General features: G+C 69.4%; 50 protein-coding genes and 1 other RNA gene (1 of these 51 only partly in view). 33 read left to right on the top strand and 18 right to left on the bottom strand.

The annotated features are described in order from the left end of the window. The 3 genes in view from AC1RRS_RS01465 to cydX are tightly spaced (at most 13 nt apart) and all read left to right on the top strand, a layout consistent with a single transcriptional unit that may run on beyond the window. Positions 1-413 carry the end of a cytochrome ubiquinol oxidase subunit I gene (locus AC1RRS_RS01465; RefSeq protein WP_492853642.1) on the top strand. Its footprint begins 1,153 nt before the window's first position, so 413 of the gene's 1,566 nt are visible here — the last part of the coding sequence; its start codon lies off the left edge, out of view; it ends in the stop codon at positions 411-413. A gap of 13 nt (positions 414-426) precedes the next feature. After that, positions 427-1,569, top strand: a complete 1,143-nt coding sequence (gene cydB / locus AC1RRS_RS01460) for a cytochrome d ubiquinol oxidase subunit II (RefSeq protein ID WP_492853641.1) — start codon at positions 427-429, stop codon at positions 1,567-1,569. 12 nt (positions 1,570-1,581) lie between these two features. Continuing rightward, positions 1,582-1,701 (top strand): cytochrome bd-I oxidase subunit CydX, encoded by a 120-nt coding sequence (gene cydX / locus AC1RRS_RS01455; RefSeq protein WP_110119140.1) that lies wholly within the window; start codon positions 1,582-1,584, stop codon positions 1,699-1,701. 175 nt (positions 1,702-1,876) lie between these two features. On the opposite strand, the gene AC1RRS_RS01450 is transcribed toward cydX, so the two are convergent. From AC1RRS_RS01450 to putA, 6 genes are all read right to left on the bottom strand, one after another. Further along, positions 1,877-4,048 (bottom strand): hybrid sensor histidine kinase/response regulator, encoded by a 2,172-nt coding sequence (locus tag AC1RRS_RS01450; RefSeq protein WP_492853640.1) that lies wholly within the window; start codon positions 4,046-4,048, stop codon positions 1,877-1,879. A gap of 90 nt (positions 4,049-4,138) precedes the next feature. After that, positions 4,139-5,479, bottom strand: coding sequence for a glycoside hydrolase 5 family protein (locus AC1RRS_RS01445; RefSeq protein ID WP_492853639.1), 1,341 nt, complete (start codon positions 5,477-5,479; stop codon positions 4,139-4,141). A 99-nt stretch (positions 5,480-5,578) separates the two neighbouring features. Further along, positions 5,579-6,970: an alpha/beta hydrolase family protein gene (locus AC1RRS_RS01440; RefSeq protein WP_492853638.1), complete on the bottom strand. Its 1,392-nt coding sequence runs from the start codon at positions 6,968-6,970 to the stop codon at positions 5,579-5,581. A 57-nt stretch (positions 6,971-7,027) separates the two neighbouring features. Further along, complete coding sequence (locus AC1RRS_RS01435; RefSeq protein WP_492853637.1) at positions 7,028-7,309, bottom strand: type II toxin-antitoxin system RelE/ParE family toxin; 282 nt, start codon at positions 7,307-7,309, stop codon at positions 7,028-7,030. Beyond that, a complete protein-coding gene (locus AC1RRS_RS01430) occupies positions 7,306-7,557 on the bottom strand; it encodes an antitoxin (protein WP_492853636.1) in 252 nt (83 codons plus the stop codon). The genes AC1RRS_RS01435 and AC1RRS_RS01430 overlap by 4 nt, the downstream gene beginning before the upstream one ends. A gap of 37 nt (positions 7,558-7,594) precedes the next feature. Further along, a complete protein-coding gene (gene putA / locus AC1RRS_RS01425; protein ID WP_492853635.1) occupies positions 7,595-10,684 on the bottom strand; it encodes a bifunctional proline dehydrogenase/L-glutamate gamma-semialdehyde dehydrogenase PutA in 3,090 nt (1,029 codons plus the stop codon). 459 nt (positions 10,685-11,143) lie between these two features. Between putA and AC1RRS_RS01420 the strand changes: the two genes are divergently transcribed. Next, a complete protein-coding gene (locus tag AC1RRS_RS01420; RefSeq protein WP_110119836.1) occupies positions 11,144-11,605 on the top strand; it encodes an Lrp/AsnC ligand binding domain-containing protein in 462 nt (153 codons plus the stop codon). Here the strand turns inward: AC1RRS_RS01420 and AC1RRS_RS01415 are convergent. Beyond that, on the bottom strand, positions 11,577-11,948 hold the full coding sequence (locus AC1RRS_RS01415) for a helix-turn-helix domain-containing protein (RefSeq protein ID WP_492853634.1): 372 nt from the start codon (positions 11,946-11,948) through the stop codon (positions 11,577-11,579). The two genes, AC1RRS_RS01420 and AC1RRS_RS01415, sit on opposite strands and share 29 nt — an antisense overlap. 127 nt (positions 11,949-12,075) lie before the next feature. On the opposite strand from AC1RRS_RS01415, the gene AC1RRS_RS01410 reads away from it, so the two are divergent. Then, the gene (locus AC1RRS_RS01410) at positions 12,076-12,300 is read left to right on the top strand and encodes a hypothetical protein (protein ID WP_492853633.1); all 225 of its coding nucleotides are present in this window, start codon (positions 12,076-12,078) and stop codon (positions 12,298-12,300) included. Positions 12,301-12,442: 142 nt separating this feature from the next. On the opposite strand, the gene AC1RRS_RS01405 is transcribed toward AC1RRS_RS01410, so the two are convergent. The 3 genes from AC1RRS_RS01405 to AC1RRS_RS01395 all read right to left on the bottom strand — a co-directional run bounded on the left by AC1RRS_RS01405 (position 12,443) and on the right by AC1RRS_RS01395 (position 16,391). Then, positions 12,443-12,727 (bottom strand): hypothetical protein, encoded by a 285-nt coding sequence (locus AC1RRS_RS01405; RefSeq protein ID WP_492853632.1) that lies wholly within the window; start codon positions 12,725-12,727, stop codon positions 12,443-12,445. Positions 12,728-12,739: 12 nt separating this feature from the next. Then, positions 12,740-14,329 (bottom strand): methyl-accepting chemotaxis protein, encoded by a 1,590-nt coding sequence (locus AC1RRS_RS01400; protein ID WP_492853993.1) that lies wholly within the window; start codon positions 14,327-14,329, stop codon positions 12,740-12,742. A 262-nt stretch (positions 14,330-14,591) separates the two neighbouring features. Beyond that, a complete protein-coding gene (locus AC1RRS_RS01395; protein WP_492853631.1) occupies positions 14,592-16,391 on the bottom strand; it encodes an IlvD/Edd family dehydratase in 1,800 nt (599 codons plus the stop codon). A gap of 1,156 nt (positions 16,392-17,547) precedes the next feature. Here AC1RRS_RS01395 and AC1RRS_RS01390 point away from each other — a divergent pair. The 4 genes from AC1RRS_RS01390 (at position 17,548) to AC1RRS_RS01375 (ending at position 24,426) form a co-directional block, all read left to right on the top strand. Beyond that, the gene (locus tag AC1RRS_RS01390) at positions 17,548-18,468 is read left to right on the top strand and encodes a Gfo/Idh/MocA family protein (RefSeq protein ID WP_492853630.1); all 921 of its coding nucleotides are present in this window, start codon (positions 17,548-17,550) and stop codon (positions 18,466-18,468) included. 112 nt (positions 18,469-18,580) lie between these two features. Continuing rightward, a complete protein-coding gene (locus AC1RRS_RS01385; protein WP_492853629.1) occupies positions 18,581-20,101 on the top strand; it encodes an aldehyde dehydrogenase (NADP(+)) in 1,521 nt (506 codons plus the stop codon). A 351-nt stretch (positions 20,102-20,452) separates the two neighbouring features. Next, positions 20,453-23,692 (top strand): autotransporter outer membrane beta-barrel domain-containing protein, encoded by a 3,240-nt coding sequence (locus AC1RRS_RS01380; RefSeq protein ID WP_492853628.1) that lies wholly within the window; start codon positions 20,453-20,455, stop codon positions 23,690-23,692. Between the two features lie 8 nt (positions 23,693-23,700). Continuing rightward, positions 23,701-24,426 (top strand): response regulator, encoded by a 726-nt coding sequence (locus AC1RRS_RS01375; RefSeq protein ID WP_110119828.1) that lies wholly within the window; start codon positions 23,701-23,703, stop codon positions 24,424-24,426. A 138-nt stretch (positions 24,427-24,564) separates the two neighbouring features. On the opposite strand, the gene AC1RRS_RS01370 is transcribed toward AC1RRS_RS01375, so the two are convergent. Next, positions 24,565-25,074, bottom strand: a complete 510-nt coding sequence (locus tag AC1RRS_RS01370; protein WP_492853627.1) for a hypothetical protein — start codon at positions 25,072-25,074, stop codon at positions 24,565-24,567. Positions 25,075-25,245: 171 nt separating this feature from the next. Between AC1RRS_RS01370 and AC1RRS_RS01365 the strand changes: the two genes are divergently transcribed. After that, positions 25,246-26,559 carry a M20/M25/M40 family metallo-hydrolase gene (locus AC1RRS_RS01365; RefSeq protein WP_492853626.1) on the top strand — a complete coding sequence of 438 codons (1,314 nt, stop codon included), beginning with the start codon at positions 25,246-25,248 and terminating at the stop codon, positions 26,557-26,559. 125 nt (positions 26,560-26,684) lie between these two features. Here the strand turns inward: AC1RRS_RS01365 and AC1RRS_RS01360 are convergent, their stop codons facing one another. Genes AC1RRS_RS01360 through AC1RRS_RS01350 form a run of 3 tightly spaced genes read right to left on the bottom strand, consistent with a single transcriptional unit; the run spans position 26,685 to position 28,584 of the window. Continuing rightward, the gene (locus AC1RRS_RS01360) at positions 26,685-27,134 is read right to left on the bottom strand and encodes a flagellar basal body protein (protein WP_487288461.1); all 450 of its coding nucleotides are present in this window, start codon (positions 27,132-27,134) and stop codon (positions 26,685-26,687) included. Next, positions 27,134-27,469, bottom strand: a complete 336-nt coding sequence (locus tag AC1RRS_RS01355; RefSeq protein WP_487288462.1) for a rod-binding protein — start codon at positions 27,467-27,469, stop codon at positions 27,134-27,136. The genes AC1RRS_RS01360 and AC1RRS_RS01355 overlap by 1 nt, the downstream gene beginning before the upstream one ends. Then, positions 27,469-28,584, bottom strand: a complete 1,116-nt coding sequence (locus AC1RRS_RS01350; protein ID WP_487288463.1) for a flagellar basal body P-ring protein FlgI — start codon at positions 28,582-28,584, stop codon at positions 27,469-27,471. Before AC1RRS_RS01350 ends, AC1RRS_RS01355 begins: the two co-directional genes overlap by 1 nt. Before the next feature lie 236 nt (positions 28,585-28,820). Here AC1RRS_RS01350 and fliX point away from each other — a divergent pair, with 236 nt between their 5' ends. The 3 genes from fliX to AC1RRS_RS01335 all read left to right on the top strand — a co-directional run bounded on the left by fliX (position 28,821) and on the right by AC1RRS_RS01335 (position 31,935). Beyond that, positions 28,821-29,249, top strand: coding sequence for a flagellar assembly regulator FliX (gene fliX / locus AC1RRS_RS01345; RefSeq protein ID WP_110133270.1), 429 nt, complete (start codon positions 28,821-28,823; stop codon positions 29,247-29,249). Positions 29,250-29,463: 214 nt separating this feature from the next. Continuing rightward, positions 29,464-29,892 carry an RNA polymerase-binding protein DksA gene (dksA, locus tag AC1RRS_RS01340; RefSeq protein WP_110121381.1) on the top strand — a complete coding sequence of 143 codons (429 nt, stop codon included), beginning with the start codon at positions 29,464-29,466 and terminating at the stop codon, positions 29,890-29,892. Positions 29,893-30,096: 204 nt separating this feature from the next. Next, a complete protein-coding gene (locus AC1RRS_RS01335; protein WP_492853625.1) occupies positions 30,097-31,935 on the top strand; it encodes a DUF885 domain-containing protein in 1,839 nt (612 codons plus the stop codon). A gap of 173 nt (positions 31,936-32,108) precedes the next feature. Here the strand turns inward: AC1RRS_RS01335 and AC1RRS_RS01330 are convergent, their stop codons facing one another. Beyond that, positions 32,109-32,723, bottom strand: coding sequence for a pyridoxamine 5'-phosphate oxidase family protein (locus AC1RRS_RS01330; RefSeq protein WP_492853624.1), 615 nt, complete (start codon positions 32,721-32,723; stop codon positions 32,109-32,111). 52 nt (positions 32,724-32,775) lie between these two features. Next, a complete protein-coding gene (locus AC1RRS_RS01325) occupies positions 32,776-33,138 on the bottom strand; it encodes a response regulator (RefSeq protein WP_233245331.1) in 363 nt (120 codons plus the stop codon). A gap of 234 nt (positions 33,139-33,372) precedes the next feature. Between AC1RRS_RS01325 and AC1RRS_RS01320 the strand changes: the two genes are divergently transcribed. Genes AC1RRS_RS01320 through AC1RRS_RS01305 form a run of 4 tightly spaced genes read left to right on the top strand, consistent with a single transcriptional unit; the run spans position 33,373 to position 36,014 of the window. Further along, the gene (locus AC1RRS_RS01320; RefSeq protein ID WP_487288467.1) at positions 33,373-34,179 is read left to right on the top strand and encodes a crotonase/enoyl-CoA hydratase family protein; all 807 of its coding nucleotides are present in this window, start codon (positions 33,373-33,375) and stop codon (positions 34,177-34,179) included. A 3-nt stretch (positions 34,180-34,182) separates the two neighbouring features. Further along, the gene (locus tag AC1RRS_RS01315) at positions 34,183-34,785 is read left to right on the top strand and encodes a DUF3052 family protein (RefSeq protein ID WP_492853623.1); all 603 of its coding nucleotides are present in this window, start codon (positions 34,183-34,185) and stop codon (positions 34,783-34,785) included. A gap of 6 nt (positions 34,786-34,791) precedes the next feature. After that, the gene (locus tag AC1RRS_RS01310) at positions 34,792-35,121 is read left to right on the top strand and encodes a barstar family protein (protein ID WP_492853622.1); all 330 of its coding nucleotides are present in this window, start codon (positions 34,792-34,794) and stop codon (positions 35,119-35,121) included. Then, entirely contained in the window at positions 35,118-36,014 is an 897-nt protein-coding gene (locus tag AC1RRS_RS01305) for a bestrophin family protein (RefSeq protein WP_492853621.1), read from the top strand. The genes AC1RRS_RS01310 and AC1RRS_RS01305 overlap by 4 nt, the downstream gene beginning before the upstream one ends. 166 nt (positions 36,015-36,180) lie before the next feature. Here AC1RRS_RS01305 and AC1RRS_RS01300 read toward each other — a convergent pair whose 3' ends face one another. After that, on the bottom strand, positions 36,181-36,756 hold the full coding sequence (locus tag AC1RRS_RS01300) for a hypothetical protein (protein ID WP_492853620.1): 576 nt from the start codon (positions 36,754-36,756) through the stop codon (positions 36,181-36,183). A 202-nt stretch (positions 36,757-36,958) separates the two neighbouring features. Next, positions 36,959-38,458, bottom strand: a complete 1,500-nt coding sequence (locus tag AC1RRS_RS01295) for a flavin-containing monooxygenase (protein ID WP_492853619.1) — start codon at positions 38,456-38,458, stop codon at positions 36,959-36,961. A 164-nt stretch (positions 38,459-38,622) separates the two neighbouring features. Here AC1RRS_RS01295 and AC1RRS_RS01290 point away from each other — a divergent pair, with 164 nt between their 5' ends. From AC1RRS_RS01290 to AC1RRS_RS01215, 16 genes are all read left to right on the top strand, one after another. Continuing rightward, complete coding sequence (locus AC1RRS_RS01290) at positions 38,623-39,516, top strand: DMT family transporter (protein WP_492853618.1); 894 nt, start codon at positions 38,623-38,625, stop codon at positions 39,514-39,516. Continuing rightward, the gene (locus AC1RRS_RS01285; RefSeq protein ID WP_492853617.1) at positions 39,513-40,238 is read left to right on the top strand and encodes an N-acetylmuramoyl-L-alanine amidase; all 726 of its coding nucleotides are present in this window, start codon (positions 39,513-39,515) and stop codon (positions 40,236-40,238) included. Before AC1RRS_RS01290 ends, AC1RRS_RS01285 begins: the two co-directional genes overlap by 4 nt. Then, positions 40,238-40,843, top strand: coding sequence for an FMN-binding negative transcriptional regulator (locus AC1RRS_RS01280; protein ID WP_487288474.1), 606 nt, complete (start codon positions 40,238-40,240; stop codon positions 40,841-40,843). Before AC1RRS_RS01285 ends, AC1RRS_RS01280 begins: the two co-directional genes overlap by 1 nt. Before the next feature lie 34 nt (positions 40,844-40,877). Further along, positions 40,878-41,261, top strand: an RNA gene (rnpB, locus tag AC1RRS_RS01275) — RNase P RNA component class A. Positions 41,262-41,523: 262 nt separating this feature from the next. Beyond that, complete coding sequence (locus tag AC1RRS_RS01270) at positions 41,524-41,991, top strand: division/cell wall cluster transcriptional repressor MraZ (protein ID WP_492853616.1); 468 nt, start codon at positions 41,524-41,526, stop codon at positions 41,989-41,991. Next, positions 41,988-42,929: a 16S rRNA (cytosine(1402)-N(4))-methyltransferase RsmH gene (rsmH, locus tag AC1RRS_RS01265; protein ID WP_110132685.1), complete on the top strand. Its 942-nt coding sequence runs from the start codon at positions 41,988-41,990 to the stop codon at positions 42,927-42,929. Before AC1RRS_RS01270 ends, rsmH begins: the two co-directional genes overlap by 4 nt. Further along, on the top strand, positions 42,926-43,357 hold the full coding sequence (gene ftsL / locus AC1RRS_RS01260; protein ID WP_487288478.1) for a cell division protein FtsL: 432 nt from the start codon (positions 42,926-42,928) through the stop codon (positions 43,355-43,357). The genes rsmH and ftsL overlap by 4 nt, the downstream gene beginning before the upstream one ends. After that, positions 43,354-45,120, top strand: coding sequence for a peptidoglycan D,D-transpeptidase FtsI family protein (locus AC1RRS_RS01255; RefSeq protein WP_110121399.1), 1,767 nt, complete (start codon positions 43,354-43,356; stop codon positions 45,118-45,120). The genes ftsL and AC1RRS_RS01255 overlap by 4 nt, the downstream gene beginning before the upstream one ends. Then, positions 45,117-46,574 (top strand): UDP-N-acetylmuramoyl-L-alanyl-D-glutamate--2,6-diaminopimelate ligase, encoded by a 1,458-nt coding sequence (locus AC1RRS_RS01250; RefSeq protein WP_492853615.1) that lies wholly within the window; start codon positions 45,117-45,119, stop codon positions 46,572-46,574. Before AC1RRS_RS01255 ends, AC1RRS_RS01250 begins: the two co-directional genes overlap by 4 nt. Continuing rightward, positions 46,567-47,952, top strand: coding sequence for a UDP-N-acetylmuramoyl-tripeptide--D-alanyl-D-alanine ligase (locus AC1RRS_RS01245; protein WP_492853614.1), 1,386 nt, complete (start codon positions 46,567-46,569; stop codon positions 47,950-47,952). Before AC1RRS_RS01250 ends, AC1RRS_RS01245 begins: the two co-directional genes overlap by 8 nt. After that, positions 47,952-49,067 carry a phospho-N-acetylmuramoyl-pentapeptide-transferase gene (gene mraY, locus AC1RRS_RS01240; protein WP_110121402.1) on the top strand — a complete coding sequence of 372 codons (1,116 nt, stop codon included), beginning with the start codon at positions 47,952-47,954 and terminating at the stop codon, positions 49,065-49,067. The genes AC1RRS_RS01245 and mraY overlap by 1 nt, the downstream gene beginning before the upstream one ends. 15 nt (positions 49,068-49,082) lie before the next feature. After that, positions 49,083-50,495, top strand: a complete 1,413-nt coding sequence (gene murD, locus AC1RRS_RS01235; protein ID WP_492853613.1) for a UDP-N-acetylmuramoyl-L-alanine--D-glutamate ligase — start codon at positions 49,083-49,085, stop codon at positions 50,493-50,495. 261 nt (positions 50,496-50,756) lie between these two features. Continuing rightward, a complete protein-coding gene (locus tag AC1RRS_RS01230; protein ID WP_492853612.1) occupies positions 50,757-51,878 on the top strand; it encodes an alpha/beta fold hydrolase in 1,122 nt (373 codons plus the stop codon). Positions 51,879-51,958: 80 nt separating this feature from the next. Further along, the gene (gene ftsW, locus AC1RRS_RS01225) at positions 51,959-53,131 is read left to right on the top strand and encodes a putative lipid II flippase FtsW (protein ID WP_487288484.1); all 1,173 of its coding nucleotides are present in this window, start codon (positions 51,959-51,961) and stop codon (positions 53,129-53,131) included. Between the two features lie 76 nt (positions 53,132-53,207). Next, positions 53,208-54,296 carry an undecaprenyldiphospho-muramoylpentapeptide beta-N-acetylglucosaminyltransferase gene (gene murG, locus AC1RRS_RS01220; protein ID WP_492853610.1) on the top strand — a complete coding sequence of 363 codons (1,089 nt, stop codon included), beginning with the start codon at positions 53,208-53,210 and terminating at the stop codon, positions 54,294-54,296. 221 nt (positions 54,297-54,517) lie between these two features. Next, entirely contained in the window at positions 54,518-55,132 is a 615-nt protein-coding gene (locus AC1RRS_RS01215) for a DUF1134 domain-containing protein (protein ID WP_110121407.1), read from the top strand. The last annotated feature ends 74 nt before the right edge of the window (positions 55,133-55,206 follow it).

Genomic DNA, 55,206 nt, shown 5'->3' with positions numbered 1-55,206 from the left:
CGGTGATGTTCTGGGCCTTCCGCATCATGGCCGGCACGGGCCTGCTGATGATCGCCCTCTTCGCCACCGCCTTCGTGCTGGTCACCCTGCGCAAGCATCACACCAAGTGGTTCCTGCGCCTGGCGGTGCTGGCCATCCCGCTGCCCTGGATCGCCACGGAGCTGGGCTGGGTTCTGGCCGAGGTCGGGCGTCAGCCCTGGGCCGTGGACGGGGTGCTGCCCACCTTCCTGTCGCCCTCCAGCCTCAGCGTGCCGCAGCTGCTGGCCAGCATCGTCGGCTTCACCCTGCTCTACGGCGCCCTGGCGGTGGTCGAGGTCGGGCTGATCCTGAAGACCATCAAGAAGGGTCCGTTCGCCGAACAGGAAGCCTTCCCCACAGACTCCGGCGCGCCCGTCGCCGAAGCCGTCGCCTAAAGGAGACCAGATCATGGAACTCCCCCTCGACTATCCGACCCTCCGCCTGATCTGGTGGGGCCTGCTGGGCGTGCTGCTGATCGCCTTCGCCCTGACCGACGGCTTCGACATGGGCGTCGCCGCCCTGCTGCCCTTCGTCGGCCGCAACGACGACGAGCGGCGCACGGTGATCAACACCATCGGCGCCACCTGGGAAGGCAACCAGGTGTGGTTCATCACCGGCGGGGCGGCGATCTTCGCCGCCTGGCCGATGGTCTACGGCGCCACCTTCTCGGGCTTCTACCTGGCCATGTTCCTGGTGCTGTCGGCGATGATCCTGCGACCCGTCGGCTTCAAGTACCGGTCCAAGCGGCCGGAGGCCAAGTGGCGCTCGTTCTGGGACTGGTCGCTGTTCATCGGCGGCTTCGTGCCGGCCCTGGTGTTCGGCGTGGCCGTCGGCAACGTGCTGCAAGGCGCGCCGATCAAGCTCGATAGCGACCTGCGCAGCACCTATCACGGCTCGTTCTTCGAACTCTTCACGCCGTTCACCCTGGTCTGCGGCCTGCTGTCGACCAGCATGCTGGTGCTGCACGGCGCGGCCTGGCTGTCGGTGAAGGCCGAGCGGGGCCCGATCGTCGACCGCGCCCGCAAGTTCGGCCTGGTCGCGGGCGTCGCCAGCATCGTGCTGTTCGCCGTCGGCGGCCTGCTGGCCAGCAGGCTCGGCTTCCGGGTCGAGGGCGTGGTCGATCCGGCCGGACCCTCCAACCCGCTGCGCGCCACGGCCGTGGCGGCCCCGGGCGCCTGGTTCGACAACTACGTCCGCTATCCGTGGATGGTCATCGCCCCGGTGCTGGGCTTCGTCGGCGCGGCCTTCGCGACCTTCGGCCTGCTGAAGCGGCAGGAAGGCCTGGCCTTCGGCGGATCCTCGGCCTCGGCCGCGGGCATCATCACCACCAGCGGCCTGTCGATGTTCCCGTTCATCCTGCCCAGCACGGTCGACGCCCATTCCAGCTTCCTGGTCTGGAACGCCTCGTCCAGCCACTCGACCCTGTTCACCATGCTGATCGTGGTGGTGGTGCTGCTGCCGGTGGTGCTGGCCTACACCGCCTTCGTCTATCGGGTGCTCTGGGGCCGCACGAGCAGCGCCGCCCTGAAGACCGACCCGGCCCTGTACTGAGGAGATCGACCTATGTGGTACTTCACCTGGATTCTCGGCCTGGGTCTGGCCCTGGCCTTCGGCGTCCTCAACGGCGTCTGGTACGAGTTCAACCTCACCGACGAGGGCGACACCGGGCTTTCGGAGCCCTGATCGACAGCAAGGGAGGCCCGGGAAACCGGGCCTCTTTTCATAGGAACCTCCCCCTGTGGGGGAGGCGATCGCGCAGCGATCGGAGGGGGGAGTGACCGCGAAAGCCTCCACCTTCTCGGAAGCTGAAAACGGCCCCCCACCGGCCTTCGGCCGCCTCCCCCGGAGGGGGAGGTTTCTAGGCCTCGGCCAGCGTCGGCTCCGCCGCGTCGAGGCGCACGCCCGACCAGCGCTCGACCGCCCCGATCAGCTCCATGGCCGAGATCGGCTTGCCGATGTGACCGTTCATCCCCGCCGCCGCCGTGGCCCCGACATGTTCGGGCAGGACGTCGGCGCTGAGCGCGATGATCGGCGTCTGACGGTTGGCCGAGATCGGGCCGCGGATCGCCCGAGCGGCGGCGAAGCCGTCCATACCGGGCATCTGCAGGTCCATCAGGATCAGGTCGAATGGCCGGTCCGACGCCATCAGCACGGCCTCGGCGCCGCTGGCCGCCTCGATCACCTCGTGGCCGATCGCCTGCAGCATGGCCCGCACAAGCTCGCGATTGGCGTCGACGTCGTCGACCACCAGCACCTGGGCGGCGGGGCCGTCGTTCGCCGCCGCCCGCGCCGGCGCGGCGCTCGCGGCCAAGTCGGCCGGCGTGGCGCGAACGTGGAAGCGGAACACCGAGCCGCCGCCGTCGGCCGGGACCATCTCGATGTCGCCGCCCATCAGCTCGACCAGGCCCTTGCAGATCGACAGGCCCAGGCCCGTGCCGCCGTGCCGGCGGCTGATCGAGCCGTCCACCTGCGAGAAGCGCTGGAACAGTCGCTCGCGCTTGTCGGCCGGCACGCCGCAGCCGGTGTCGGACACCGCCACGTGCAGCAGGCCGTCGCGGAAGGCGGCGCTGATCCGCACCTCGCCGGCCTCGGTGAACTTCACCGCGTTGCCCAGCAGGTTGACGGCGATCTGGCTCAGACGGCCGGCGTCGGCGCTGAGGACGGCCGGGGCGTCGGGATCGATCTCGACGACCAGCGCCAGGCCCTTGGCCCTGGCCTGCTCGGCGAACATCGCCGCCAGGTCGTCGAGGAACGGCTCCAGGGCGAAAGGCGCGGGCGAGAGGGCGACGTGGCCGGCCTCCAGCTTGGAGAAGTCGAGGATGTCGTTGACCACGGCCAGCAGGGCCTGGCCGGCGGTGTCGACCCGCCGGACATAGGCGTCGGCGGTCGGCGGCAGGTCGTCCAGCTCGCCCAGCAGGGCGGTGAAGCCGTTGATGGCGGTCAGCGGCGTGCGGATCTCGTGGCTCATATTGGCCAGGAACTCGGCCTTGGCCTCGGCGGCGGCTTCGGCCTGAAGCTTGGCGTCCAGCAGGGCGGCCTCGCGGACGTGGGCCTCGGTGACGTCCATCACCGCGCCGAACAGGGTCTCGACCTGGCCGTCGGGGCCAAGCTCGGCCGCGCCGTGGCAGACCACGTGGCGCAGCGCGCCGTCGGTGCGGGTCAGCCGCAGGCTCGTCTCGAACGGCTCGCCGGTGACGGCGGCCGAGCGGAACTGGGTCTCCAGGGCGTCGCGCTCGGACAGGTCGAAGAAGGTCAGCTGCTCGGTCAGGCCCGGGGCGACGGGCGCCGGCGGCAGGCCGAAGATCCGGAAGACGCCTTCCGACCAGGTGATGGCGCCGCTGGCGATGTCGGCCCGCCAGTGGCCGACCCCGGCCATGGCCTCGGCCATCAGGGCGATGCGGTGGGCTTCGCGAATGGTGCGGGCGTCGGCCTGGGCGCGGCTTGAGGCGTCGGCAAGCTCGGCGCGGGCGCGGGCCAGGTCGACCTGCACGGTGCGCAGGGCGCGGAACACGACGTAGGAGGTGGCCAGCACCGTGGCCAGCCGCCAGGGCTGGTCGGCGCGGATCAGGAAGATGGCCGCCACGGTCTGCACCAGCAGCATCGCCGCCACCATCGGCGACATGTTGATCGCCAGGCGCCGGGGGCGGGCGTAGTCGCGGACCACGATCTCGAACATCACCACCCCGAACAGGGTGACGCCAAAGGTCTGGGCCGCGCCGGTCTCGAAGAAGGTCAGGTAGAAGGCCGCCGCGGCGTAGCCGGCGCTCTGCAGCCAGGAAAACAGGGTCCGGCCCGGCGACAGGTTCCGGTGCTCGGCGAGCGCCAGGCCGGCCATCACCGCCAGCCAGGCCAGGGGCGGGATCCAGGGCGAATAGGGCAGAGTGGCGACGCACACGGCCAGGCAGAAGGCCAGCCGCGCGGCCAGGCCGTTCACCCGCGAGGGCGAGGCCAGCAGCGTGTCGCACAGCGCCGCCAGGCGACGGCGTCGCCTCGCCCGGTCGTCGTGGTCCTTCGGATTGACCGTGCTCATTCGGGTTCCCGACGCTCGCTATGTCGGGAACCCTACAGGCCAAGCTTTGAAGGAAGGGTTGAGCATCCGCTTACCGCTTCCTCCACGTGTCTAGGCGCGCTTGATCGCCTTCACCGCCTTGGCGTGGTCGCGGATGAGCGCGACCGTCGAGGCGTCGGCGTCGAAGATGCCGAACAGGCCCTGCTCCTCCTGCGGCGGATCGCCGACATAGGAGCGGTCGCCCTTCTTGAACCAGGCGTCGGGGTGCTGGGCGCGGCCTTCGCCGTTCCAGGCCCAGAAGTTGACGCCGGCGATCGGGCCGCCGGCCTTGATGTCGGCTTCGACCTCGCTGAACACCATCCTGTAGAAGCGGTCGCGGAAGGTGACCGGCGAGCCGGGCGCGAAGGCGCGCTCGTCGCGGATCAGGCCGAACTCCTCGATGGTCAGCGGCTTGCCCATCCGCTTGGCCAGCGCGATGTGGCGGCGGATGTAGTCGCGCGAACGGGCCTCGCCGGCCTCGTAGGTCGAGGGCTGGTCGGTCATCGAGATCCAGCCCCAGTTGTTGGGCCAGACGTGCAGGGTCAGGTAGTCGATGGCCGGGGTCTTGTGGCTCTCGGCCACGCAGGCCTCGCTGCCCAGGCACCCCATGTCGCCCTCGCTGCCGCTGGAGACCAGATGGTTGGCGTCCAGGCTCTTGATGAAGCGGGCCGTGCCGTCGATCCAGGCGTCGTAGGCGGGGCGGTTGACCTTGCCGAATTCCTCGCTGCCGGCCGGGCGCGGTTCGTTGGCCAGCTGCCAGGCCATGATCGTCGGGTCGTCGCGATAGGGCTTGCCGGTGACGGTGCTGGTGCGGCCGACCAGGGCCTTCACATAGTGGCGGAAGAGGGTGTTGGCCTTGCCGTCGGCATAGAAGCGGGCCGAGTAGTCGGCGAACTGCGGCCAGGGGTGGGCCGGGTCGCCCTGCTGGAACCAGGTCCCGTTGCCGGTCCAGTTCAGATAGGCCGGCATGCCGCCCGACCAGTCCCAGAAGTTGTTGACGTAGATGACGGCCTTCATGCCGCGCTTGCCCATCTCGGCCAGCAGCACGTCCAGGCCCTTCAGCAGGTCCTGGTCGTAGTCCTCGCCGGGACCGCGGAAGGTGGGATCCAGCGCCACCTTGGCCGGCGAGCGCTCGCCCGCGCCCAGGACGCGCAGGTTGGTGACGCCCAGCGCCTGCAGCTTGTCGAGTTCGCGGGTCAGGCGCGCGCGGTCGCCGAAGGCGGCCGGAGCCCCCAGCCAGGCGCCGTACCAGAGATTGGCCCCGACGAAGCGATAGGGTTTCCCGCCCAGGGAAAGGCGGCCCTTTTCGACCTTCACGAAGCCCGGACGGGCCGCGGCCAGGGTCGGAACGGCGGCCGAACCGGCCGTCAGGCTCGCCGCGCCGGCGGCCAGGATCGCGCGTCGCGAAAGCATTCCCGGTGTCTCCCCACTTTTGATTTGCCGGGACGTTAGCGGAGGCCCTCGGGGCCGGTCCAGCGATTAAACAAATTTGATGAAGTTAATCGGCGCATCCTAGTCGGCGTGCTTGTGGGGCGCCTTGGCGGCGTGGGCCACGGTCCAGTCGACGATGGCGGCGATGGCCGTGGGGGCGAGGGTCTCCTCGATCTCGAGATATTCGGACGGCGCGCCGGTGGTCGCCGTCTGGAAGAGGTGGTTGAGTCCCGGCAGCACCAGCGTCGTGGCGTCCTTGTTGTCCGCCAGGGCGGCCTTGATCGCCGGCAGGTTCTGGGCGGCCGAGACCTGGGTGTCCTTGTCCCCGTTGACGGCCAGGACGGGCGCGCGGACCTGGCGCAGGTAGACGGCGGGATCCAGGGTGAGGAAGGTCTTGAACCAGGGCGAGGCGAACCGGCCGAACGCGGCCTCGACGGCTTCCGGCGGCATGCCTTTTTCGCCCAGCACCGCGATCAGTCGGGGCTTGATCCTGGCCGGGTCGGGCTCGGCGATGACGGTGTCGGACGCCGTCTGGATCAGCTGGGCCTGCTGCTCGGCGGCGGCCGGCGGGGCGCCGCTGGCCACGGCGATGTCGTGGCTCTGGGTGCGCATCACCTGGGCGCCCGGCACGCCGGTGCCGGCCATCAGCACGACGAAAGCGATCCGGGGGTCCTTGGCGGCCACGATCGGCGCGATCAGCCCGCCCTCGCTGTGGCCGATCAGGCCCACCCGGTCGGGATCGATGTCCTTGCGCTCGCGCAGGAAGGCCACGCCCGCCGCCACGTCGGTGGCGAAGTCCAGGCTCGTGACAGTCTTGATGTCGCCGGCCTGAGAGCCGCCGACCCCGCGGTCGTCGACCCGCAGCACCGCCACGCCCTTGCGGGTCAAGGCGTCGGCCAGCACCAGGAACGGCTTGTGCTCGAACAGGGTCTCGTCGCGGTCCTGCGGCCCCGAGCCGGTGATCAGCACGGCGACTGGGAAGGGGCCTTCGCCCTGCGGCAGGGTCAGGGTCCCGGCCAGCTTCAGGCCCGAGGCCGGATTGAGGTACGACACCTCCTCGGCGCGGTAGGGGAAAGGCGGCTTGGGCGTCTGCGGCCGCCTGACCGGCGCGACCGCCGGCGGGGTGCGGCCCATGCTCAGGGGCAGGCTGGCGCCGCCCTGCAGCCAGTTCCCGGCCAGGCTCTTGCCGTCGGCCGACAACTGGCCCTCGAAGGCCGCGGCCGGCATGGTCAGCACCAGCCGGGCCTTGCCGTCGGCGAAGCTGGCCGTCGCCTTCAGCCCGAGCGCGCTCTGGGCCGGGCTGTCGACGCTGGCCGAGCCGTCGGAGCGGACATGGAACACCAGCGGCAGCTTGGTCGGCCCCACCGCCAGCGTGCCGTACCAGTCGCCGACGATCGGCTCGACCTGGGCGCTGGCGACCGCGGGCGCGACCAGCAGGGCGGCGGCGAGGGCCGCGGATCGCAGGAAACGCATGGCTGGAAGGTCTCCGGGAAACTCTCCCGAAGATTGTGCATGCGCGAGCTGCGCCGTCTACCGTTGCTCCAGGCCGTGCCAGATTCGGGTGATGGTCACATGCTGGCCTTTGACGCGATAGCGAACGATGTAGGCGCTGCGGCCGAAGGGGATGTTGATCTCGCGGGTGGTCGGGCCGACGGCACGGCCGCGAAGAGGGCTTTCCTCTAGGCTTGTCGCGGCTTGGGCGATTTGCGCGCTCAGTCTGTCGGCTGCGCGCGGACTTTGTTCTCTTAGCCTGGCGTCCAGGCGGGCGGCGTCCCGGCTCGCTCGAAGCGTGACCGCGACCGTGTAGGTCAACGACGGCCGAGAAGTTGGGCGCGGAATTCTTCCAGCGAGATGGTGGGCTCCTCGCCGGCTTCGACGGCGTCGGCGATGGCCTCGTCGATGGCCGGATCGGGATCGATCGTCCGGGGCGGCAGGTCGTCCAGCCCGGCTTCGATCAGTTCGAGCGCGTACTCGGCCGGCGAAACGCCCAGCCGCTCGGCGACCGCCGTCAACCGAGCGGCTTGCTCTTCGTCGATGTGGATGTCGAAGCCGTCGGCCATGGGCGAAGGGTCTCGCCCATGGCCGGGGTCGTCAAGGTCAGAGATTGAGCAGCGTCGGATCGCCGCCCTGGGCGGTGATGTTGACGCTGAGCGCGCGCTCGACCGCGAAGCGCAGCAGGGCGTGGGGGCCGCCGGCCTTGGGGCCGGTGCCCGACAGGCCCTCGCCGCCGAACGGCTGCACGCCGACGACCGCACCGGTCATCGAGCGGTTCACATAGGCGTTGCCGGCCGGGACCAGGCGCACCACCTCGTCGGCGAAGGCCTGGATGCGCGAGTGCACGCCGAGCGTCAGGCCGTAGCGGCGGGCCGCCAGGGCGCCGGCCACTTGCTCCAGGTCTTCGGGCTTGTAGCGCACCACGTGCAGGATCGGGCCGAACACCTCGCGCTCGAGGAAGTCGGCGGCCGGGATCTCGGCCAGCACCGGCGCGAAGAACGTGCCGCTGGTCGGCGCTTCCAGGGCGTGCAGCACCTTGGCCTCGCGCTTGAGGCGGACCAGGTGCTTTTCCAGCGCCTCCTTGGCCTCGGCGTCGATCACCGGGCCGACGTCGGTGGTCGCATCGGCCGGATCGGCCACGACCAGGGCGTCCATGGCGCCCTTCAGGCCCTCGATGATGTGGTCGGCGGTGTCGGTGGGCAGGAACAGCAGGCGCAGGGCCGAGCAGCGCTGGCCGGCCGAACCGAAGGCCGAGACGATGACGTCGTCGATCACCTGCTCGCGCTGCGCCGTCGTGTCGACGAACATGCCGTTGAGGCCGCCGGTCTCGGCGATGAACGGCACGATCGGGCCTTGTCGTTGCGCGAGCGTCTGGTTGATCCGCCAGGCCGTGTCGGTGCCGCCGGTGAAGGCCACGCCGTCCAGGCCCTCATGGGCGGTCAGGGCCGCGCCGACGGTCTCGCCGCGGCCGGGCAGCAAAGCGAGCAGGCGCGGGTCCAGGCCCGCGGCGTGATAGAGCTTCACCGCCTCGTAGGCGATGACCGGGGTCTGCTCGGCCGGCTTGGCCAGCACGGCGTTGCCGGCCGCCAGGGCCGCGGCGATCTGGCCGGTGAAGATGGCCAGCGGGAAGTTCCACGGGCTGATGCAGACGAAGACGCCGCGACCCGCGAGAGCCAGCGTGTTGGTCTCGCCGACCGGACCCTTCAGCACCTCGGGCTCGCCGAACTGCTTTTCGGCCAGCACGGCGTAGTAGCGGCAGAAGTCCACGGCTTCGCGCACTTCCGCAATGCCGTCCGACAGGGTCTTGCCGGCCTCGCGCGACAGGGTGGCGATCAGGCGCTCGATATTGGCTTCCAGGGCGTCGCCCATGGCGCGCAGCACCTTGGCGCGAGCAAAGCCGCCGGCGCGGTCCCAGGCCGGTTGAGCGGCGCGGGCCAGCTTGAAGGCCTTGTCGATCTGCGGGATCTGGGCTTCCGACACCGCGCCGACCACGCGGCCGGCGTCGACCGGCGAGACCACCGGCAGCGGCGGGCCGCCGGCTTCCAGCTTGCCGCCGATCAGCGGGCCCGATTGCAGCGGGGCGGCGTCGATGGCGGTGACGGCGGCGGCCAGGCGGTCGCGGTCGGCCTTCACCGACAGATCCAGGCCCGCGCTGTTCTTGCGGCCTTCGCCATAGACCTCGATCGGGGTCGGAATCTTGGCGTGGCGGTCGGGGTGGGCTTCGACCGTGGTGATCGGGTCGACCACCACCTTCTCGACCGGCACCCGCTCGTCGAGCAGGGCGTGCACGAAGCTGGTGTTGGCGCCGTTCTCCAGCAGGCGGCGCACCAGGTAGGGCAGCAGGTCCTCGTGCCCGCCGACGGGGGCGTAGGCGCGCAGGACGATGCCGTCATAGAGGTCGTCGGCGGCCTTATACAGAGCCTCGCCCATGCCGTGCAGGCGCTGGTGCTCGATCTTCACGCCGGCGTTCTTGGCCATGCGCACCACGGCCGCCAGGGTGTGGGCGTTGTGGGTGGCGAACTGGGCGTAGAGGTGCGGCGCGGCCTCGATCAGGGCCTTGGCGTTGACCAGGTACGACAGATCGGTGGCGGGCTTGGTGGTGTAGACCGGATAGTCCGGGCGGCCGGCGACCTGGGCGCGCTTGATCTCGCTGTCCCAGTAGGCGCCCTTCACCAGGCGCACCATCAGGCGGCGGCCGGTTTCCTGCGACAGGGCCGACAGGCGGGCGATCACCTCGCCGCAGCGCTTCTGGTAGGCCTGCACGGCCAAACCGAGGCCCTTCCACTCGCCCAGGGCCGGCTCACGGCACAGCTTGTCGAGCAGCTTCAGCGACAGGGCCAGGCGGTCGGCCTCTTCGGCGTCGATGGTGAAGTTGATGTCGTACTTGGCGGCGATCAGGGCCAGGCGCAGGGTGCGGGGATAGAGCTCCTGCCAAACGCGGTCTTCATGCGTGGCCTCGTAGCGCGGGCACAGGGCCGACAGCTTCACCGACACGCCGTGGCCCTTTTCCGGGCCGGCCTTGTTCGACAGCTTGCCGACCGTCTCGATGGCGGCGGCGTAGGACTTTTCGTAGCGCTCGGCGTCGGCGGCCGTGCGGGCGCCTTCGCCCAGCATGTCGAACGAGCACATGGTGTCTTCACCGGCGGCGCGCTTGATGGCCGCCTCGATGGTGCGGCCCAGCACGAACTGCTCGCCCATGATGCGGATGGCCTGGCCGACGGCGGCGCGGATCACCGGCTCGCCAACGCGGCCCGCCAGCTTCTTGATGAAGCCCGGCAGGTCCTTCTTGGCCTCGTCGTCGGGCTCGACGATCTTGCCGGTCAGCATCAGGCCCCAGGTCGAGGCGTTGACGAACAGGCTGTCGCTGCCGCCCAGGTGGCTGGCCCAGTCGGCCGAGCCGATCTTTTCGGCGATCAGCTTGTCGCGGGTGTCGTCGTCGGGGGTGCGCAGCAGGGCCTCGGCCAGGCACATCAGGGCCAGGCCCTCGCGGGTGCCCAGGCTGAACTCCTGCAGGAAGCTTTCGACCACACCCTGCTTGCGGACGGAGCGGCGGGCGCCGCGCACCAGGGCCTCGGCCTCGGCGCGCACGGCGGCGCGGTCTTCGCTCGACAGGGCCTTGGCGGCCAGCAGGTCGACGATCACCGCCTTCTCGTCACGGTACTTGCCGTCGTCCAGGGAGTCCCAACCAGTCATGACGCTTCCTCAGAGATGATTTATCGTCGCTGTAACCTGGGTCTGATCGAAGGTGCTTCGTTTGTTGGTTCTGGCTTCCGTATCCTGTTCGGCGTAAACGACGAAAAACGTCTTCCGCTCCAAAGGGCCGAAAACCTCCGCGACAGGGCGTCGCGACCGGCGTGGACGCGGGTCGGCGAACGCAGGTTAGGAGGGGGCTAGGAAAGAGGGAAGGGGAGCACTGGAAGGGACGCGTCTCGGGGGGACTCGCGCGTCCCTTCCGCTCGTCGCCGGCGCTGGGGGATGCGCGGCGATGGTTTCCCGCCGAGCGGGAGGTCCAATGCGAAGCGCGCCGACTGGGGGAAGCGGCGAGGGGAAGCTTCGCTAGGACGATTGAGGGTGTAATCCTCTTCGTTCCGAAGGTGCTTTGTTTGTTATCGGTATTTTCAAAACAATCTTCGCTGAAAGTGACGAAATTCCATGTCCGCTCTAGATGACACCGATCGCCGACTGTTGCGCGTGCTGCAGGCCGACGGCCGGATCACCAACGCCGAGCTGGCCAAGCGCTGCAACCTGTCGCCGGCCGCCACCTTCGACCGGGTGCGCCGCCTGCGCGAGCGCGGCTTCATCACCGGCTACGCCGCCCTGCTCGACCCGGCCAAGGTCGACCGCGCCCTGCTGATCTTCGTCGAGGTGGTGCTGGACCGCACGACCGGCGAGGTGTTCGAGGACTTCGCCGCCGCCGTGCGCCGCGCGCCCGAGGTGCTGGAGTGCCACATGGTGGCCGGCGGCTTCGACTACCTGATCAAGGCCCGGGTGCGCGACATGGACGCCTATCGCAGCTTCCTCGGCGACATCCTGGTCAAGATGCCGGGCGTGCGCGAGACCCGCACCTATGCGGTGCTGGAGGAGGTCAAGAGCACGGTTCAGCTGCCGCTCTGAGCAGGACGAGGTTGGCGCTGTTGGCGGCCAGGGCCTCGCGCAGGTCCGGCCGGTCGGGCAGGCGGGCCTCGACGGCGCCGTTGGCCGCGCGGACCACGAAGCCGCCGGCTTCCAGTTTCAGCAGGTGGCGGCGGGTGGTCTCGATCGGCATTCGCAGCGAGCGCGCGACGGCGGTCAACCGCACGGGGCCGCCCTCATCGCCCGTCAGCCGCAGCACGGCCAGGAACACCAGCCCGCGCAGGACGTCGCCGTCGAACACCGACCATAAGAGGCCCGCGCTGCGCAGCAGATAGTCGGCCCCCGCCTCGAGATCGCGGCGCGCCGGCGCCGTCTGATTGGACATCGCATCCCCCTATGGAGAAGACGACGTCCCACGGCGCGGCGGCCGCTACTTTGATCGCGATCAAGGCGCAACCAGCGTTCTTCAGGCATCCGGAGGCGATGTCACCGAGTTCAGCAGAATCGCCGCGATGAGCGCGTCTTCCGAAGACGCGCCGTCCTTCTCGGGCGAGGACATCGTCCGCCTGTTCGCCGCCACCTACCTGCCGCTGTGCCGCACCCTGGAGGAGGCCGGGGCGCTGGACCCCAAGGCCCTGTCGCGCGACATCGCCGCGCGGATCGGACCCGACCACGACGAGCCCTGGGCCATGCTGGCCGCGGCTTTGTGCAAGGTGCTGGACGGGGAGGGGCGGTAGCCGCTCTTCCAGTGTTGTCATCCCGGCCGCAGCGAAGCGGAGCGCCGGGACCTCCCACCGCTCAGATCCCGCCGACGTGGGAGGTCCCGGCTCTACGGACCGCTACGCGCTCCTCCGGCCGGGATGACAGGTTTCTTTGAAGCTACCCCCGCCCGCCCGGGATCAGCCGCAGGGCGGGCTTCGGTCGCGCATCCGCAGCAACCCGCGCCCGGCGCAGCACGATCTGCAACGCCTCGACCGTCGCCGCGCTGGGGCTGTCCTCGCCCGGCCGTACATAGAGCGACATGACATCGGCGAGCCGCGCCCGGTCGATCACGCCGGAGGCCTCCAGCCGCTCGCACAGCGGCAGGTAGGTGGCGGCGAACAGCTTGATCAGGTCCGCGCCGGTGAACCGCACCGCCTCGTCCGAAGTCTGCTCCCCCGCCATCGCCTCGCTCCCTTAAGCGGCCCGAAGGTCGGCGTCGTCGTCGCGGGTGCGGAAGAGGCCGATGCGCTGGGCCAGTTCGGCGGCCTCGGCCTTCAGGGCGTGGGCGGCGGCGGTGGTCTGCTGGACCATGGCCGCGTTCTGCTGCACCACCCGGTCCATCGCCCCCATGGTGGTGTTCACCTCGCCCAGGTTCTGGGCCTGGTCGTTGGCCGAGCGGGCGATGGCGTCGATCTGCAGGTCGATCTCGGCCACCCGGGCCACGATCCGGCGCAGCGCCTCGCGGGTCTTGCCCACGCGCTCGACGCCGGCGCTGACCTGGCGGCTGGAGACGTCGATCAGGGCCTTGATCTCGCGCGCCGCGTCGGCCGAGCGCTGGGCCAGGGCCCGCACCTCCTGCGCCACCACGGCGAAGCCCTTGCCGGCCTCGCCCGCCCGCGCGGCTTCCACACCGGCGTTCAGGGCCAGAAGGTTGGTCTGGAAGGCGATCTCGTCGATCACCGAGATGATCTGGCCGATCTGGCCCGACGAGGTCTCGATCCGGGTCATAGCGTCGACGGCCTCGGTGACCACCGGGTCGGACAGTTCGGCCTCCTCGCGGGCGCGGGCGGCGGCGGCGTTGGCCTGGCGGGCGTTCTGCGCGGTCTCGTTGACCGTGGTGGTGATCTGGCCCAGCGCCGTGGTGGTCTGCACCAGGCTGGCGGCCTGGTCCTCGGTGCGGTTGGCCAGTTCGTCGGAGGCGCGGCTCATCTCGGCGACGCCGTCGCTCATGCTGGCGGCGTTGCCGGAGATCTCGCCCAGGGCGGCGCGCAGCTTGGCGAGCGCGTCGTTGAAGTCCTGCCGCAGCGGCTCGTACTGGGCGGCGAAGCGGGTTTCCAGCCGCCAGGTCAGGTCGCCCCCGGCCACCTGGCGCAGGGCGCGGGCCAGGGCTTCGACGACTTCCGTCTGCTCGGCCTCCATCACCTGCTTGAGCTTGGCGCGTTCGGCGTTGGCGCGGTCGCGCTCGGCGCGTTCGGCCTGGGCGGCGGCGTTGGCCTGGTCGGCGGCGCGGGCGGCGGTCTCCACCGCCTCGGTGCGGGCCGTGACGGTGACGAACAGGCGCGAGACCCCGGCCGTCAGCCAGATCAGCGACCAGGCGGTGGCGGCGGTCATGCCCACGCGCAGCACGATCGCCAGCAGGCTCTCGTCGGCGGCCAGGCGGTGCGGGGCGAGCAGCGGCGCGAGGACGTCGAGGCCGACGAAGGCGGTCGCCGCCAGGGCCACGATCCGCCAGTCGCCATAGGCCACCAGCAGCGCCAGCGCCGCCAGGAAGGCCATGCGGGCGACGTCCTGCTGGGCGCTTCCCTGGAAGGCCAGCACGAACAGCGTCACCTGCCCGACCAGGGCCAGGGCCGCGCAGGTCCGCTGCAGCAGCGTGTCGCGCCACAGGCCGAAGGCGGCCAGGGCCAGCACCGCCAGCACGGCGGCGCAGGCGAAGGGCAGGGCGACCGCCGTCCCGGCGACGAATCCCGCGGCAGGCACGACCGCCGCCATGGCCGCCACGCAGGCGACGACCAACTGGCCGCCCACCCGACGCTGCGATTGGATGCTGTCAAACTCGATCAAACGCACGCCCGCCTCCGATATTCTGACCGCAAGGTCGATCATCGGCGTTAATCGACAGTAATAGAGTCGTTTAAATCTGGCGTTTCGCAGATACGTACCAATACGTATCCCGCTTTCGAGGCCGCATATTCTCAAAATGGGAAAGCAACGATGCCGAGTTATTTTACTACAAGCGGCGTCGTTGCTTCTGGAAGGCAGGCATGAAAAAGCCGCCCGGGCCAAGGCCTGGGCGGCTCGTTCGTTCAGCGGTGCGTGACGGCCCTTAGTGGCTGTCGCGCGGCAGGCCCTTGGTCTGGGCGATGCGCTGGTACTTCACGGCCGGCTCCAGCACCGCGCCGGTGTCCATCTGGCCGACGATGGCCCGCTGGATCTCCTGCCACGGGGTCTGGCTTTCCGGATACTTGTAGCCGCCGGCCGCTTCCAGGGCCTTGCGGCGCTGGGCGACTTCTTCCGGCGTGATCAGCACGTCGACGCGCGACTTGCGCAGGTCGAAGCGCACGCGGTCGCCGCTCTTCAGCAGGGCCAGGCCGCCGCCGGCGGCGGCTTCGGGCGAGGCGTTGAGGATCGAGGGCGAACCCGAGGTGCCCGACTGGCGGCCGTCGCCGATGCAGGGCAGCTGCTTGACGCCGCGTTTGATCAGGTAGTCGGGGGCGCGCATGTTCACGACCTCGGCCGAGCCCGGATAGCCGATGGGGCCGGCGCCGCGCATGAACAGGATCGAGTTCTCGGTGATGCCCACCGACGGGTCGTCGATGCGGTGGTGATAGTCTTCCGGACCGTCGAAGACGATGGCGTCTCCCTCGAAGGCGTCCAGGTCGTCGGGGTTGGACAGATAGCGGTCGCGGAACTCGCCCGAGATGACACTGGTCTTCATGACCGCCGAATTGAACAGGTTGCCGCGCATCACGACGAAGCCGGCGCGCTCGACCAGCGGGTTGTCGAAGGTGCGGATGACGTCGGCGTCCTCGATCACGGCGTCGCGGCAGGCGTCGCCCATGGTCTGGCCCGAGACGGTCAGGGCGTCTTCGTGGATCAGGCCCTGCTTGATCAGCTGGGCGGTGACGGCGGGCACCCCGCCGGCGTGGTAGTAGTCCTCGCCCAGGTACTTGCCGGCCGGCTGCAGGTTGACCAGCAGCGGCACGTTCTCGCCCTTCTCCTGCCAGTCGTCGACCGTCAGCTCGACGCCGACGTGGCGGGCCAGGGCGTTGAGGTGGATCGGGGCGTTGGTCGAGCCGCCGATCGCCGAGTTGACGACGATGGCGTTCAGGAACGCTTCGCGGGTCAGGATGTCCGAGGGCTTGAGGTCCTCGTTGACCATGTCCACGATCCGCAGGCCGGTGTGGTAGGCGTTTTCCTGGCGGTCGCGATAGGGGGCCGGGATGGCGGCCGAGCCGGTGAGCGACATGCCCAGCGCCTCGGTCAGCGAGTTCATCGTCGTGGCCGTGCCCATGGTGTTGCAGAAGCCGGTCGACGGGGCCGAGCTGGCGACCAGCTTGATGAAGCCGGCGTTGTCGATCTCGCCGGCGGCCAGCATCTCGCGGGCCTTCCAGACGATGGTGCCCGAACCGGTGCGCTCGCCCTTGTACCAGCCGTTCAGCATCGGGCCGACCGACAGGGCGATGGCCGGGATGTTGACGGTGGCGGCCGCCATCAGGCAGGCCGGGGTGGTCTTGTCGCAGCCGATGGTCAGCACGACGCCGTCGATCGGATAGCCGTACAGGGTCTCGACCAGGCCCAGATAGGCCAGGTTGCGGTCCAGGCCCGCGGTCGGGCGCTTGCCGGTTTCCTGGATCGGGTGGACCGGGAACTCGATGGCGATGCCGCCGGCGGTGCGGATGCCTTCACGCACGCGTTCGGCCAGCACCAGGTGGTGGCGGTTGCACGGCGACAGGTCCGAGCCGGTCTGGGCGATGCCGATGATCGGCTTGCCCGACTGCAGTTCTTCCAGGGTCAGGCCGTAGTTCAGGTAGCGCTCCAGATAGAGCGCGGTCATGTCCACGTTGTCGGGATTGTCGAACCAGGCCCGCGAACGAAGGGTGCGGGGCGCGGACTTGGTGGTCATGACGGTCCTGTTTTTCCTCGGTCGATCCAATCTGGATCGCCTCGCCGGGCGAGGTTTATACTATTTGTCTGACTATACCGCCGGGCTGGGGTCGTCAACGACCGCCGTGGTGGTGGCCAAGGTGACGGAAGGTCGCGTGGCTTCAAGGCCTTGCGAGCGGCTCGCAAGTGCCTGAAGGGCGCCGGCGCGCCGATGATAGCGCTCACATTGTATAGCGCCGACGGGCGTTCTGTCACTGACGACGCTGTTCGGCGACCTTAGCGCGCGGCAAATGTCTGAGCAATTGGGGGCCGTGCTCAGCTTCCGCAGCGCAGGCTCTCCTCCCCCGTAAAATCCCCGCTTTCGCGGGGATTTTACGGTTGGGGGTCTGCGGACGGGGACAGACGAAGCTGGATCCCCGGAAAGCCCGCCTCAAACCCCAACCAATCCAACCCCTTACAACTTTCTCACCGCACTGGATCAGACGCGCTCAAACCACCCGCATAATCACTGGGTCTCGCCGCACCGAAGGGGCGCAAGGCCAGTGACCATGCGGCGGCGGGATGCGATCGAGCGGGACTGGGGCGGATTGGGAAGATCCGTCGCGTCCGGGGACCTGGCGCTGGCCAGGCCCGCCCGCCGTCGGCTTGGGCGAGGATTACAGAGCAACCCTCTCCTCGTCGCCGTCCAAACGGGAAACCCGGCGGATGGTCCTGGTAAGGCGTTAAGAGCGCCGCCGCCCGGGAAGCCGGCAGCCAAACGACCGCGCGGAGCGTCTAGGCTTCGTCGAAACGGTACACACAACAGCACCTCCGGGCGTAGCCCGGGCGCTCCGCTCTCCTTCGACAACTCAGCGTCTTGGCGCGTGAGATCGAGAAGCCATGCGCCCAAGGAACCTCCCCCTCTGGGGGAGGCGGCCGAAGGCCGGTGGGGGGGCGTTTTCAGCTTTCGAGCCGCTGGCCGATCCCGCGCCAACTCCCCCCTCCGATCGCTGCGCGATCGCCTCCCCCAGAGGGGGAGGTTCCTTGGGCGACCCCACCTTCTCCCGCAAGGGGAGAAGGATCATTCCGCCCGGGTCCCCCGCTCGCCGTTTGACACCCACGCCCGTCACGCTATTTGTCTGACTAATGACCGGGCCGCCGACGCGGTCCTCTCCATCGCCAGGTGTTTCGTCCAGATGACCATCCGCATCGCCATCGTCGGCCTGGGCAAGATCGCCCGCGACCAGCACCTGCCCGCGATCGCCAAGGATCCGCGCTTCGAACTGGCCGCCGTGGCCAGCCGCAGCGCCGGCGTTGACGGCGTGCCGCACTTCACCGACCTGGCCGAGCTGCTGGCCTCGGACGTCGCCTTCGACGCCGTCGCCCTCTGCACCCCGCCGCAGGTGCGCCACACGATCGCCCGCCTGGCCATCGACGCCGGCAAGCACGTGATGCTGGAAAAGCCCCCGGGGGCGACGCTGAGCGAGGTCGAGGACCTCAAGGCCGCCGCCGCCGCCAAGGGCGTCACCCTGCAGACCACCTGGCATTCGCGCTACGCCACCGCCGTCGCTCCGGCCCAGGCCTGGCTGGCGGGCAAGACCCTCCAGTCGGTGCAGATCAACTGGAAGGAAGACGTGCGCGTCTGGCACCCCGGCCAGACCTGGATCTGGCAGGCCGGGGGCCTCGGCGTCTTCGATCCCGGCATCAACGCCCTGTCGATCGCCACCGTCATCCTGCCGGCCTTCTTCCTGGAAAAGGCTGTGCTGCACGTGCCGGAGAACTGCCAGTCGCCGGTCGAGGCGCAACTGAGCTTCGTCACCGTGACCGGCGCCCCGGTGCGGGCCGAGTTCGACTTCCTGCAGACCGGCCCGCAGAGCTGGGACATCATCGTCCAGACCGACGGCGGCGAACTGAAGCTGTCGCACGGCGGTTCGCGCCTGTGGATCGACGGGCAGCTGAAGCACGAAGGGCCGGACGAAGAATATCCGGGCCTCTACGCCGCCTTCGCCGAACTGATCGAAGCCGGCGCCTCGGACGTCGACGTCAGCCCGCTGCGCCATGTGGCCGACGCCTTCCTGCTGGGCGAACGGGTCATCGCGCCGGCCTTCATCGAATAGTCTCGGCGGGCCATCGAATAAGCGATGGTTGCGCTAACATTGACCTGACAAAATGCGGGGGAAGGGCCTATATGCGGGCCCATTCCCGTCCGCCAAAACCGCGAGCGCCGTCATGACCGAACTCCGCAGCCTGAACCCCGCCACGGGCGAGCACTTCGGTGACGTCTTCCCCGAGCCGACCGCGGCCCAGATCGAGGCGGCCCTGGCCGCCGCCGACGCGGCGTTCGACGTCTATCGCGAGACCGACCTCGAGACCCGCGCGGCCTTCCTCGAAGGCGTCGCCGCCGAGATCGAGGCCATCGGCGACGAACTGATCGAGCGCGCCATCGCCGAGACGGGCCTGCCGCGCGGCCGCCTGGAAGGTGAACGCGGCCGCACCACCGGCCAGCTGCGCCTGTTCGCCAAGACCGTCCGCCAGGGCGACTTCCTCGGCGCCCGCGTCGACCCGGCCCTGCCGGAGCGCAAGCCGCTGCCGCGCGCCGACCTGCGCCAGCGCTTCATCGGCCTGGGCCCCGTCGCCGTGTTCGGCGCCAGCAACTTCCCGCTGGCCTTCTCGACCGCCGGCGGCGACACCGCCGCGGCCCTGGCCGCCGGTTGCCCGGTCGTCTTCAAGGGCCACCCGGCCCACCCCGGCACCGCCGCCCTGGTCGGCGCGGCCATCAGCAAGGCCGTCGAGAAGGCGGGCCTGCCGGCCGGCGTGTTCGCCCTGCTGACGGGTCAGACCCACGAGCTGGGCGGCGCCCTGGTCAGCGACTCGCGGATCAAGGCCGTCGGCTTCACCGGTTCGCGCGCCGGCGGCGTGGCGCTGATGAAGATCGCCAACGCCCGTCCCGAGCCGATCCCGGTCTATGCCGAGATGAGCAGCGTCAATCCGGTGGTGCTGTTCCCGCACGCCCTGGCCGCCCGCGCCGAGGCTCTGGGCGCGGCGTTCGTCGGCTCGCTGACCATGGGTTCGGGCCAGTTCTGCACCAACCCCGGCCTGGTCCTGGCCCTGGAAGGCCCGGACCTCGACACGTTCGTGGCCTCGGCCTCGGCCGCCCTGGCCGCCGCTCACCCGCAGGTCATGCTGACCCCGGGCATCTTCGGCGCCTATGAGCAGGGCGTCGAGAAGCTGGGTTCGCGTCCGGGCGTCACCGTCGCGGCGCGCGGCCTGGTCGGCGAAGGCTGCAACCAGGGCCAGGGCGCCCTGTTCGTGGTCGACGCGGCGACCTTCGCCGCCGACCCGGCCCTCAGCCATGAAGTGTTCGGCTCGTCGTCGGTGATCGTCCGCGCCCCGGACCTCGCTGCGCTGGCCAAGCTGCTCGAAGGCCTGGAAGGCCAGCTGACCGCCACCCTGCACCTGGACGCCGAAGACGCCGAGGCCGCTCGCGGCCTGCTGCCGATCCTCGAGCGCAAGGCCGGCCGCATCCTGGCCAACGGCTGGCCGACCGGCGTGGAAGTGGCTCCGGCCATGGTCCACGGCGGCCCGTTCCCGGCCACCTCGGACGGCCGCTCGACCTCGGTCGGCACCCGCGCCGTCGAGCGCTTCCTGCGCCCGGTCTGCTACCAGGACCTGCCCGACGTGCTGCTGCCGGCGGCCCTGAAGGAAGCCAACCCGTGGGGCGTCAAGCGCGCCGTCGACGGCGTGCTCTAAACCCGGCGGGTCCGCTCGGACCTCCAGGCTCTATAAGTGAAAGCGCGCGGCGGCTTTGGCCCCGCGCGCTTTTTCTTTGCCGTTTCAGGGCGTGAACCGTCTGCAACGGCTCTGGAATCGCCGGGTGGGCCAAGGTCGCCTTTTCTTGCGCGGACGTCGGAATAACGGCGGCTTTGGGCCGCGAACGGCAACACTTCGCAGGCGAGCCGGCGCCCTGGCGACAACCTTCCGGGCCGTTTGAAACGGAAGTGTATCGGCGTGAGCGTCGCCGTAGCATGACGGAAATTTCATAGACACGCCTGGGCCATGCACGGCCCCTAAGGCTCGGAGGTTCCATCAGGCGGGTCCTCCATGTCGCGTAAGCTTCTGATCTTGTCGGCCGCAGCTCTACCGATGCTGCTGCACGCCGGCGGCGCCGTCGCCGAGACCGAGATCACCAGCAGCAGCCGCACCAAGGCGGTCGCGACCTCGACCGCCAACGACGGCGCGGCCGACGACGTCAAGATCACCAGCGACGGCGTGATCACCTACGCGTCCGAAGGCGCGATCGCCACCGTCGACAGCAGCAACACGCTGACCAACAACGGCACGCTGCAAAGCACCGACCTCTCCAACTCGACCGGCATCCTGATCAACGGCGGCCTCACCTCGACGGTGACCAACGGCGGCACGATCTCGCTGACCGAGGACTACGACTACGAGGACACCGACAGCGACGGCGACTACGACGGCCAGTTCGCGCTGGGGACCAACCGCTATGGCGTCCACCTGACCGGTTCGGGCGACTTCACCGGCACGATCGAGAACTCGGGTTCGATCACCATCGAGGGCAACGACTCGATCGGCATCATCCTGGAATCGTCGGTGATCGGCGACATTCTCAATTCCGGCTCGATCGCGGTCACCGGCGACGACGGCTACGGTATCCGCAACACCGCCAGCATCACCGGCGACATCGTCAGCGACGGCTCGATCAGCGTGCTGGGCGCCAACAGCGTCGGCCTGGCGGTCAACGGCGAGGTCGACGGTTCGGTGATCGTGCAGGGCTCGATCACCGCCACCGGCTATCGCTACACCAGCCGCTACACCGATCCCGACGACGAGGCCCTGCTCGACGCCGACGACCTGCTGCAGGGCGGCTCGGCCATCCAGGTGACCAGCAACGTCACCAAGGGCCTGGTGCTCGACGCCCCGCCCGAGGACACCAACGACGACACCACCGACGACGAGGACGGCGACGGCGTCGAAGACGACGAGGAAGGCACCGCTTCGGTCGCGGTCTATGGCGGCGCGCCGGCGATCCAGATCGGCTCCGACACCCAGACCGTCACCCTCGGCTCGGCCGGGGACGGCATCTACGACTACGGCCTGGTGATCCGCGGCTCGGTCGCCGCCTACGGCATCCACCCGGGCGTGGCCGCCACCGGCGTGCAGATCGGCGGCTCGGCCGGCTACGAGACCCTGGTCACCAACGGGATCAACCTGGAAGGCTCGATCACGGCCAGCGCCTACGAGGCCGACGCCGTGGGCCTGCACCTGACCTCGGGCGCCATCGCCCGGATCCTCGACAACAGCGGCGGGCTGACCGGTTCGGTCACGGCCGAGAGCGAGTACGACGCCTACGCCCTGCTGATCGACGCCGGCGCGACCATGACCACGGTCAACAACAGCGGCACGATCCTGGCCACCCTCTACGGCGAGACCGGAACCGCCAACGCCATCGTCGATCGCTCGGGCACGCTGACCACGATCAACAACACCGGCACGATCGCCGCCTACCTGACGGCCACCGACGACGACTACGACCTCGACGACGACAACGACGACGCCGACGACGAAGTGGTCACCGGCAAGGCCGTGGCCATCAACCTGCAGGCCAACACCACCGGTGTCACCATCACCCAGACCGGCGTCAACGACGGCGACGATGGCGACGACGACGTGGCCGACACCGATACCGACGGCGACGGCGTGGACGACGCCGACGAGCCGACGATCATCGGCCAGATCCTGCTGGGCTCGGGCGCCGACACCATCAACCTGCTGAACGGCACGCTGTACGGCGAGATCTCGTTCGGCGACGGCGCCGACGTCTTCAACATCGACGGCGGCGCCTACGCGGTCACCAAGATCAGCGACAGCGACGGCAAGCTGTCGATCAACATCGGCGACGGCGGCCTGATGCTGACCAACACCAACACGATCAACGCCACCAGCCTGACCCTCGGCGCCGACGCCAAGCTGGTGTTCACCGTCGATCCCTCGGCGGGCACGGCGACCCAGCTGGTGGTCGACACCGCCACCATCGCCAGCGGCGCAAACCTCGGCCTGGTCTTCAACAACCTGCTGACCACGGCCAGCACCTTCAAGGTGATCTCGGCCGGAACCCTGACCGCCGGCGACATCGACCAGGACCTGCTGGGCGACGCGCCCTACCTCTACGTCGCCAGCGCCTATACGGAAGGCAACGACGTGCTGATCGACGTGCGTCGCCGCACGGCCGCCGAAGCCGGCATGACCCGCAGCCAGGCCTCGGCCTACGAGGCGGTGTTCGCCGCCCTGAGCAACGACGACGGCATCGCCGGCGCGTTCCTCAGCCAGTCGACCGCCGACGGCTTCTACAATCTCTACGACCAGATGCTGCCCAGCACCGGGCAGGGGATGTTCACCAGCCTGCAGGCCGTGCAGCAGCAGCTGTCGTCGGCCACGTCGGTGCGTCCCGACGGCGCCGACCGCTACGGCCCCGACAGCGTCTGGGTGCAGGAGATCAACAGCCTGGTCCGCATCGAGGACGGCGCGGTCCAGGGCTCGGACACCAAGGCCGTGGGCCTGGTCGCGGGCTACGAGGCCATGGGCGACGCCGGCGGCGCGCTGGGCGTGACCCTGTCCTTCGTCAGCCTCGAGGAAAAGGACACCGCCGCCAAGGTCGGCGAGGAGACGACCGCCTCGGTGTTCCAGGCCGAAACCTACTGGCGCCGTTCGGTCGGCGGCTGGCGCCTGAACCTGGGCGGCGGCGCGGGCTACATCCGCTTCAACGGCGACCGCAGCTTCATCAGCGAGGACGCCGATAGCGACGGCGCGGCCGACGAGATCCTCCGCAACACCGCCTCCTGGAACGGCTTCACCGCCAACGCCTTCGCCGGCGTCGGCTATGAGGTGACGTTCGGCGCCAACTACATCCGCCCCGAGACCCGCCTCGACTACGTCTACATGTGGGAAGGCGGGCGCAAGGAGCACGGCGGCGGCGAGGGCTTCGACCTGACGGTCGCCTCGCGCAAGTACAGCAACCTGTCGAGCGACATCGGCGTGGTCTTCGGTCGCCAGTTCGGCAAGGAGGTCTGGTTCAAGCCGGAAGTCCGCGTCGGCTATCGCAAGACCCTGGCCGGCAAGTTCGCCGACACCACGGCCTCGTTCGCGGGCGGCACGCCGTTCACGATCCTGGCCGACAACGCCCGCAACGGCGCGGTGACCCTGAACGTCGCCCTGCGCGCCGGTTCGGATCTTTCCTATTTCGCCCTGGAGGGCGGGGCCGAAGCGTCCCGTCGCCAGACCCGCTATTCTGCCCGGCTTGTCGGCCGGGCGATGTTCTGAGAACGCCCGTGAGACCCCGCCTGCTCATCGTCGATCCCGATATCGACTCCCGCGCCGCCATTACCGCCCTTCTGGGCCGCTTCGACCTGGAAGTGCTCGAGGCCGGTTCGGCCCGCGAGATGGACCAGATCCTCGGCCGCACCCAGATCGAACTGGTCGTGATGGACATCCTGCTGCCCGACGAGGCCGGCCTCTCGGTCTGCGCCCGGCTGCGCCGCCTCAACCCGGCTCCGGGCGTGGTGGTGGTCAGCGCGGTCGACGACGAAAGCGACGTGGTGGTCGGCCTGGAGATGGGCGTCGACGACTACATCGCCAAGCCGTTCCGCCCGCGCGAGACGGCCGCCCGCATCCGCGCCGCGGTCCGCCGTCGCCAGGCCTATCGCGCCCCAGAGCCGATCGCCGCCCCGCCGGTCTATCAGTTCAGCGGCTGGCGCCTGAACGTCGCCACCCACGAGCTGTTCGATCCGCGCGGCGAGTCGGTGAACCTGTCGTCGGCCGAGTTCCTGGTGCTGTGGACCCTGGTCTCCAAGCCCCAGCAGATCCTGACCCGCGACCAGCTGCAGCAGGGTCCGCCCGAGGCCCGCAGCAAGGCGCCGCCGCAGCAGATCAACGTCACCATCAGCCGTCTGCGCAGCAAGCTGCGCCGCGCCGAGGGCGGCGCCCAGATGGTGCGGACGGTCCGCCACGCCGGCTACATGTTCGCCCCGCGCGTGGACCGCGTTCACGCGGACTGATGATCGAGGAACCTCCCCCTGATGGGGGAGGTGATCGCGAAGCGATCGGTGGGGGGAGTGGCTGCTGAGCGGCCAGCTTCCCGGAAGCTGAAAACGGCCCCCACCGGCCTTCGGCCGCCTCCCCCAGAGGGGGAGGTCCTACTTCTTCCGCACGAAGATCAGCGTCTGGTCCGGCGGGCCGGGCTTGCCGTCGACGTCCTGCTCGACCAGCAGGGTGTCGGGCGCCGAGAGGGCCACGCGCATGGTCTGGCGGCGGCCGGTTTCGCCGTGGGTCATCACCGCGACGCTGGACTGGCCCGTGCGATCGACGCTCAGGGTCACGAAGTTGAAGTTGACCACGGCTCGCGTCGGCGAGCCGTCGAGGCCGGCGTCGGCGAACTGGATGGCGGCCACGCCCTCGTCGTCCTCCTCGACCAGGGTCCAGGCGATGAACTTGCCGTCGTCCTTGGTGATGTCGAGCTCGCCGCTCAGCGGCGCGGCGCCGGTCAGGGCCTCGTTGAAGTGCGAGCGCGGCAGGTCGAGCATCCACTTGCCGCCGACGCCCAAGGGACCCGTCCCCTGAGCGGCCGGCGCCTGGGCGAGGGCCGGGGCGGCGAGCAGCAGGAGGCCCAGGCCCGCGAGCGCGGATGCGACTTTAGCTTTGGCCATGACCGATCTCCTTGACGATAGGTCAATGTCGGGTGGCGAGATCGGTTCGTCCAGAGGTCCGGCGTTTTTGGAGCCCGGTGTTTTTGGGAGCCGCCGTTCTTCCAATTGTGGATTGCCAATCGGCGGGCGCGGTCGCTCTGGTCGGCGGACTGCAAGAATCGGAGCCCGCCCATGCGCCGCCTGTCGCGTTCGCTGTTGTTCGCCGCCTCGCTGTTCGCCGCCGGTGCGCTCTACGGCCCCGAGGCCGACGCCGCCGAGAAGGCCGACACCTCGGTCAAGGCCGTGCAGAAGATCGTCGGCGGGGCCGGCTTCAAGGCCGCCGTCCAGCAGCTCGACGCCGACTACGAGCGCACCGTCGCCGACATCGTCACCCTGACCGAGATCCCCGCGCCCCCCTTCAAGGAGGAAAAGCGCGCCAAGGCCTATCTGGAGATGCTCAAGGCCGTGGGCCTGACCGACGTCGAGATGGACGCCGAGGGCAACGTCATGGGCGTGCGGCCCGGGACGGCCACCAAGGGCCAGGGTCCGTTCGTGGTCATCGCCGCCCACCTCGACACCGTCTTCCCCGAAGGCACCGAGGTGAAGGTCAAGCGCGAGGGCACGAAGCTGTCGGCCCCGGGCATCGGCGACGACACCCGCTCGCTGGCCGTGCTGCTGGCCTATGTGCGGGCGCTGGACGCGGCCAAGATCAAGACCAAGTCCGACATCCTGTTCGTCGGCAATGTCGGCGAGGAGGGGCCGGGCGACCTGCGCGGCGTGCGCCACCTCTTCACCAAGGGCAAGTACCAGGGCCGGATCGGCGCCTTCTTCTCGATGGACGGTTCGGACCCCTCGCGCATCGTCGACCGCGGCGTCGGCTCCAAGCGCTATCGCGTCACCTTCAAGGGACCGGGCGGCCACAGCTACGGCGCGTTCGGCGTGGTCAACCCGATGACGGCCATGGCCCAGTCGGTGGTCGATCTCTATGCGGTCAAGCCGCCGGCCGATCCCAAGACCACCTATTCGGCCAGCGTGGTCGGCGGCGGCACCTCGGTGAACTCGATCCCCAACTCGATCTTCATGGAGTTCGACATGCGCTCGGAGAGCGCCGACGAACTGGCCAAGCTGGACCGGACCCTGGTCGCCATCCTCGACAAGGCCGTGGCCGGCGAGAACGCCGCCCGCTCGACCAAGCCCGGCGAGGTCTCCTACGAGGCCAAGGTGATCGGCGAGCGTCCGGCCGGCGGCACGGACCCGAAGGCCGCGATCGTCACGGCCACCGCCGCGGCGGCTTCGGCCCTTGGCTTCACCCCCACCCACGAGGCCTCCTCGACCGACGCCAACCTGCCGATGAGCCTGGCGATACCGGCCGTCACCATCGGCTCCGGCGGCAAGGGCGGCCGCGCCCACGCCCTGGACGAATGGATCGACGTCGAGAAGGGGGAGACCCTCAAGGGCATGCAGGTGGGCCTGGCCGCCCTGCTGGCCGTGGCGGGGGTGGAGTAGCCGCCTGCGGCGGCCCCCTCAGTCGGCTTTGCCGACAGCTCCCCCAGAGGGGGAGCATCTTGGCGTCGTAGATCCTCCCCCTCTGGGGGAGGTGGCCCGGAGGGCCGGAGGGGGGGCGCGAAGCGCTAAGCCCGCTGGTTCAGCGTGATCGCCGTAGCGCTGTTGCGGTAGGCTGAGCCCTGGGCGCTGGGGCCGTAGCCGGCGGCTTGCGGGCGTTGGGCGGCGATTTCGTTGGCGACGGCGCGGACCAGGCCCTCGGTGACCGTCTTGGCCGCGGCGATGGCGCGCGACTGGCGGGCGAGGACGGCGTCGAAGGCCTCGGTGGCGCGCACCAGGCGCATGCGGCGCTCGGGCGTGGCGGCCTGGACGACGGCGACGTTGCCGCGCACCCGCGCCGACTCGTGGCGATAGATGTTGGCGAGCTTGGCCGTTTCCTCGACGTGGCGGGCGGCCTCGTGCGGGCGGCGGGCCTCGAAGGCGGTGGCCTGCTTGGCGATCAGGTCGGTCAGGCGCTCGGTCAGGATGATCAGCTGTTCGACGCGCTCGTCCGAGGGAGAGAGGGGGGCGGAGCTCATCATTGGGCGACCTCCTGCAGGCCTTGCATCTTGAGCATCTCGCGCTGGACCGAGGCGGCGATGCCGACGCCGCCGGCCTTGGACACTTCCTTGGCCATGGCGTCGGTCAGCAGCGAGCGGAACATCTCTTCGCCCTGGCCGCCGCCGAAGGGTTCGGGGGTCTTCACGCCCTCGAACATCGACTGCATCATCGACGACAGGAACGAGGCCTCGAACTTCTGGGCCGTTTCCTTGATCTTGCCGCGCTTGGCCAGTTCGGCGGCCGAGGTCGCGCCGGTCCCGGAGATGGCCGAGTAGGCGTCGACGGCGCTGGCGGCGGAGGAGAGGGCGCTCATCACATCACCTCGATGTCGGCTTGCAGGGCGCCCGCGGCCTTCACGGCCTGCAGGATGGTGATCATGTCGCGCGGGGTGACGCCCAGGGCGTTGAGGCCGCCGACCAGGCTCTTCAGCGACGCGCCGCCGCCCAGGGTGATCAGCTTCTTGCCCTTTTCCTCGTCGATGTTGATCGTCGACTGCGGGACGACCTTGGTCTGGCCCTGGCTGAACGGGGCCGGCTGGCTGACGGCCGGGGTCTCCTGGACCGAGATGGTCAGGTTGCCCTGGGCGATCGCCACCTGGCTGATGCGGACGTCGTCGCCCATCACCACCACGCCGTTGACCTCGTCGATGATCACCTTGGCCGGGCCGTCGGGCTCGACTTCCAGGTTCTCGATGGCGGTGATGAAGCTGATCATGTCCATGCCGCCCGGCGAGCGGATCGCCACGACGGTAGGGTTCTGGGCCTGGGCGCAGCTGGGGAACTTGATGTTGATGGCGTCGGCGATGCGGCGGGCGGTGGTGAAGTCGGGGTTGCGCAGGGTCATGCGCAGCTCGCTCATGGCCACCATCTGGAAGCCGGTCTCGCGCTCGACGTCGGCGCCGGCGGCGATGCGGCCGGCGGTCGGGACGCCGCGGCTGATCGAGCTGCCAGAAGCGCCGCCGGCCGAGACGGCGCCGGTCTGCACCTGGCCCTGGGCCACGGCGTAGGTCTGGCCGTCGGCGCCTTGCAGCGCGGTGACCATCAGCGTGCCGCCCTGCAGGCTCTTGGCGTCGCCCATGGCCGAGACCGAGACGTCGATCTTCGAGCCGGCGCCGGCGAAGGCGGGCAGCTTGGCGGTGACCATGACGGCCGCCGCGTTCTTGGCGTTGAGGTTGGCGTCGCGGACGTTGACGCCCTGGCGCTCGAGCAGCGATTCCATGCTCTGCTTGGTCATCGGCGCGTTGCGCAGGCTGTCGCCCGTGCCGTTGAGGCCGACGACGATGCCGTAGCCGATCAGGTGGTTCTCACGCACGCCCTCGAACGAGACGATGTCCTTGATCCGCGACTTGGCGGCGGCCGGACCGGCGACGACGGTCATGGCCGCGAGGGCCAGGCCGGCGAGAACGGAGCTGAAAAATGAACGACGCATGGATTTCCACACCGAAGGACGCAATTCCGTCGCGGCCCATGCCAGAACCGGGCCAACGGAAAAGGTGAGGAAAATCAATGAAAAGGGCGGCCAAAAACGCCTGCGACAATCCTGTCCGGCAGATTCTGCCCGGCATTAACCATACCGCAAGCGCCGATCTCGAATATGAGTTCTCATCGGGGAGGCCGACTCCCTATATGTAGGCGTTCAAGACCAGCTTTGGAGCGACGGTCGTCATGAAGGTTTCGAGCTCGGGAGGCGTGGGCGCGGCTGGCGCATCACGCGCGCGGCCGGCGGGCGGCGGATCGAACTTCGCCCTGCCCAGCGTCGGCGGCGCCAGCGGCGTGGCCGGGACGGCCGCGGCCGGCGGCCTGGCCGGGGTGGGCTCGCTGGACGCTCTTCTGGCCCTGCAGGCCAACATGGACCCGATGGAGCGCAAGCGTCGCGCCATCCGCCGGGCCGACGACATTCTGGACATCCTCGACGGCCTGAAGATCGCCGTACTGGACGGGGAGGTCTCCTCCAGCACCATCGACAAGCTCAAGCGCGCCGTTCGCGAGCACCGCGAGAGCGTCGACGATCCGAAGCTGCAGAGCCTGCTCAACGAGATCGAGACCCGCGCGGCCGTCGAAGAGGCCAAGCTCTCCGTGGCGCAAGGCGCGTGAGGAGCGGCGGGATGGAACCTCGAACCCATTCCCGCGATTTTATTGCCCCGGCCGGCGCGGCGAAGCTCGTCGCCCCCGTGCAGCGTCGCCGCCGTGTCAGGCAGGCGCGCGCGCCTGAATGCACCGCTCATGCGACGTTCATTGAACGGGGCTATCGTTTTGGTATAAGCACACCGCCCGCTGAGGGCGGAGTTCATCGGGGCGTGAGGCGTTGATGCAGACGGCCACTGTTCTTAAGGAACCGAATACGTATCGTCCTTCCGAGGACGAGCCGTTCATGAATGAGCGGCAGCTCGAGTATTTCAAACAGAAGCTGCTGACCTGGAAAGAGGAGATCCTTCGCGAATCTCGCGAAACGGTCTCCCACCTCCAGACCGAAACTGAGAACCATGCCGACCTCGCCGACCGGGCGTCGTCGGAAACCGACCGGGCGCTGGAACTTCGGACCCGCGACCGGCAGCGGAAGCTGATCTCCAAGATCGACCAGGCGTTGCGCCGGGTCGAAGACGGCAGCTACGGCTACTGCGAAGAGACCGGCGAGCCCATCGGCCTGGCCCGTCTGGACGCGCGTCCGACCGCCACCCTGAGCCTCGAGGCCCAGGAGCGTCACGAGCGTCGCGAGCGGGTTCACCGCGACGACTGAGGTCTCGCAGGTCTTATCCTGATGTGTTTTGCGACGGCCTCGCCCATTGGGCGAGGCCGTCTGCGTTTCTGCCCGAATTAAGTCCAAGCTTGCTGCTTTTCACGGCGACGGGGGAATGATCTTCTCCCGCCCGTCGAGGGTCGTTGAGCGGGGGAAGGTCCGCGCCTACGGCCGCTCGAAAGCCCCTTTCAGCGAGCCGCTTCCATGCGCCTGTCCCGTCGTCATCTTCTTCTCTCGGCCGCCGCCGCCACTGCGGCTTCGGGGGCCGCCTCGGGCCTGCCGGCCTTCGCCGCGACGCCCGCCAAGGGCCCGATCGCCGACCCGAAGCTGGCCAAGCTGCTCGACGCCTTCGTCGACGAGATGCTGATCGACCAGCCCGAGGCCGCCACGGGCCTGGGCCTCGACAAGGGCGCCCGCGCGGCCCTGAAGGCCAAGCTGTCGGACAGCTCGGCCGCCGGCCGCCGCGCCCAGGTCGCCGCCTATGCCGACCGCGCCAAGCGTATCGCCGCCATCGATCCCAAGACCCTCAACCCGCACGACCTGACGATCCGCGACACGGTGCTGGCGGCCCAGAAGATCGGCGCCGAGGGCGCGGCCTTCAGCTACGGCGGCGACTTCGCCAACCCCTATGTCGTCAGCCAGCAGGGCGGGGCCTATTCGTTCGTGCCGGAGTTCCTGAACTCGCAGCACAGCATCGAGACCGCCGCCGACGTCGACGCCTATGTCTCGCGCCTGGCCGCCTTCGCCAAGGTGGTCGACCAGGAGAACGGTCGCATCGCCGAGGACGTCGGCGCCGGCGTCATCCCGACGAGCTTCATCCTCGACAACGCCATCGGCCAGCTGACCGAGATGCGCGCCCAGAAGGCCGCCGACAGCCGCATGGTCGGCTCGCTGGCCGAGCGCGCCAAGGCCAAGGGCCTGGCCGACCGCGCGGGCGATGCGACGAAGATCATCGAGGGCGAGGTCTATCCCGCGCTCGACCGCCAGATCGCCGCCCTGAAGGCCGCGCGCGAGAAGGCCGACGACAAGGCCGGCGTCTGGAAGCTGCCGCAGGGCGAGGCCTATTACGGCTGGGGCCTGCGCTACAACACCACCACCACGATGGGCGCCGAGGAGATCCACGCCCTGGGCCTGGAGCAGGGCCGCGAGATCGCCGCCCGCATGGACGTGCTGCTGAAGGGCCAGGGCCTGACGCAAGGCTCGGTCGGCGAGCGCGTCACCGCCCTGACCAAGGACCCGCGCTACCTCTACGCCGACAGCGACGCGGGCCGGGCCGAACTCCTGGCCTATCTCAACGACCGCATCGCCGCGATCCGCCTGCTGATGCCCAAGCTGTCGCGCCTGGGCCTGAAGGCCGACGTCATGGTCAAGGCTGTGCCCAAGGAGATCCAGGACGGCGCGCCGCAGGGCTATATGAACTTCGCCTCGCTCGACGGCTCGCGCCCGGCGATCTACTACATCAACCTGAAAAACATGGGCAATTGGCCCAAGTTCAGCCTGCCGACCCTGACCACCCACGAGGCCATTCCGGGTCACGCCTGGCAGGGCGCGTACCTGGCCGAGCGGGCCAGCCAGATCCCGACGATCAGCTCGCTGATGGGCTTCGGCGCCTTCGTCGAGGGCTGGGCGCTCTATGCCGAGCAGATCGCCGACGAGGCCGGCTACTACGAGGGCGATCCGCTCGGTCAGCTGGGCTACCTACAGGCCCAGCAGTTCCGCGCCGCCCGGCTGGTGGTCGACACCGGCCTGCACCACAAGCGCTGGACCCGCGACCAGGCGGTGGAGTTCATGACCTCGACCACCGGCCGCGCCAAGCCGGCCATGGTCAGCGAGGTCGACCGCTACTGCGCCAGCCCGGGCCAGGCCTGCGCCTACAAGATCGGTCACACCGAGATCCTGCGCCTGCGCGAAAAGGCCAAGGCGGCCCTGGGCCCGCGCTTCGACCTGCGCGACTTCAACGACGCCGTGGTCTCGACCGGCGGCACGCCGCTGACCGTGCTGGGCGAGGTGGTGGATCGCTATGTGAAGACGGCGAAGGGGTAATCACGATCCCTCTCCCCTTGCGGGAGAGGGTGGCCTCCGAAGGAGGTCGGGTGAGGGGTTACACGAACAGAAACGCCGCGACGGCTGATCGGCTGTCGCGGCGTTCGATTTTTGAGAGACCCCTCATCCGTCGGCTATCGCCGACACCTTCTCCCGCAAGGGGAGAAGGATTTTCACCACATTGTCGCCGCCGCCCGCGCGGGCCAGGCCTCGTCATAGGCCGCGCCACCGACCTCCCCGGCGGTGACGGCGGCCAGCATCGCCCCGGCCGTCGGGATCGACTTGGGATCGACCTGGGCCTCGGCCTTCCACAGTCCGGCGCGCATCACCGCCCGGGCGCACTGGAAATAGCACTCCTCGATGGTGACGATCAGCGCCGTGCGCGGGGCCTTGCCCTCGACCGCCAGGCTTTCGAGCAACCCGGGCTCGACGCTGATCACCGCCCGGCCGTTGACGCGGAAGGTGGTGCCCGAGCCGGGGATCAGGAACAGCAGGGCCACGCGCGGGTCGCGGACGATGTTGCGCAGGCTGTCGATGCGGTTGTTGCCGCGGCGGTCGGGCAGGATCAGCGTGCGGTCGTCGGCGATGGTCACCAGGCCGTGGGCGTCGCCGCGCGGGCTGCAGTCGAGGCCCTCGGGGCCGGCCGTGGCCAGGGCCAGGAACGGCGAGGCTTCGACCAGGGCGCGATAGTGCGGGGTCAGCCGGTCGCTGACCTTGACCGTCGAGGCCGGAACCGGGGCGGGGCTGTAGATCGCCTCCAGCGCCTCTAGCGTGTCGATGATCGCCATCCGCCGTCCTCCCCATATTCGAGAGGGAAACTAGCAGGCGTAGTCCGGCGCGTCAGGCCCGGCTGTCGAGCGCCTGCTGGCAGGCTTCGGCGAGACGCCGGGGGGAGATCGGCTTGTCGACGATGGCCCGGCGGGCGTTGGCCAACTGGTCGGCGTTGCCGGTGACGAACACCGTGGGGATGCGGCCCAGCTTGGCCTCGATGGCCTCGACCGCCTCCAGTCCCGTGCCGCCGATGATGCGGAAATCGGCGGTGATCAGGTCGGGCGCGCGGGCCAGGGCGCAACTGAGCGCTTCCTGTGGACTGTCGGCGATGTCGAAGCTTGAATAGCCTTGGGCGGCGAGAAGCGCCTCGACTTCGAGGGCGATGAGGATCTCGTCCTCGATGATGAGCGCGTGGCCTTGGGACCTTGTCACTGCACTTACGCCAATCCGCTGTCGTCCCTTACAAGACTACAACCCGAACTTTCAGGCTGCGCCAATCGAATTCGCGCTTGGGTTTTCAGAAATGTGTCCCTGCACGCACGAACCCTCACGGCCGCGTGATGGCGCCGCCCGTCCCGCGAGAGCCGCCAGGGCCGGTTTCCCTCGCGAGCCGAAAGCCTCTATTCAAACGGAAAACAGAAAACACCGCAGGAGCGCCCAAACCCCATGTCGTCCCAGCCCCTCGTCCTCACCGAAAAGCGCGGCCACGTCGCCATTCTCACCCTCAACCGTCCCGAGGCGATGAACGCCCTGGGCGCGCCGGGCGACGGCGACCAGGTGGCGGCCGCCTGCGAGGCGATCAATGACGACCAGCAGATCCGCTGCGTGATCCTGACCGGCGCGGGCAAGGCCTTCTCGGCCGGCGGCGACGTCAAGGCGATGAAGGCCCGCGAGGGCGCCTTCGGCGGCAACGGCGTGGCCGTGCGCGACGGCTACCGCAAGAACATCCACCGCATCGTGCGGGCCATCTACGGCCTGGAGGTCCCGTCGATCGCGGCCGTGAACGGCGCGGCCATCGGCCTGGGCTGCGACGTGGCCTGCATGACCGACATCCGCATCGCCGCCGACACGGCCAAGTTCGGCGTGACCTTCCTGAAGCTCGGCCTGATCCCCGGCGACGGCGGCGCCTGGCTGATGCCGCGCACCGTGGGCATGAGCCGCGCGGCCGAGCTGCTGTTCACCGGCGACGTCATCGACGCGGCCAAGGCGGCCGAGTGGGGCCTGATCAGCCGCGCCGTGCCTTCGGCCGACCTGATGGGCGAGGCTCTCGCCCTGGCCGAGCGGATCGCCCAGCAGCCGCCTCACGCCTTGCGCATGGCCAAGAGTCTGCTCAAGCACGGCCAGACGGCGAGCTACGACACCCTGATGGAGATGAGCGCCGCCGCTCAGGCCATCGCCCACCACACCGAGGACCACATGGAAGGCGTCGACGCCATTCTCGAAAAGCGCCAGCCCACGTTCCGGGGCGCCTGAGGCATGGGCAAGGAAGCCAAGGCCTGGGGCCAGCTCAGCGACGGCGAAAGCGACGGCAAGCTCCTGTGGGAGCCGCCCAAGCTGATCTTCCGCGGGGCGGTGCGCGGCATCTACCAGGGCCACGCCCTGCGCGGGATCCGCGTCGAGGGCGACGACATCGTGCTCAGCGACGGCACGCGCTTCACGCTGGATCCGGGCCAGGCCGACAAGTGGGTGCACGCCATCCTCAATCCGCCCTCGCGGCTGGACAAGCTGGGCGTGAAGCCGGGCATGACGGTGGTGGTCGACGGCGTCGACGACGAGGCGTTCCTCGAAGAACTGGCCGGCCGCGTCGAGGTTGAGACGGGGACGGCGGAAGACTTCGAAGAGGTCGACCTGCTGTTCCTGGCCGCCGACGACCTGGCCGAGCTGGACCGCCTGGAAGACCTCAAGAGCGTGCTGGCCGACAAGGGCGCGATCTGGATCGTCTCCCAGAAGGGCAAGGGCGCGCCGCTGAAAGACACCGACGTCCTGGGCGCGGCCCGCGGCGTGGGCCTGTCGGACACCAAGGTCTGCGGGTTCTCGGCCACGCACACGGCGCTGCGGTTCGTGGTGCGGAAGGGCTGAAGGGTCGTGAAGACCATCACCATCACCATCGACGGCGAAGGCTGGGAAACCGGCCTCGACTTCTATCGCGACCTGTTGCTCGCGCTGGGGTCTTCCCTGGCCTGGCATGGCGCAAGTATCGACGCCTTCATCGACTCGATGGTCTATGGCGGCATGCTGCCGATCGAACCGCCCTATGAGGTGGTGGTCGAGAACCTGGGCTCCGAAGAGGTCCGCAAGGACGTCCAGGACCTGGCCGATGCGCTCAGCGAAGCCCAGCAATGGCGGCTCAAGCACGAGGGAAGCGCCTCCGAGGTGAGGCTGCGGCTGGCGACGTCAGACGGAGCGGGATCATGATCGTCGGCCGGCGCGCGGGTCTTTTCGAAATCGCCTTCGCCCTGCGCGGCTCGATCCTGCCCAGGATCGCCGGGCGGCTGGTGGTGCTGCTGGCGGTGTCGATCGGGGCGGTGCTGGTCGCTCAGCGCTGGCCGGCGGCGCTGGAGCGGCTGAGCGCCGTGCCGTTCACCTTGATCGGCCTGTCGCTGTCGATCTTCATGAGCTTCCGGAACAACGCCTGCTACGACCGCTGGTGGGAGGCGCGAAAGCTCTGGGGGCAGCTGATCATCGCCGCCCGCAGCTTCGCCCGGCAGACGCAAGGCCTGCCGGAGCCGGCGCGCGAGCCGCTGCTCTTGGGTCTGGCCGCCTTCGCCGGCGGACTGGTCGCGCGCCTGAGGGACGGGGACGAGCGGGCGGCGATCGCGCGCTGGCGGGACCTGCCGTCCCTGGCGGCCGCCCCCAATCCGACCGATGCGATCCTGGCCGCCGTCGGCGCCGACTGCGTCCGGCTGCAAGGCGAGGGGCTGCTGACGCCGATCCATCTGTCGGTTCTGGAGATCCAGCTGACCGAACTGGGTCACGTGCAGGGCGGCTGCGAGCGGATAAAGACCACGCCGCCGCCGTTCTCCTACTCGCTCATGCTGCACCGGACGGCGCACGTCTTCTGCCTGCTGCTGCCGTTCGCCTTGGCCCATGCCCTGGGCTGGTGGACGCCGGTCCTGGTGCTGCTGACCGGCTACACCTTCTTCGGCCTCGACGCCCTGGGCGATCAGCTCGAGGACCCGTTCGGCCTGGAGGACAACGATCTGCCGCTGGACGCCATGGTCCGCACCGTGGAGCGGGACCTGCTGTTCTCGCTGGGACGGGAAGACCTGCCGCCGGTGCTGGAGGCCAAGGGGTATCGGCTGACGTAGGGTCCTTCTCCCCTTGCGGGAGAAGGTGGCGGCGAAGCCGTCGGATGAGGGGTTGCACGAACGAAAACGCCGCGACGGCCGATCAGCTGTCGCGGCGTTTGATTTCTGAGAGACCCCTCATCCGACCTCCTTCGGAGGCCACCCTCTCCCGCAAGGGGAGAGGGATTTAGAACCGCTGCTTGCAGCCCTGCTTCTGGTGCACGCCGCGCAGGAAGCCGCGGCGGGCCAGGCCTGCGTCGCCGAGGGCTTCGAGGTGGCGGTCGGCTGGGGCGGCGCCGGAGATCTCGCGCACCAGGCTGCGGAACGGGATGATCGAGTTGATCAGCGTCTTGCCGCCGGCCTCGGCCAGCTTGCCGGCGCGGTTTTCCGTGTACTCGTTGTCGGTCTTGTAGTCGGGACCCAGCACCTCGTTCAGGCGCTCGATCTCGACCGTCAGCTTGGCGCAGCTCTTCAGGCCCTTGAGGCTGTAGGGATCGGCCAGGGCCTCCTCCAGCACCGGCGGGATCTTCTTCTTCGACAGGCCGACGTCGCGGACCGGTTGGGTGCCGATCTCCATCGACTTCTCGCGCCAGCCGTCGGGCCGGCCGTCGCCGTCAGAGTCCTTGGCGGGCGGAGGCGGCGGCTTGCTCGCCGTCGTGGTCGCGGGCGCCTTGGCCGGATAGCTCGGCTGGGCCGTCGCGCAGCCCGTGGCCATGAACGCCGCCGCGCCCAGGACCGCCATCGTCGTCAAAGTCGCGCGCATCGCACCCCCGCATCCTGCTGATCGTCCATCATAGGCCGATGAACGCTGATCAGGAACGGCAAGCTGGGCCTTGGGTTCCACCGCTGCGCGACCCCCTCAGTCGCTCCGCGACAGTTCCCCCAGAGGGGAAGCATCTTAAAGGTCGCCGCGCCGGCCAAATCCTCCCCCTCTGGGGGAGGTTGCCCGGAGGCCCGGAGGGGGCCTACGCCGCCGCCTTGGCCTTGCGCCGCCCAAACCGCATCACCCCGTCCTCCAGCTTGCCCAGGCGCAGGGCGGCCAGGTCGAGGGCGTAGTTCTGGTGCACCTTCCAGGGGGTCTTGGTTCCCTGCTTGGGGAACTTGTCCATGGCCCGCTGGACGTAGCCCGACGAGAAGTCGAGCCAGGGAACGGCCTCCATGTCCGGCGCGTCGAGGTGAGGCATGCACCAGTCGGCGCCGGCGCGGTCCATGTGGGTCAGCAGGCGACAGACATATTCGCTGGTCAGATCCGCTTTGAGCGTCCAGGAGGCGTTGGTGTAGCCGAAGGCCGAGGCCAGGTTCGGCACGTCGCTGAACATCATGCCCTTGTAGCTGAAGCCCTTGGCCAGATCGACGGCGCGGCCGTCGACGACTACCTCCATGCCGCTCATCAGCTGCATGCGCAGGCCGGTGGCGGTGACGACGATGTCGGCCGGCAGGGTCTTGCCCGACTTCAGCTTCAGGCCGTCCTCGGTGAAGGTCTCGATGTGGTCGGTGACCACCTCGGCCGAACCGTTGCCGATCGCCGCGAACAGGTCGGCGTCGGGCACCAGGCACAGGCGCTGGTCCCAGGGATTGTAGCGCGGCGTGAAGTGGGTCTCGACGTCGTAGTCCTTTGGCAGCTGGTCGCGGACCAGATTGATCAGGCGCTCTTTCGTCTTGGCCGGCTTCTTCCGCGAGAGGTTGAAGAACAGCATGGTGATCAGCACGTTCTTCCAGCGCGTGATCCCGTAGGCAGTCATGGCCGGCAGGCGCTTGCGCATCCAGTTGGCGAGGCCGTCCTCGGCGGGGCGCGAGACCACATAGGTCGGCGAGCGCTGCAGCATCGTCACCTGGGCGGCCGTCTTGGCCATCTCCGGCACGATGGTCACCGCCGTCGCGCCGCTGCCGATCACCACCACCCGCTTGCCGGCGTAGTCGAGATCCTCGGGCCAGTGCTGCGGGTGGACGATGCGGCCCCCGAAGCGCTCGGTTCCCTCGAAGTCGGGCGTGTAGCCGGCGTCGTAGGCGTAGTAGCCGGCGCACATATAGAGGAAGCCGCAGGTGATCTTCACCGTCTCGCCGGTGTTCTTGCCTGGGTCGAGCCGCTCGGCTTCGACCGTCCAGCTGGCGGTCTCGCTGCTCCACTCGGCGCGGCGCACCTTGTGGCGGAAGCGGATGTGCTCGTTCACCCCGGCCTCGGTCGCGGTCTCGCGCACATAGTTCAGGATCGAGGGGCCGTCGGCGATGGCTTTCGCCTCGCGCCACGGCTTGAAGGAATAGCCCAGGGTGTACATGTCGCTGTCCGACCGGATGCCCGGATAGCGAAACAGGTCCCAGGTGCCGCCGATGGCGTCGCGGGCCTCGAGGATGGCGTAGGTCTTGCCCGGGCAGCGCCGCGTCAGGTGATGGGCCGCGCCGATCCCCGACAGGCCCGCGCCCACGATCAAGACGTCGAAATGGTCCGAGACGCTTTGGCCCGTCATCTAGTGTCTCCGTCCCCGCATGGCGGTCCGGTTGGTCCGGACGCTGTCTTCAAGTGAACGATGTTCACCAGCAAACGTCCGTTTGGACGCTGCGTCAATCGGGGCGTCGAAATGCGAGTCGGTTTTCATTGCGCATGGTCCCGGTCGCCAAGTATGCGGAGGGCATGTCCCTGCGTGACTTCGGCCTTCTGGTGCTGGTCTGCCTGATCTGGGCCAGCAACAATATCGTCTCCAAGATCGTGGTCGCCCACTGGGGCGTGCCGCCGCTGTTCTATGCGGCGGTGCGGTTCGGTCTGGTGGCGGCGGTGACCCTGCCGTGGCTGCTGCCCGCGCCGCGTCCGACCTGGCGGATGCTGGCGGTGGGCGTGCTGATGGGGGCGGGCGGTTTCGCCCTGCTGTTCATGGGCTTCAAGACCGCCTCGCCGTCGGCCGCGGCGGTGGTGGTGCAGGCGGGCGTACCCTTCACCACCCTGCTGTCGGTGCTGATGCTGGGCGAGAAGATTCACTGGCGGCGCGGCGTCGGCATCGCCCTGACCCTGGCTGGGGCGATGATCGTGATCTGGAACCCGCACGGCTTCTCGCTGTCGGTCGGGCTGTGGCTGGTCGTGGCCTCGGCCCTGGCCGGCTCGCTGGGGGCGGTGATGATGAAGCAGATCCAGGGCGTCAAACCCTTGAAGCTTCAGGCCTGGGTGGGCTTCACCTCGGTGTGGATCCTGGCCGCCGCCAGCTTCGCCATGGAGCCCGGCGCCTCGGCCAAGGCCTTCGAGGCCGGCTGGCCGTTCGTCGCCGCCGTCGCCTATTCGGCCCTGGTGGTGTCGGTGATCGCCCACACCGGCTATTACGGCCTGATCCAGCGCTACGAGGCCAACCTGATCGCTCCGCTCACCCTGATGACCCCGCTGATGACCATCGGTCTGGGCGTGGCCATCACCCACGACCATTTCGACCTGCGCATGGGGATCGGCGCGGCGCTGGCGCTCGCGGGCGTGCTGATCGTCGCCCTGCGCAGGAACCAGGTGACGCCGCTGCTGATGCTTCTCAAGGACCGCTCGCAATGACCATCGTCGAGGCCCCGTCGCCCAATTTCGACGCCCGCAAGGCCGTGCCCGACACCGTCGTGCTGCACTATACCGGCATGGAGAGCGGCGAGGCGGCCATCGAGCGCCTGCGCGATCCCGAGGCCAAGGTCAGCGCCCACTACGTGGTGGAAGAAGACGGCCGGGTGTTTCGCCTGGTGGCCGAGGAACGGCGGGCCTGGCACGCCGGCGCGGCCTTCTGGAAGGGCGTGCGCGACATCAACTCGTCCTCGATCGGCATCGAGATCGTCAATCCGGGCCACGAGTTCGGCTATCGCGCCTTTCCCGACGTCCAGATCGCCGCTGTGATCAACCTGCTGGCCGACATCCGCTCGCGCTGGACCATCGACGACGACCACATCATCGGCCATTCCGACGTTGCCCCGGCCCGCAAGATCGATCCGGGCGAACTCTTCCCGTGGAAGCGTCTGGCGGAAAGCGGCCATGGCCTGTGGGTCGAGCCGCCGTCCTCGCCGGGCGCGCCGCTGGGGCGGGGCGAGCAGGGCACGGGCGTCTTCGCGCTGCAGGCCGGCTTGACCCGCCTGGGCTTCGACTGCGCGCCGTCGGGCGAATACGACGAGTGGACCGAGACCGTGGTCGGCGCCTTCCAGCGCCACTGGCTGCAGAGCCGTTTCGACGGCGTCGCCGACGGCGAGACCCGGGCGCGGCTGGTGGGCCTGCTGCGGGCCGCGGCGGGCGCCTGATGCATCCGGCCAAGGCTTTCCACGTCGAGGACCGCGCGCGGCTGCTGGCGTTCCTCGCCGAGCATTCGTTCGTCACCCTGTGCGCCAGCGTCGCCGGCCGGCCTTTCGCGGCCCACGCCCCGGTGGTGGTGCGCGACCTGGGCGACGACGGCCTGTTCCTCGACTTCCACCTGTCGCGGATGAACGCCGTGGCGGGCGCTGTGGTGACCGGCTTTTCGGCCGTCGCCGTCGCCATGGGACCGCACGCCTATGTCAGCCCCGACTGGTATGGGACCGATGATCAGGTCCCGACCTGGAACTATGTCTCCGTCGAGGCCGAGGGTTTCGTCACGCCGCTGTCGGAGGCCGAGACCATTGTCCTCCTCGACGACCTGTCGGCCCAGGAGGAGGCGCGCCTCCTGCCCAAGCCGCTCTGGACGCGGGACAAGATGACGCCCGCCAAGTTCGACGCCCTGCTGCGCGGCATCGTCGGCGCCCGTCTGCACGTCGAGCGCCTGGAGGGCACGTTCAAGCTCGGCCAGAACAAGCGCGAAGCCGAACGGGCGGGCGTGATCGAAGCGCTGGGCGACCACCCGGTGGCGGGGTGGATGCGCGAGATCGATTGACCTCGCCGCCCGGGCGCCGCAAACAGCGCGCGGACCAGATGGCCGGGCGATCGCGGTATCCTTCACGGGAATCGAGGAAAGTCCGGGCTCCACGGTGACAAGGCGGTGGGTAACGCCCACCGGGAGCAATCCCAGGGAAAGCGCCACAGAAAGCAAACCTCCTCCCTACGGGGCGGGAAGGGTGAAAGGGTGGGGTAAGAGCCCACCGCGGACCTGGCGACAGGGACGGCATGGCAAGCCCCGCCTGGAGCAAGACCGAATAGGGATCCCGCGCCGGTTCGCCGGCTAGGCCGTCACTGGCCGAGAGGATCCGGGTTGGTCGCGAGAGCCGTCCAGCAATGGGCGGCCAAGAGGAATGATCGTCGCGTCCCTGTACACAGGGGCGGCACAGAACCCGGCTTACAGGCCGTCTGGTCCATTAATTCCACCGCAATCCCAAGCGACTCCCCGGGCCCCGAAATGGGCCGGGATGGGTCGCGTCTGTGTGCGGGTCTGTGGATAAATATCGGGTTGTCTGTATGTTCCGAAATTAACCATTTTATGCGGTCTGATATTACCGCTAGCGCCTTTGAATTCCTGACGAAATGGCCCCGGGTGTCATTGTTTCCCAGTTCATCCCATGTTAACCCATTCGGGCCGGATCGATCCATGGCGGGGCGACGGCTTTTGAGGTTGGCGGGGTGTTCCTCTCGACGTTCGAGAAGCAGCTGGACAGCAAGCGGCGCATCGTCGTGCCGCAGGAGTTCCGCGCCGCCGTCTCGGGCCCGTTCGACGGCATCTTCTGCTTCCCCTCCATCGAGGCCGACTGCCTGGAAGCCGGCGGCAAGGCCCTGTTCGACCGCTACCAGTCGGTGATTGACGAGCTGCCCTTCGGTGACCCGGTGCGCTCGGCGCTGGAGACCAGCGTCCTGGGCGGCATGGCCAAGCTGTCGTTCGACACCGCCGGCCGCATCACCCTGCCCGACGTCCTGTGCGACACCTTCGGCCTGACGGACGATGTGACCATCGTCGGCCTGGGCGAGCGCTTCCAGATCTGGTCGCGCGACGCCTTCCAGGCCCACCGCGCCGCCCAGCGCGAGCTGGCCCGCGACGGCCTGGCCGCCCTGCGCGCCCAGCAGCGCGTCGCCCGCCTGGGAGGCGCGGCATGAGCGCGGCTCCGCACATCTCGGTCCTGCTGGGCGAAGTGGTCGCGGCGCTCGACGCCAAGCCGGGCGACATGGTGCTGGACGGCACCTTCGGCGCCGGCGGCTACACCCGCGCGATCATGGCGACGGGCGCCTCCGTCACGGCCTTCGACCGCGATCCGACGGTGCAGCGTTTCACGGCCGACCTTTCCGCGGCGGATGGTCGCTTTCGGCTGATTCAGGACCGTTTCTCGCAAATCAGCGCCTATTTTGGGGACGCGTCGGTCGACGGCGTAACCCTGGATCTTGGCGTGTCTTCCATGCAGCTCGACGAAGCCGAGCGCGGCTTCTCCTTCATGCGCGACGGTCCGCTGGACATGCGCATGGGCGATGACGGTCCGACCGCGGCCGATCTCGTCAACACCCTGGACCAGACCGAACTGGCCCGCATCCTCTACGTCTACGGCGAGGAGCACGCCTCGCGCCGCGTGGCCAGCTTCATCGTCCGGCGTCGGGCCGAAGAGCCGTTCACCCGCACCCTGGACCTGGCGGCCGTGATCGAGCGCGCCCTGGGCGGCCGCAAGGGCGCCAAGGTGCATCCGGCCACGCGCTCGTTCCAGGGGCTGCGCATCGCCGTCAATGACGAGCTGGGCGAACTGGAAGAGGGGCTCGCCGCCGCCGAGCGCGCGCTGAAGCCGGGCGGCCGCCTGGCCGTGGTCACCTTCCATTCGCTGGAAGACCGCATCGTCAAGAATTTCCTGGCCGAGCGCGCCGGCCGCACGCCGGGCGGCTCGCGCCACGCGCCGCCGACCGCCGCCGGCGCGCCGCCCAGCTTCCAGCTGATCTCGACCAAGGCCATCGCGCCGGGCGAGGCCGAGCTGGCCGCCAACCCCCGCGCCCGTTCCTCCAAGCTGCGCGCGGCGATCCGCACCGAGGCCCCCGTCTGGGAGGCCTCGGCATGAGGATCTCGGAGGTCTTCCATCGCCGCGTGCGCGGCTTCCGCGTGGTCGATCTGGTCGGCGTAGGCGTGCTGCTGGTGCTGGTGCTGGGCGTCTACATGGCGAAGGCCTTCGCCGGCCGCGAGCGCGCCGAGATCGCCTCGGTCGAGCGCCAGATCGAGGAAGAGCGCGTCCAGGTGCGCCTGCTGCAGGCCGAGGTCGCCCACCTGGAGCAGCCGCGCCGCATCGAGTCCCTGGCCCAGGCCGCGCAACTGGCCCCGATCGCCGCCGACCGCGAGACCAGCGAAGACGCCCTGATCGACGTCGCCCGCCGCCCGGCCAAGCCGTCCAAGACCGCCGCCGCCCCGGCCCCCGCGCCGAGCGCGGCCCTGGCCGGCGCCGACGCGCCCGACGGCGCGGCCGACCAGCCGAACGAGGAGGCTCCGCGATGAGCCTCGCCAACCTCGTCCCGCAAGGCGGCGGCCCGGCCTGGCGCTGGGTCGTCGAACGCGTCTGGCGCCTTGAGCACGCCTTCGAGCGCTCGCGCGCCGCGGCCAAGCCGGAAGACGACACCAGCATCCGCATCTTCTTCGTGCTGGCCCTGTTCACCTGCGCCTTCATGGTGCTGGCCATCGGCGCCACCTGGGCGGCGGTGTTCTCCAACCCCAACAAGAACAGCGGCTACCTGGCGGCCATGGAAGGCGCGCGCGGCGACCTCGTCGACCGCGAGGGCAAGCTGCTGGCGGTCGACCTGACCCACTACGCGCTCTACGTCGATCCCAAGGAAGTCTGGGACGCCAAGGCCACCCGCGCCGCCCTGGGCAAGGCCCTGCCGCAGGTGCCGGGCAAGCGCCTGGACAAGGCCGTGTTCGGCGAGCGTCGCGCCTTCCTGCTGGGCGGGCTCGATCCGGCCCAGAAGGACGCCATCTTCAACCTGGGCCTGCCGGGCGTGGAGTTCGAGGACCAGGCCCGCCGCGTCTATCCGCTGGGCGTCTCGGCCGCGCACTTCGTCGGCTTCGTCGACGGCGGCGGCAAGGGCCTGGCCGGGGCCGAAGGGGCCCTGAACGACGACATCCACACGGCCGCCGCCAAGGGCGAGGGCGCGGCTCCGATCGCTCTGTCGATCGACCTGCGCGTCCAGGCCGCCCTCGAGGACGAGCTGCGCAAGGCCGCCCTGGAGTTCGGTCCCAAGGGCGCCGTCGGCATCGTCACCAACGTCCACACCGGCGAGATCCTGGGTCTGGCCAGCTATCCGGACTTCGACCCGAACGATCCGGGCAAGGCCAGCGACGACGCCAAGCTGAACCGTGCGGCCGCCGCCGTCTACGAGATGGGCTCGACCTTCAAGGCCTTCACCGTGGCCATCGGCCTCGACACCGGCGTGGCCACGCCCAACTCGACCTTCGACGCCCGCGAGCCCTACAAGCTGGGCTACCGCACGATCCACGACTACCACGCCTCGCGGAAGATCCTGAACCTGGTCGAGGTGTTCCAGCACTCGTCCAACATCGGCACCGCGCGCCTGGCCGAGGGCATCGGCGCCCAGCGCCTGAGCCAGTATTACGCCGCCCTGGGCCTGACCAAGCCGGCCAAGGTGGAGCTGCGCGAGTCGGCCCGTCCGCTGACCCCGAAGAAGTGGGACATCGACGCGGTGGCCTCCACCTCGTTCGGTCACGGCATGAACGTCAGCCCGCTGGCCCTGGCCCGCGCGTTCAGCCCGCTGCTGAACGGCGGCGTCATGCCGCCGCTGACCATCCGCAAGCTGGCGCCGGGCGTTCGTCCGGAAGGCGCGCGGGTGCTGTCGGAAGAGACCTCGCAGCAGATGCTGCAGATCATGCGCGCCAACGTCACCGGCGGCAGCGGCAAGTCGGCCGACATCAAGGGTCTGAGCGTCGGCGGCAAGACCGGCACCGGCGAGAAGTACGATCCTTCGATCCGCGGCTACAATCACCAGCGCCAGGTCTCGTCCTTCGCCGCGGTGTTCCCCACCGAGGGGCCGATGGAGGCCGACCGCTACTTCGTGCTGATCCTGATGGACGAGCCGCACGGCACGCCCAAGACCTTCGGCTTCTCGACCGGCGGCTGGGTCGCCGCGCCGGCCGCCGGCCGCGTGATCGACCGCATCGCGCCGTTCCTCGGCGTGCAGCGCCGCACCGACCTTCTCACCATCGCCGGCGGACAGCCGAAAGCCACGACGCCAGGGGCGGGACTTTGACCAAGACGCTTTCACAGATCCTGCACCGCTCGTTCGACGCGGACCCGGCCATCGCCGGCGTCACCGCCGACAGCCGCAAGGTGCGTGAAGGCTTCCTGTTCGCCGCCCTGCCGGGCAGCAAGGTTGACGGCCGCAGCTTCATCCCCAGCGCCATCGCCTCGGGCGCGGCCGCCGTGCTCGCCCCCGATGACGTGACCGGCCTTGCCGTGCCGACCGCCCACGCCGGCGACATCCGCCGCGCCTACGCCCTGGCCGCCGCCGAGTTCTGGTCGCAGCAGCCGGCCACGGTGATCGCGGTCACCGGCACCAACGGCAAGACCTCGGTCGCCGGCTTCGCCCGCCAGATCTACGCCCTGCTGGGCAAGACCGCCGCCAGCATGGGCACCCTGGGCGTCGTCGTCAGCGCGCCGGGCGTTCCGGACCAGCAACTGACCCCGCCGGGCCTGACCACGCCCGACGCCGCCGACGTCGCCGAGATGGCCGCCAAGCTGGCCGGCATGGGCGTGACCCACCTGGCGGTCGAGGCCTCGTCGCACGGCATCGACCAGCGCCGCCTGGACGGGCTGAAGATCAGCGCCGCCGGCTTCACCAACTTCACCCAGGATCACCTGGACTATCACGGCACCATGGGCTGCTACCGGGCCGCCAAGCTGCGCCTGTTCGAGGCCCTGCTGCCGCGCGGCGCGACCGCCGTGCTCAACGCCGACAGCGACGCCTTCCCGGCCTTCGCCGCCGCCGCCGTGACCTCGGGCGAGACCATCCTGTCGGTCGGCGCGCAGGGCCAGGGCCTGAAGCTGGTGTCGCGCGAGCCGACCCCCTGGGGCCAGCTGCTGAAGATCGCCGCCCAGGACCGCGAGTTCGAAGTCCGCCTGCCGCTGGCCGGCGACTTCCAGGCCAGCAACGTGCTGGTCGCGGCCGGCCTGGTGCTGGCCACCGGCGAGGATCTGGACGCCGTGCTCGCCGCCCTGGAAAAGCTGGAAGGTGCGGCCGGACGGCTGCAGCGCGTCGGCAAGGGCAGCGGCAAGGGCGAGGCCTATGTCGACTACGCCCACACCCCCGACGGTCTGGAGACGGTGCTGAACGCCCTGCGCCCGCACGTGCGGGGCAAGCTGGTGGCCGTGTTCGGGGCCGGCGGCGACCGTGACCGCACCAAGCGTCCTCAGATGGGCGAGATCGCCGCCCGCCTGGCCGACGTCGCCATCGTCACCGACGACAATCCGCGTTCGGAAGATCCCGCCAGCATCCGCGCCGCCATCCTCGCAGCCGCCCCGGGCGCGCGCGAGATCGGCGACCGCCGCGAGGCCATCCGCGTCGGCGTGAGCCTGCTGGAAGACGGCGACGTCTTGGTGGTGGCCGGCAAGGGCCACGAGCAGGGCCAGACCGTCGCCGGCGTCGTCCATCCGTTCGACGACGTGGCCGAGACCCTGAGCGCGCTGGAGGCTGTCGATGCCTGAAGCGCTCTGGACCGCTGAAGAGATCGCCGCCGCGACCGGCGGCAAGGTCGCCGGCGACTTCGCCGCCACCGGCGTGTCGATCGACAGCCGCACGGTCGAGCCGGGCGACCTGTTCGTCGCCCTGGCCGGTGTGCGCGACGGCCACGAGTTCGTCGCCCAGACCGCCGCCAAGGGCGCGGCCGGCGCGCTGGTCTCCCAGCCGGTCGAAAGTCCCGCCGTCGTCGTGGCCGACACCTTCACGGCCCTCGAAGCCCTGGGCGTCGCCGCCCGCGAGCGCGCGCCGCAGGCCCGCCGCGGCGCCGTCACAGGCTCGGTTGGCAAGACCAGCGTCACCCGCGCCGTCGAGGCCGGCCTGCGTCGCGCCGGCAAGGCCCACGCCTCGGTGAAGTCGTACAACAACCACATCGGCGTGCCCCTGACCCTGGCCCGCATGCCGCGCGACACCGAGCGGGCGGTGTTCGAGGTCGGCATGAACCACGCCGACGAGATTACCCCGCTGTCGAAGTTCATCCGCCCGCATGCGGTGGCGATCACCACGGTCGGCCCGGTGCACCTGGAGAACTTCGCCGAAGGCGAGATCGGCGTGGCCAGGGCGAAGGCCGAGATCTTCGACGGACTGGAGCCTGGCGGCGTCGCCGTGCTGAACGCCGACAACCAATGGTTCGACCTGCTGAAGGCCGAGGCCGAAAAGGCCGGCGCCACCGTGCGCAGCTTCGGCCGCGACGGGACCAGCGCCCGGCTGGTGGACTTCGTGGTCGAGGGCGCCGGCGCGACCGTCGTCGCCGAGCTGGACGGCGAGGCCGTCTCCTTCCCGATCCGCCAGACCGGCGTGCACTGGGGCCCCAACAGCCTGTGCGTGCTGCTGATGCTGGAGGCGCTCGGCGTCGATCGCGCCACGGCCCTGGCGGCCCTGGCCGAGTTCGCGCCGATCGAAGGCCGCGGGGCCGAGCAGACGGTTGCCGTCGAGGGCGGCGCCTTCACCCTGGTGGACGAGAGCTACAACGCCAATCCGGTGTCGATGCAGGCCGCCCTGGCGACGCTGGGCGCGCGCAAGGTCGCGGGCCGCCGCATCGTCGCCCTGACCGACATGCTGGAGCTGGGCCCCGACAGCCCGCGCTTCCACGCGCAGCTGGCGGAGCCGATCGCCCAGGCCGACATCGATCTGGTGTTCTGCGCCGGGCCGTTAATGATGTCGCTGTGGAACGCGCTTCCGCAGACGCGCCGCGGCGGCTATGCGGACGCCGCGCCCGAGTTGGCGGAAAAGATCGTAGCGGCCGTAGAGCCGAACGACGTGGTGATGGTGAAGGGGTCGAACGGATCTCGGGCCGGCGCTATCGCCGCCGCCCTGTCCGCGCTCGGCCGGCGGGAACAAGTCTGATGCTGTATTTCCTCTACGAATGGCTCTCGCGGGGCGGTCACGAGCACGTTCCGGTCCTGAACCTGCTGAAGTACCTGACCTTCCGCACCGGCATGTCGATGCTGACGGCCTACATCGTGGCCGTGGCCATGGGCTCGCGCTTCATCCGCTGGATGAAGGCCAAGCAGGGCAAGGGCCAGCCGATCCGCACCGACGGCATCGAGCGCCACGTGCTCGAGAAGTCCGGCACGCCCACCATGGGCGGCTTCATGATCCTGGCCGGGCTGTTCGTCGGCTCGCTGCTGTTCGCCGACCTGCGCAACGTCCACGTCTGGGTGGTGCTGGGCATCACGGCCGCCTTCGGCTTGCTGGGCTTCATGGACGACTACGCCAAGGTCACCAAGCAGACGACCGCCGGCCTTTCCAGCGGCCAGAAGCTGGTCGCCCAGTTCATCGTCTCGATCATCGCCGCCGTGGCCCTCATCGTCTTCGCCCCGAAGTCGCAGATGACGCCGGGGCTCGAGACCTCGGTGGTCTTCCCGATCCTCAAGAACCTGGTGATCAATCTCGGCTGGTTCTACGTGGCCTTCGCCGCGATCACGATCGCCGGCTTCTCCAACGCCGTGAACCTGACCGACGGCCTGGACGGCCTGGCCATCGTGCCGGTGATGTTCGCCGCCTCGACCTTCGGCCTGATCGCCTACCTCGTCGGCAACTACAAGTTCGCCGACTATCTGAACCTGCACTTCGTGCCGAGCGTCGGCGAACTGGCGGTGCTGTGCGGCGCCATCATCGGCGGCGGCATGGGCTTCCTCTGGTACAACGCGCCCCCCGCCAAGATCTTCATGGGCGACACCGGCTCGCTGGCCCTGGGCGGCGCGCTGGGCTCGATCGCCGTCTGCGCCAAGCACGAGCTGGTTCTCGGCATCGTCGGCGGCCTGTTCGTGGCCGAGGCCCTGAGCGTGATGATCCAGGTCGCCTACTTCAAGAAGACCGGCAAGCGCATCTTCCTGATGGCGCCGATCCATCACCATTTCGAAAAGCTGGGCTGGGCCGAGAGCACCGTCGTCGTCCGTTTCTGGATCGTCGCCATGATGCTCTCGTTCGTCGGCCTCGCCACGCTGAAGCTACGGTAAGGGGGAGGGCGCGCGATGATCCCGGTCCGTGGGTTCGAAGACAAGACGGTGGCGGTGTTCGGCCTGGGCCGCACCGGCCTGACGGCCGCGCGCGCCCTGATCGCCGGCGGCGCCAAGGTCGCCCTGTGGGACGAGAAGGAAGCCAGCCGTGAAGCCGCGCGGGCCGAGGGCCTGCCGGTCGTCGATCTGTCCACGGCCGACTGGAGCGCCTTCGCCGCCCTGATGCTGTCGCCGGGCGTGCCGCTGACTCATCCCAAGCCCCACTGGACCGTCGACAAGGCCAAGGAGGCCGGCGTCGAGATCCTGGGCGACGTCGAGCTCTTCGCCCGCACGGTCAACGCCGCGCCCGCGCACAAGAAGCCGAAGATCATCGCCATCACCGGCACCAACGGCAAGTCGACGACCACGGCCCTGATCGGCCACCTGTGCCAGCAGGCCGGCCGCGACACCCGCGTCGGCGGCAACATCGGCGCCGGGATCCTGGGCCTGGAAGACATGCACGGCGGCGCCGTCTACGTGCTGGAGCTGTCGAGCTACCAGCTGGACCTGACCTCCAGCCTGCACGCCGACGCCACGGTGCTCTTGAACCTGTCGCCCGACCACATCGATCGTCACGGCTCGATGGAAGGCTACATCGCCGCCAAGCGCCGCATCTTCCTCAACCAGGGCAAGGGCGACACGGCGATCATCGGGGTCGATGATCCCTGGTGCCAGCAGATCTGCACCGAGATCACCGCCGCCAACCGCCGCACCATCTGGCCGATCAGCGCCGGCAAGGCCATGGGCCGGGGCGTCTACGCCCTGCAGGGCGTGCTGTACGACGCCACCGGCGAGCGGGTCACCGAAATGGCCGACCTGCTGCGCGCCCGCAGCCTGCCCGGTCGCCACAACTGGCAGAACGCCGCGGCCGCCTACGCCGCCGCCATCGCCATCGGCATCCCGCCCCAGCAGGCGGTCGAGGGGCTGATGACCTTCCCGGGTCTGGCCCACCGCATGGAGACGGTCGGCAAGATCGGGCGGGTCGCCTTCGTCAACGACAGCAAGGCCACCAACGCCGACGCCGCCCGCCAGGCGATGTCGAGCTATCCGAAGTTCTACTGGATCGCCGGCGGCGTGCCCAAGGCCGGCGGCATCGAGGACCTTCAGGACCTGTTCCCGCGCGTGGCCTGCGCCTACCTGATCGGCCAGGCGGCCGACGAGTTCGGCAAGACCCTGGACGGCAAGGCTCCGGTCAAGCAGTGCGGCGACATCGAGACCGCCGTCGCCGCCGCCCATGCCGACGCCGCCGCCACCGGCCAGGACGCCATCGTCCTGCTCTCGCCGGCCTGCGCCTCGTTCGACCAGTTCGCCGATTTCGAAGCCCGCGGCGAAGCGTTCCGCGCGGCCGTCAACGGGCTGCTGGCGAAGCCGAAGGCCAAGCGGGCTTAAGACATTGTTCCCTCTCTCTTTGAGAGAGGGAGGGGCCCACGCCGTCGGCGTGGGAGGGTGAGAGGTAACAAACTCACCGAACTAGGCGCTGCCGAGCGGCCGCGTGCTTTCCCCGCCGACGCTGATCCCCCTCACCCTCCCACCGCTTCGCGGCGGGCCCCTCCCTCTCCCTATGGAAGAGGGATTTCATTTTACGCTTGTAAGAATCTCGCTCGCGCCCTCATGTAACTACGCTTGTAGTTTTTCATTCGAGGGGGCGAGATGAGCAAGGCGACGACATGGCTGCGCTGGGGCGCGGTTGGGCTGGCGGCGCTGGTCGTGGCTGTAGCGGGCGGGGCGGCGGCGACGCGGGCGTTCCTGCAGCACGAGACGGCCGAACGGCTGCGGATCGACACGGAAAAGGGCGTCCAGGAAAGCGGCTTCGTGAAGCTGCCCAGCGGCGAGCAGTGGGTCGTGGTGCGGGGCGAGAACCGCGACAACCCGGTGCTGCTGATCGTCCACGGCGGCGGGGCGGCGACCTCGCTGTTCGCCGAGGACTTCAAGAGCTGGGAGAAGGACTTCACGGTCGTGCATTGGGACCGTCGCGACCACGGCAAGAGCCTGGCCCACGCCGGCGGCCGCATCGACCCCAACCAGGGCGTCGACAGCTTCGTCGCCGACGGCCTGGCCCTGACCGAGCACCTGCGGACGCGGCTGCACAAGCCGCGCATCGCGCTCTTGGGCTGGTCGTGGGGCTCGCGCGTGTCGCTGACCATGGCGCACCTGAGGCCCGACCTGTTCTCGGTCTATGTCGGCACCGGCCAGGCGGTCGACAACAACGGCCGCGACCGCCACGTCTACGATCACATGCTGGCGGTGGCGAAGAGCGGCAGGCATCCCGAGTTGCTGGCCAAGCTGAGCGGGCTGGGGCCGCCGCCCTATGATCCGCCCAGCCGCTGGAAAGAGGTCGACGACCTCGAGCCGATCTACCTGAAGACCGAAGGCCCCAAGAAGAGCGACAGCCAGCTCTACGCCCAGGCCCTGGCCATGCCCGACTGGAGCCTCAAGGACCTGCTGACCTACAAGGACGGCGGCAAGATCATCCGCCGCCAGCGCGCGCTCACCGTCTATCTCGCCAACAACGACTGGAAGGCCGCGCCCCTGGGCAAGGACTTCGCCATGCCGATGGTGCTGATCCAGGGCGAGTACGACCATCCCGACTTCGTGCGGCCCTGGTTCGACGGCCTCAACGCGCCGAGCAAGGATCTGGTGGTGCTGCCGGGCACGGGGCACACCGCTATCCAGATGCAGTCGGTCCGCTTCGGCAAGGCCCTGCACGACCACGTCCTGCCCCTGGCCAAGGCGCGGGAGTATCCCGAGGCCACGGCCAAGCCTGTGGAATGATGGAAAAATTTCCGGCGGTCGCGATTTCGTCGCGGCCGTCGGCAAGACTCGATTAACCGTAACGGCCGACTCTTGCCCCCATGCGCCAGCAGACCGCCCACGCCTTCGCCCGGACCGACCGCTCGCCCCTCGGGGTGTGGTGGTGGACGACCGATCGCTGGCTGCTGGGCGCGACCGCGATCCTGGTCACGGTGGGCGTCTTGCTGTCGTTCGCCTCGAGCCCGGCCGCGGCCCAGCGGATCGGCATCGACGACCAGTTCCACTTCGCCATCCGCCAGCTGGTGTTCGGCGTCGGCGCGGCGACGATCGTGCTGGCCGTGTCGATGCTCAGTCCCAAGGGCATCCGGCGGGCGGCGTTCTTCATCTACATCGTCGCCATCGGCGTCATGGCGGCCCTGCCGTTCATCGGCCACAGCGCCAAGGGCGCGGCCCGCTGGCTGATGATCGGCGGCTTCACCTTCCAGCCGTCGGAATTCATGAAGCCGGCCCTGATCATCCTGGTCTCGTGGATGTTCGCCGAGGGCCAGAAGGGCGAGGGCGTGCCGGGCGTGTCGATCGCCTTCGGCCTCTATTTCATCGCCGTGGGCCTGCTGCTGATGCAGCCCGACGTCGGCCAGACCGTGCTGATCACCATCGCCTTCGGGGCCGCCTTCTGGATGGCCGGGGTGCCGATCTCGTGGATCATGGGTCTGGGCGCGGTGGCGCTGGGGGGCCTCGGCTCGACCTACTTCCTGTTCGACCACGTGCACGCCCGCGTGCAGAAGTTCCTCAGCCCCGACCAGGCCGACACCCACCAGGTGACCCGCGCCGCCGAGGCCATCCACGCCGGCGGCCTGTTCGGGCGCGGCCCGGGCGAGGGCGTCATGAAGCGCCACGTGCCCGACCTGCACACCGACTTCATCTATTCGGTGGCGGCCGAGGAGTATGGCCTCGTCTTCTCCCTGGCCCTGATCAGCCTGTTCGCCTTCGTCGTGGTGCGCGGGCTCTACAAGTCGATGAAGCTGGCCGACCCCTTCGAACAGGTCGCTTCGGCCGGTCTTTTCGTGCTGTTGGGCCAGCAGACGTTCATCAATGTCGCTGTGAACTTGAACATGATCCCGACCAAGGGCATGACCCTACCGTTCATCAGCTACGGCGGCTCGTCGATGCTGGCCATGGGACTGACCCTGGGGATGGCGCTGGCGTTGACCCGCAAGCGGCCCGGGTCCTATGGCGGCGGCGGGCCGTTCGGCCAGGCGGGGTCCTTCGACTGAAGGCTCCCGGGTTAGGGAGACTGCAGTTGCGTAACCTCTTCACGCGTCCCTCCATCCGTTTCGCGGACCAGGCCTGATGAGCGGCAAGCTGGCGATCGTCGCCGCCGGGGGCACCGGCGGCCACATGTTCCCCGCCCAGGCGCTGTCCGAGGCCCTGATCGCGCGCGGCTGGCGCGTGGTGCTGGCCACCGACGAGCGCGGCGCCTTCTACGCCGACAAGTTTCCCGCCGAGGAGCGGCTGGCCCTGTCGGCCGCCACGGCCAAGGCCAGCGATCCGATCGGCATGGTCAAGGCCGGCGTCGCGGTGTTCCAGGGCGTGATGCAGGCCAAGGCCGCCTTCGCCCGGCTGAACCCGTCGGTGGTGGTCGGCTTCGGCGGCTATCCGGCCCTGCCGGCCCTGCTGGCGGCGCTGCTGGAAAAGCGCCCGACCGTCATTCACGAACAGAACGCCGTGCTGGGCAGGGTGAACCGGTTCCTGGCGCCCTATGTCGGCGAGGTGGCCTGCGCCTTCCCGACGCTGGAGCTGGCCAAGCCGGCCGTGAAGGCCCGCGCCCACGTGGTCGGCAGCCCGGTGCGTCCCGAGATCCGCGACCTGGCGCAGACCCCCTATCTGCCGCCCGAGGTGCAGCTGCGCATTCTCGTCACCGGCGGCAGCCAGGGCGCGCGCCTGCTGTCGGAACTGGTGCCCGAAGCCGTCGCCAAGCTGCCCGAGGAGATGCGCGGCCGCATGAAGGTGTTCCAGCAGGCTCGCGCCGAGAGCATGGAGCACGCCCGCAAGATCTATCGCAACGCCATGGTCGACTGCGAGGTCGCGCCGTTCTTCCGCGACATGGCCGGCCGTCTGCGCCAGAGCCACCTGGTCGTCGGCCGGGCCGGCTCCTCGACCTGCTGCGAGCTGGCCGTGGCCGGCCGCCCGTCGATCCTGGTGCCGTTGAAGATCGCCGCCGACGACCACCAGCGCTTCAACGCCAAGCTCCTGGAAGAGGCCGGCGGGGCGGCGGTGTGCCTGGAGGACGAGCTGACGGTCGACGCCCTGGCCGGCGCCCTGAACGCCCTGCTCAAGAACCCCGAGCGCCTGGCCCGCATGGCCAAGGGCGCCCGCTCGGTGGCCGCGCCCGACGCGGCGGAGAAGCTGGCGGACCTTGTGGAGCGCACCGCGCGTTAGATATCGCAGGTCCAGTCGGGAACATGCTTAACCGCGCGTTAAGCAACGCGCCCCAAACCGGACATGAAAGCCTGTGACAGTGCCGACACGTTAGAGCCTGCCTGATCCTGGCTAACGCCAGGACCAGATCAGCCGGCTCTAAAATCAAATACGAGAGCGTGGCGGTCGCCGAAACCGCCTACACTTTCGGCTGCCACGCTCTAGACTTGCGAGAAAGACACATGGACCGTCGCTCTCTGATCCTCTCTGGCATGGCCTCCGGCCTGACCTCCGTGGGCCTGGGCGCCTGCGCCAGCACCTCGCAGCCGCATAATCCCGGCCCCGACGCGCCGACCTACGACACCGGCGCGGCCGCCACCTATTCGGCCGACGAGATGATCCGCGCCACGTCGGACTTCCTCGGCGTCACGGCCGAGAGCGCCGGCGCGGCCATCGAGCGGATCTTCCGCGAGCGCGGCCAGCCCACCGGCTACATCGCCGGCGAAGAGGGCTCGGGCGCCATCGGCGTCGGCCTGCGCTATGGTCGCGGCCTGCTCTACATGAAGAACCGCCCGACCCAGGAAACCTTCTGGCAGGGCCCGTCGATCGGTTGGGACTGGGGCGGCAACGCCAGCCGGGTCTTCACCCTGTGCTATAACCTGCAGTATCCGGACGCCATCTTCCGCCGCTTCCCCGGCGTCGAGGGCAGCGCCTATCTCGTGGGCGGCCTGGGCGTGAACTACCAGAAGGCCGACACCATCGTCCTGGCCCCGATCCGCGCCGGCGTCGGCCTGCGTCTGGGCGCCAATGTCGGCTACCTGGCCTACAGCCGCCAACGCAACATCCTGCCCTTCTAAGATCCCCGGATCCTTCTCCCCTTGCGGGAGAAGGTGTCAGCGAAGCTGACGGATGAGGGGTCTCTCAGACGCAA

It is taken from the genome of Caulobacter sp. GW821-FHT12A07 (genome assembly GCF_058807655.1).
The sequence above is the reverse complement of the archived record's forward strand: the minus strand, read 5'-3'. Positions and strand labels throughout refer to the sequence as shown.

What these genes read in the sequence shown, in the direction of transcription:
- AC1RRS_RS01405 (WP_492853632.1), bottom strand. Translation starts at nt 12,727, where the DNA reads ATGGCGGGGGAGCAGACTTCGGACGAGGCGGTGCGGTTCACCGGCGCG.
- AC1RRS_RS01450 (WP_492853640.1), bottom strand. Translation starts at nt 4,048, where the DNA reads ATGAGCACGGTCAATCCGAAGGACCACGACGACCGGGCGAGGCGACGC.
- AC1RRS_RS01410 (WP_492853633.1), top strand. Translation starts at nt 12,076, where the DNA reads ATGAGCGCGTCTTCCGAAGACGCGCCGTCCTTCTCGGGCGAGGACATC.
- AC1RRS_RS01445 (WP_492853639.1), bottom strand. Translation starts at nt 5,479, where the DNA reads ATGCTTTCGCGACGCGCGATCCTGGCCGCCGGCGCGGCGAGCCTGACG.
- AC1RRS_RS01320 (WP_487288467.1), top strand. Translation starts at nt 33,373, where the DNA reads ATGTCGTCCCAGCCCCTCGTCCTCACCGAAAAGCGCGGCCACGTCGCC.
- cydX (WP_110119140.1), top strand. Translation starts at nt 1,582, where the DNA reads ATGTGGTACTTCACCTGGATTCTCGGCCTGGGTCTGGCCCTGGCCTTC.
- AC1RRS_RS01390 (WP_492853630.1), top strand. Translation starts at nt 17,548, where the DNA reads ATGACCATCCGCATCGCCATCGTCGGCCTGGGCAAGATCGCCCGCGAC.
- AC1RRS_RS01385 (WP_492853629.1), top strand. Translation starts at nt 18,581, where the DNA reads ATGACCGAACTCCGCAGCCTGAACCCCGCCACGGGCGAGCACTTCGGT.
- AC1RRS_RS01290 (WP_492853618.1), top strand. Translation starts at nt 38,623, where the DNA reads ATGTCCCTGCGTGACTTCGGCCTTCTGGTGCTGGTCTGCCTGATCTGG.
- AC1RRS_RS01295 (WP_492853619.1), bottom strand. Translation starts at nt 38,458, where the DNA reads ATGACGGGCCAAAGCGTCTCGGACCATTTCGACGTCTTGATCGTGGGC.
- cydB (WP_492853641.1), top strand. Translation starts at nt 427, where the DNA reads ATGGAACTCCCCCTCGACTATCCGACCCTCCGCCTGATCTGGTGGGGC.
- fliX (WP_110133270.1), top strand. Translation starts at nt 28,821, where the DNA reads ATGAAGGTTTCGAGCTCGGGAGGCGTGGGCGCGGCTGGCGCATCACGC.
- AC1RRS_RS01430 (WP_492853636.1), bottom strand. Translation starts at nt 7,557, where the DNA reads ATGGCCGACGGCTTCGACATCCACATCGACGAAGAGCAAGCCGCTCGG.
- AC1RRS_RS01255 (WP_110121399.1), top strand. Translation starts at nt 43,354, where the DNA reads ATGAGCCTCGCCAACCTCGTCCCGCAAGGCGGCGGCCCGGCCTGGCGC.
- AC1RRS_RS01215 (WP_110121407.1), top strand. Translation starts at nt 54,518, where the DNA reads ATGGACCGTCGCTCTCTGATCCTCTCTGGCATGGCCTCCGGCCTGACC.
- AC1RRS_RS01285 (WP_492853617.1), top strand. Translation starts at nt 39,513, where the DNA reads ATGACCATCGTCGAGGCCCCGTCGCCCAATTTCGACGCCCGCAAGGCC.
- mraY (WP_110121402.1), top strand. Translation starts at nt 47,952, where the DNA reads ATGCTGTATTTCCTCTACGAATGGCTCTCGCGGGGCGGTCACGAGCAC.
- rsmH (WP_110132685.1), top strand. Translation starts at nt 41,988, where the DNA reads ATGAGCGCGGCTCCGCACATCTCGGTCCTGCTGGGCGAAGTGGTCGCG.
- ftsL (WP_487288478.1), top strand. Translation starts at nt 42,926, where the DNA reads ATGAGGATCTCGGAGGTCTTCCATCGCCGCGTGCGCGGCTTCCGCGTG.
- murD (WP_492853613.1), top strand. Translation starts at nt 49,083, where the DNA reads ATGATCCCGGTCCGTGGGTTCGAAGACAAGACGGTGGCGGTGTTCGGC.
- AC1RRS_RS01350 (WP_487288463.1), bottom strand. Translation starts at nt 28,584, where the DNA reads ATGCGTCGTTCATTTTTCAGCTCCGTTCTCGCCGGCCTGGCCCTCGCG.
- AC1RRS_RS01370 (WP_492853627.1), bottom strand. Translation starts at nt 25,074, where the DNA reads ATGGCCAAAGCTAAAGTCGCATCCGCGCTCGCGGGCCTGGGCCTCCTG.
- AC1RRS_RS01230 (WP_492853612.1), top strand. Translation starts at nt 50,757, where the DNA reads ATGAGCAAGGCGACGACATGGCTGCGCTGGGGCGCGGTTGGGCTGGCG.
- AC1RRS_RS01380 (WP_492853628.1), top strand. Translation starts at nt 20,453, where the DNA reads ATGTCGCGTAAGCTTCTGATCTTGTCGGCCGCAGCTCTACCGATGCTG.
- AC1RRS_RS01440 (WP_492853638.1), bottom strand. Translation starts at nt 6,970, where the DNA reads ATGCGTTTCCTGCGATCCGCGGCCCTCGCCGCCGCCCTGCTGGTCGCG.
- putA (WP_492853635.1), bottom strand. Translation starts at nt 10,684, where the DNA reads ATGACTGGTTGGGACTCCCTGGACGACGGCAAGTACCGTGACGAGAAG.
- AC1RRS_RS01335 (WP_492853625.1), top strand. Translation starts at nt 30,097, where the DNA reads ATGCGCCTGTCCCGTCGTCATCTTCTTCTCTCGGCCGCCGCCGCCACT.
- AC1RRS_RS01420 (WP_110119836.1), top strand. Translation starts at nt 11,144, where the DNA reads ATGTCCGCTCTAGATGACACCGATCGCCGACTGTTGCGCGTGCTGCAG.
- AC1RRS_RS01245 (WP_492853614.1), top strand. Translation starts at nt 46,567, where the DNA reads ATGCCTGAAGCGCTCTGGACCGCTGAAGAGATCGCCGCCGCGACCGGC.
- AC1RRS_RS01415 (WP_492853634.1), bottom strand. Translation starts at nt 11,948, where the DNA reads ATGTCCAATCAGACGGCGCCGGCGCGCCGCGATCTCGAGGCGGGGGCC.
- AC1RRS_RS01280 (WP_487288474.1), top strand. Translation starts at nt 40,238, where the DNA reads ATGCATCCGGCCAAGGCTTTCCACGTCGAGGACCGCGCGCGGCTGCTG.
- AC1RRS_RS01330 (WP_492853624.1), bottom strand. Translation starts at nt 32,723, where the DNA reads ATGGCGATCATCGACACGCTAGAGGCGCTGGAGGCGATCTACAGCCCC.
- AC1RRS_RS01360 (WP_487288461.1), bottom strand. Translation starts at nt 27,134, where the DNA reads ATGAGCTCCGCCCCCCTCTCTCCCTCGGACGAGCGCGTCGAACAGCTG.
- AC1RRS_RS01355 (WP_487288462.1), bottom strand. Translation starts at nt 27,469, where the DNA reads ATGAGCGCCCTCTCCTCCGCCGCCAGCGCCGTCGACGCCTACTCGGCC.
- AC1RRS_RS01300 (WP_492853620.1), bottom strand. Translation starts at nt 36,756, where the DNA reads ATGCGCGCGACTTTGACGACGATGGCGGTCCTGGGCGCGGCGGCGTTC.
- AC1RRS_RS01395 (WP_492853631.1), bottom strand. Translation starts at nt 16,391, where the DNA reads ATGACCACCAAGTCCGCGCCCCGCACCCTTCGTTCGCGGGCCTGGTTC.
- murG (WP_492853610.1), top strand. Translation starts at nt 53,208, where the DNA reads ATGAGCGGCAAGCTGGCGATCGTCGCCGCCGGGGGCACCGGCGGCCAC.
- dksA (WP_110121381.1), top strand. Translation starts at nt 29,464, where the DNA reads ATGCAGACGGCCACTGTTCTTAAGGAACCGAATACGTATCGTCCTTCC.
- AC1RRS_RS01315 (WP_492853623.1), top strand. Translation starts at nt 34,183, where the DNA reads ATGGGCAAGGAAGCCAAGGCCTGGGGCCAGCTCAGCGACGGCGAAAGC.
- ftsW (WP_487288484.1), top strand. Translation starts at nt 51,959, where the DNA reads ATGCGCCAGCAGACCGCCCACGCCTTCGCCCGGACCGACCGCTCGCCC.
- AC1RRS_RS01365 (WP_492853626.1), top strand. Translation starts at nt 25,246, where the DNA reads ATGCGCCGCCTGTCGCGTTCGCTGTTGTTCGCCGCCTCGCTGTTCGCC.
- AC1RRS_RS01305 (WP_492853621.1), top strand. Translation starts at nt 35,118, where the DNA reads ATGATCGTCGGCCGGCGCGCGGGTCTTTTCGAAATCGCCTTCGCCCTG.